The following is a 56,125-nucleotide window of genomic DNA, read 5'->3' as shown; positions in this document are numbered from 1 at the left end:
CGGTCGGCGATCTGGGTCTGGGTCAGCCCGCCGAAGAACCGCATCACCAGGATCGCGCGCTCGCGCTTGGGCAGTTCCTGCAGGAGGGGCTGGAGGGCCTCGTGGTTCTCGACCATGGCCATCTCGTGGTCCGGTTCCCCCATGGTGTCGGCCAGCGACAGCGCCTCGGCGTCGTCGTGCACCGGCTTGTCGACCGACAGCGCCTGGTAGGCGTTGCCCGCGAGGAGCCCTTCGCGGACCTCGTCGACGTCCAGGCTCAGGTGCTCGGCCAGCTCGGTCGGCGTCGGGGCGCGGCCGAGGCGCTGGGAGAGCACCGCCGAGCCCTGGCTCAGCGACAGGTGCAGCTCCTTGAGCCGCCGCGGCACCCGGACGGACCAGCCGGTGTCCCGGAAGTGCCGGCGGACCTCGCCCATGATCGTCGGCACGGCGAAGGACAGGAAGTCGTGCCCGCGGGCCGGGTCGAACCGGTCGACGGCGTTGATCAGGCCGATCCGCGCCACCTGGACCAGGTCCTCGCGCGGCTCGCCGCGGCCGGAGAACCGGGTCGCGATGTGCTCGGCCAGCGGCAGCAGCTCCGTCACTAGCTTGCTCCGCACGACCTCGCGCCGCGGATCGTCGGGACCGAGCTCGCCCAGCTCTTCGAACAGCGGTTCGCAGTGGGCGTATTCGTCCGGGCGGTGGAGGAGGGTTTTCCGCTCGCTGCTCACGCGCTCGTTCCCGGGTTCAGCACCAGCTCGATCGTGACGATGCCCGCGCCACCACCCGGAAGGACGTCGCAGTGCGCGGTCACCGATCGGCTCAGGGTGGTCAGGACGTGCCAGCCGAACGTGCGGTCGCTCGGCGGCCGCGGGTCGCTCGAGCGGGTGGAGACGATGACGTGCAGGCCGTCCGGCGCGAGGCGGAAGCGGCACTGCAGCTGGGACCCGAGTTCGGCCAGCTGGACGAGCTGCGCGCACGCCTCGTCGACCGCCATCTTGGCGTCGGCGATCGCGTCGAGCCCGAAGTCCGCGCGCGAGACCACGCCGTGCGTGAGCATCCGGACCAGGGGGATCTGCTCCGCCATCGCGGGGAGCCGCAGCTCGACGAGTTCGTCGAGCAGCTCCTCGACGGACGGCTTGCCGCCGAACGAGCTGTCGCTTCGAGTTTCTTCCATGCGGGAGGTACTACCCATCTGGGGGAATGCGGACACTTCGTGTTCGGGTGTTTCGGGTTTGGTCACCGGCCGAGCGCCCGTTCGAGTTCCTTCTTGGTCATCGTCGAGCGGCCGTCGATGTTGCGCTTCTTCGCTTCGTTGTACAGCTGGGCCTTCGTCGGGCCGCCGGGACCCTTCCGGTTGCCGGACCGTTCACCGCCGCGCTGCTGCGGCGACTTGTCCTTCAGCGACGTCTTGCTGGCCTGCCGGGACTCGCCCGACTGCGCGCGGTTCTTGTTGACCGTCCGGGCCGCGATCTCCTTGGCCCGTTTCGTGCTCGCACCACGGTCCTCGGCCGAGTCCTTGATGTGCTCGTACTGGCGCTCGCGCTTGCCGCTCCACGACTGAGGCATGCCCGCTCCCTTCGTCTCGCGGGATGAGTACCCGCCTGATCACCCGGTAAACGTGGTGCCCGGGCGGTTACCCACGGCAGCGCACGGGTACGCGAAGGGCCGACGGAGAGGAGGGGCCGATGCGGATCGGCTACACCCTGATGACCGAGCAGGCGGGCCCGAACGACCTGGTCCGGTACGCCGCCGGAGCGGAACAGGCCGGCTTCGACTTCGAGGTGATGAGCGACCACTATTCGCCGTGGCTGGACGAACAGGGCCACGCGCCGTACGCCTGGAGCGTGCTCGGCGCGGTCACGCAGGTGACCGAACGCGCCGAGCTGATGACCTACGTGACCTGCCCGACCATGCGCTACCACCCGGCCGTGGTGGCGCAGAAGGCGGCGACCGTCCAGGCGCTCTCGGGCGGCCGGTTCACCCTGGGCCTCGGCGCGGGGGAGAACCTCAACGAGCACGTCGTCGGCCGCGGCTGGCCGCCGGCCAACGTCCGGCACGACATGCTGGCCGAGGCCGTCCAGATCATCGGCGGCCTGTTCGACGGCGGCTACTTCGACTACGAGGGCAAGCACTTCCGGGTGGACTCGGCCAAGCTGTGGGACCTGCCGGAGCGGCGGGTGCCGATCGGGATCGCGGTGTCCGGATCGCAGTCGGTCCAGCGGTTCGCCCCGGTCGCCGACGTGATGATCGCCGTCGAGCCGAAGAAGGAACTGTCGCAGGAGTGGGACGCGACCCGGCCCGGCCCGGCGACCCGCAAGGTCGGGCAGCTGCCGGTGTCGTGGGGCACCGACCGGGACGCCGCGATCAAGCGCGCGCACGAGCAGTTCCGCTGGTTCGCCGGCGGCTGGAAGGTCAACGCCGAGCTGCCGGGACCGGCCGGCTTCGCCGGGGCGACCCAGTTCGTCCGCGAGGACGACGTCGCCGGCTCCATCCCGTGCGGCCCGGACGCCGAGCCGATCGCCGAGGCGGTGCGCGAGTTCGCCGAGGCGGGCTTCACCGACGTCGCGCTGGTCCAGATCGGCGGCGACCAGCAGGAGGGCTTCCTCGACTTCGCGGAAAAGGAGCTGCTCCCGGCCCTGCGCGGCTAGGGCGGTGCAGCCGGCGGTCAAGCCGGCGCGGGGGCGGGCCGGCGTTCGGCCACCGCGAGCCGCCGGTCCGCCCCGGTCACCCGCAGCGCCCGGCGCACGACCGGGTTCGGCCCGGTCACGACGAGCAGCTCGGTGCCACCCTGCGCCGCCTGCAGCGCCGCGTGCAGCAGGACCCGGACGCCGGCCACGCCCAGGAAGTCCACTTCGGACAGATCGACGGCCAGCCGGTCCGGCGTCGCCCACAGGCGGTCGGAGAGCAGCGCGGCCAGGTCGCCGGCCGTCACGCTGTCGAGGTCGCCGCGCGCGGTGACCAGCACCGCATGCGGGGCCGGCCACGCCGTGCGCAGCCGCAGGCCCGGGTGCCGGGCTCGGGGGAGGTTCATGGCGGTTCGCCACCGTCCTGGTGCGGCGCGGGGCCCGCGGCGCCGCGCTCGGGGAGATCGAGGCGGCTGCTGGTTGAACCGTGCACCGAGCCTAGCTGCGCGTGCACGGCCCGCAACCGTCGTTGCTCCGAACGGGCGCGTGGCACGCCACGGCGGTGACCGCTCGTGCCCGGACCCGGCGGGATGCAGTAATCTCGCGCTGGACCCGTTAAAGCGCTAGCGGCCCACTAGTGGCGCGCGCCCGGGTCCTCCCTGGTCTAGAGCGCCCTGAGTAAAGAAGAAGGGGCGTCACCAGGATGACGGGCGGCGATGAGCGGCTCACCGCGCGGCTGGACGAAGTCACGCTGGCGATGGAGTCGCTGACCGCGATGCTGGACAGCGAGCTCGATCTCGGCCAGATGCTGCAGGCGGTGTGCGACCACGCCGTGCAGGTGGTGCCGGGGGCCGACATGGCGAGCATCACCCTGGTGCGCGACGGGGTGCCGGAGACGGTGGCCAGCACCGACCAGCGGGCGGTGAACTTCGACCGCGAGCAGTACCGGATCGGCGACGGGCCGTGCCTGCGCGCGGCGGAGACCGGCCAGCCGGTCCGGGTCGGCGTCGGCGCGGTGGGGGACCTGTGGCCGCAGTTCGTGTCGGCGGCCGAACAGCTCGGCGTGGCCAGCTTCCTCGCCGCGCCGCTGACGGTGGACGAGGACATGTCCGGCGCGGTGAACCTGTTCGGCTTCGGCGAGCACGGGTTCAGCGAGCTCGGCACCAAGATCCTGGAGCTCTACACCGCGACCGTGGTGATCGGCCTGCGCAGCGCCCGCCGGTACTTCGCGGCCCGCGAGCTGGTCGACCAGCTCAACCGGGCGCTGGAGACGCGGGCGGTGATCGACCAGGCCAAGGGCATCCTGATGGCCGCGCACCGGATCACGGCGGAGGAAGCGTTCCAGCGGCTGGTGAAGCGCTCCCAGGACGGCAACCGGAAGCTGCACGAGGTGGCGGCGGAGTTCGTCACGGCGGTGGCGACGACGAAGACGTGAGCGGCCGCTACCCGGCGGCCACCTCGTCCGGCGGCGCCTCCGGCTCGGCCGCGGCCGGTTCCGGGCGGTGCCTGCCTCGCTGGCACGTCGTGCAGACCAGGGTGCGGCCGAGCACGGTCCCGTCGTCGGCGACGACCTTGGCCACGTGCATCGTCGGGAAGCCGCACACTTCGCAGGGCAGTGACCCGTCCTCGCGGCTGATGCGGAGCTGGGTGCCCATCCGGCCTCCTGTGTGACGTGGGTCTCACCACCTTGCCTGCGCCCAGGCTCGAGCCCCGGTGAATTCACTCGTTCGGCCTAGTGAGCGCGGACTGCGGTGACTCGATCGGTGACACCTGTGTCGCCTGCGGTGATCCGGGGTAACCCGCCCGCGAACGGTTCATCGGGGATTGCCGGAGGGAGCGAACATGCGAGACAAGCGCAACGATCTGCGGCCGGTGGCGGACCTCCTGCTCGACGGCGGGAATTCGCCGGACCAGGCCCGCGTGCGGCGCCAGGCGGCACGGGCCGTGGCGGCCCGGGCCAAGGATCCCGAGGACTGCGCGCGGCTGCTGGAGATGCTGGGGCTGCACCGCAGCGGCACCCGCGCCAGCGACGTCGCCTGACGCGGGCGAGGAGGACGGACATGGCCCGGCCCGTGTGGAGCGGCGCGCTCAGCCTCGGACTGGTCACCGTGCCGGTGGAGCTGTACCCGGCGGTGGCCGACCACACCATCCACTTCCACCAGTTCGAACGCGGGACGTCGGACCGGATCCGCAACCGCCGGGTCAACGAGCGGACCGGCGAGGAGGTCACCCAGGACGAGATCGTCAAGGGCTACGACCTCGGCGGCGGTGACCACGTGCTCGTCGAACCGGACGAGCTGGACGAGATCGCGCCCGAGCGGTCCCGCCGGATCGACATCGAGCAGTTCGTCGAACTCGACGAGATCGACCCGTGGTTCTTCGACAAGACCTACTGGCTCAAGCCGGCGAAGGAGGACTTCGCCAAGGCGTACGGCCTGCTGCTGCAGGCGATGGACCGCAGCGAGAAGGCCGGCGTCGCGAAGTTCGTCCTGCGCGGCAAGGAGTACCTGGCCGCGGTCCGTGCCGGCGAAGGCGTGATGGTGCTCAACACGCTGCACTTCGTCGCCGACCTGCGCAAGCCCAAGGACGTCATGGGCAAGCTGCCGGAGCTGCCGAAGCCGCGGCCGAAGGAGCTCGACATGGCGCTCTCGCTGGTCGACGAGATGACCGCGCCGTGGAAGCCCGAGGACTACCGCGACGAATACTCGAAGCGCGTCGAAGAGCTGATCAAGGCGAAGGAAGCGGGCAAGGAGATCGCCCACGAGGAGGAGCCCGAACCCTCCGCCGACGTCGTCGACCTGTTCGAGGCGCTCTCGCGCAGCGTGAAGAACCGCAAGGGCGGCGGCAAGAAGCCGGAGAAGGAACCGAAGAAGAAGGCCGCGAAGAAGCCGGAGCTGACCGAGCTGTCCAAAGCGGACCTCGACAAGCTGGCCCGCGAGCAGGGCGTGAAGGGCCGGTCGAAGATGACCCGCGCGCAGCTCGAGAAGGCCCTGAAGGCGTCGTGAGCGGGCCCGGCTGGCGTGAGCCGACGCTGGCCACGCTCACCGGCCGCCGGTTCTCCGACGAGGACTGGATCTTCGAACGGAAGCTGGACGGCGTCCGCGCTATCTGCGTGCGCGACGACGGGCCGCCGACGCTGTTTTCGCGCAACCACAAGGTGATGGACAACGCCTACCCGGAGCTCGTCGACGCCCTCGCCGCCCAGGGCGGCCCGCGGTTCGTCGCCGACGGCGAGATCGTCGCGTTCGACGGCGCGAACACCAGCTTCGCCGCGTTGCAGCCCCGGATCCACGTCAGCGACCCGGATCGCGCCCGGGCGACCGGCGTGCGCGTCTACTACTACCTGTTCGACCTGTTGTACTTCGACGACCAGGACACGACCGGGCTGCCCCTGCGGCAGCGCAAGGCGCTGCTGCGGGACGCCTTCGACTTCGCGGACCCGCTCCGGCTGTCGGCGCACCGCAACACCGAGGGCGAGAAGTTCTTCGCCGAAGCCTGCCGGCGCGGCTGGGAGGGCGTCATCGCCAAGCGGGCCGACGCGCCGTATCACCACGGGCGGTCACCCGACTGGCTGAAGTTCAAGTGCGCCCAGGGCCAGGAGCTGGTCATCGGCGGCTTCACCGACCCGCAGGGCGCCCGCCACGGCTTCGGCGCGCTCCTGCTGGGCTACCACGAAGACGGCGCGCTGAAGTACGCGGGCAAGGTCGGCACCGGCTTCGACGAGCGGCTGCTGACGTCCCTGCACGCGCAGCTGCGGGCGCGGGAGACGACGCGATCGCCGTTCGCCGGCCCGGTCAAGGAACCGGGCGCCCACTGGGTGCGCCCAGAGCTGGTGGCGCAGATCGGCTTTTCCGAGTGGACGCGGGACGGGCGGCTGCGGCACCCGCGGTTCGCGGGGCTGCGCGAGGACAAGAAGGCCGCGGACGTCGTACGGGAGCGCGCGTGAAGACTTCCCACCCGGACAAGGTGTTCTACCCCGGCGATCACCTCACCAAGGGCGACGTCGTCGAGTACTACCGCACGGTCGCCGGCGTCATGCTGCCGCACCTGCGCGGCCGCCCGCTGACGCTGCGGCGCTTCCCCGACGGCATCGGGAAGCCGGGCTGGTTCCAGAAGCACCCGGGGGAGCACTTCCCGGACTCGATCCGCGTCGAGCGGGTGCCTCGCCGCGGTGGCGGCACCGACGAATACGTCGTGTGCGAGGACGCCGAGACGCTCGAATACCTGGCGAACCAGGGAAGCGTGGAGTTCCACGTCTGGCTGTCCACAGTGGACGCTCCGGAGCGGCCGGACCGGCTGGTGCTCGACCTCGACCCGCCGGACGGCACGCCGGTCGCCGAGCTGCGCGCGGCCGCCCGGCGCATCCGCGACCACTACGAGCGGGTGGGCCTGAACGCGTTCGTCCAGGCCACCGGCGGGCGCGGGTTCCACGTGCTCGCGCCGCTGGACGCGAAGTCGGACACGGAAACCGTGCTGGCGCTGTCGCGCGCCCTCGCCGACGTCGTCGCCGGCGAGGACCCCGATCGGCTGACCACCGCCCAGCGCAAGGACAACCGCGGCGACCGGATCTTCCTGGACGCCAACCGCAACGGGTACGCGCAGACGTTCGTGGCCCCGTACTCGCTGCGCGCCCGTCCGGGCGCGGCGGCCGCGACCCCGCTGGACTGGCGCGAGCTGGGCGGCGCCGACCCGGACGGATGGTCACTGGCGAAGGAAAAGCGCCGGCTGGCGCGCAAGGAAGACCCCTGGCGGAACCTCGGCGAGCACGCCGCTTCGGCGGAAGCGGCGTTGAAGCGGCTCACTTGAGCAGCTTGCCCGCGGCCTTCAGGTCGGCGACGAAACCCGCGTAGGCCTCGTCGCGGTCGGGGGCCCGCAGCACCGCCGAGGGGTGGACCGTGGCCATCGCCGACGGCACCAGCTCGACCAGGTCCGCCGGCGGTTCCAGGGGCTCGCCCCGGTGCTCGGTGAGCCGGAACTTCGGGCCCAGCAACGACTGCGCGGCCGTCGCGCCCAGCAGCAGCACCAGGTCCGGGCGCACCGCGCGCAGCTCGGCCAGCAGCCACGGGCGGCACGCGACCACCTCGGTGCGGCCGGGTTTCTGGTGGATCCGGCGCTTCCCGCGTTCGTCGCGCTTGAACTTGAAGTGCTTGACCGCGTTGGTGACGTACATCGACTGCCGGTCGAACCCGGCCTCTTCGAAGGCGCGGTCCAGCAGCTTCCCGGCGGGCCCGACGAACGGCTCGCCCGCGAGGTCTTCCTTGTCGCCCGGCTGCTCGCCGACGACGAGGACCTTCGCCCCGGCCGAGCCCTCGCCGAAGACTGTCTGCGTGGCGTCCTGGAAGAGGTGGCACCCCTGGCAGCCGGACGCCGCCGACCGCAGCCGGTCGAGGTCGGTGGTGTCCGGCGGCTCGGCACCGCGGGAATCCGGCATGTCCCGCGAAATTCCCCGCCCGGCCCGCGGGTAAACGTGCCGGAGCCGGGTAGCCGGAGCACCACCGACCGGAGAAAGGAGTTCACGATGACCACCGCACGCGACATCATGACGTCGGACGCGACCTGCGCCCGCGAGTCGGACACCGTGCACGACGCCGCGGTCACCATGGCGCAGAAGAACGTCGGTGCGCTGCCGATCTGCGGCGAGGACAACCGCCTGAAGGGCATGATCACCGACCGCGACATCGTGGTGAAGGTGCTGGCCGAGGGCAAGGACCCGCGGGCCGTCCACGTCGGCGACCTGGCCCAGGGCGAGGTCGTGACGATCGGCGCGGACGACGACGCCCAGGAGATCCTGCGCACCATGTCCGAGCACCGCGTCCGCCGGCTGCCGGTGATCGACGGGCACGACCTGGTCGGCATCGTCGCCCAGGCCGACGTGGCCAGGGCGCTGTCGAACCCGAGCGCCGGCGAGCTCGTCGAGGCGCTGTCCTACGACTGAGCCGTTGCCACACACCGAGGCCGCCCGCGTGCCCGCGGGCGGCCTTTTGTGTGCGAGCGGTCAGACGGAGCCGGCCGCCGCACCGTCCTCAGAGGACTCGCGGACCGATTCGGCGCGGGCGATGTGCCAGGCCACCAGCGCGCCTGCGCTCACCGTGCCCCAGAGCACCAGTGCCGCGTCGCGGGCGAAGAGGCCGACCACGAGCATCACCACCGCCGTGACGTCGCAGAGGACCAGCAACAGGTTCCCCCGCCTGGGCGAGCGGAGGTTGCGGCCGCTGAAGGCGGCGGCGAACGCGGGATCGCTCGCTTGCAGCTCCGCCTCGATTTCCCGCAGGGCGTGGCGTTCTCGATCCGGGAGCATGGGGGGCCTCCTCGCCTCGGCTACCCGGCTGGATACCCGTTTTCCCCGCTTCCGAAGCGGCGAACTCAGTGGTTGTCGCGGGGGATTCCCTTGGTCGCCGCGATCCGCTGGTAGGCCACCGCCGGGCGCAGCACCATGCCGTCGCACAGCTGGTCGACCATCGTCCGCTGGATCTCCTGCCACGGCGTCTGCGACTCCGGCACCGGGTAGCCGCCGGCCTCGGTCAGCTCCTTGTGCCGCAGGGCCAGCTCCTCGTCCGGGAGGAGGACGTCGGCGGTGCCCGCCCGCAGGTCGATCCGGACCCGGTCGCCGGTGCGCAGCACGGCGAGCCCGCCGCCCGCCGCGGCTTCGGGGGAGGCGTTGAGGATCGACGGCGACCCGGAGGTGCCCGACTGGCGGCCGTCGCCGAGACAGGGCAGCTCGTGTACGCCCCGCTTGATCAGCTCCGCCGGCGGGCGCATGTTCACCACCTCCGCGGACCCGGGGTAGCCGAGCGGGCCGGTGCCGCGCATCACCAGCAGCGAGTGCTCGTCGACGCCGAGGTCCTCCTCGTCGATGCGGGCGTGGTAGTCCTCGGGGCCGTCGAACACGACCGCGGTGCCCTCGTAGACGCCGCCGGCCAGGTACCGCCGCCGGAACTCGGGCGAGATGACGCTCGACTTCATGATCGCCGCGTCGAAGAGGTTGCCCTTCAGCACCAGGAACCCGGCGTCGGGGGTGAGCGCGGTGTCGAACGTCCGGATGACGTCCCGGTCGCCGGCTTCGGCGTCGCGGCAGTTGTCGCCCAGCGTGCGGCCGTTCACGGTGGGGGCGTCCTCGTGGATCAGCCCGTGCCGCATCAGTTCGTGCACCACGGCCGGGACCCCGCCCGCCCGGTGGAACTCCTCGCCGAGGTACTTGCCCGCGGGCTGCAGGTCGACCAGCAGCGGGACGCCGTGGCCGAGCCGCTGCCAGTCGTCGAGGGGCAGGTCGACGCCGATGTGCCGGGCGATCGCGCCGATGTGGATGGGGGCGTTGGTCGAGCCGCCGATCGCGGAGCTCACCACGATGGCGTTCTCGAACGCCGCCCGCGTCAGGATGTCCGACGGCTTGAGGTCCTCGCGGACCATCTCGACGATCCGCAGCCCGGTCCGGTAGGCCATCCGGGCCCGGTCGCGGTGCGGCGCGGGGATGGCCGCGCAGCCGGGCAGGCTCATCCCGAGCGCTTCGGCGAGCGCGTTCATCGTGGAGGCCGTGCCCATCGTGTTGCAGTGCCCCGGCGACGGCGCGGACGACGCGACGAGCTCCATGAACCCGGCGTCGTCGATCTCGCCGGCGGCGAGCAGTTCCCGCGCCTTCCAGATGATCGTGCCCGAACCGGTGCGCTCGCCGTTGAACCAGCCGTTGAGCATCGGGCCGCCGGACAGCACGATCGCCGGGATGTCGACGGTCGCGGCGGCCATCAGGCACGCCGGGGTGGTCTTGTCGCAGCCGGTGGTGAGCACGACGCCGTCGATCGGGTAGCCGTAGAGCGTCTCGACGAGGCCGAGGTAGGCGAGGTTGCGGTCCAGGGCCGCGGTGGGGCGCTTGCCCGTCTCCTGGATGGGGTGCACCGGGAACTCGATCGCGATCCCGCCCGCCTCGCGGATGCCCTCCCGCGTCCGGTCGGCCAGCTGCAGGTGGTGGCGGTTGCACGGGGTGAGGTCCGAGCCGGTCTGCGCGATGCCGATGACCGGCTTGCCGGACTGCAGCTCCTCCCGGGTGATGCCCCAGTTCATGTACCGCTCGAGGTAGAGCGCGGTCATCCCCGGGTCGGCGGGGTTGTCGAACCAAGCTTCGCTGCGCAGTCCCATACCGGCCAGTCTGGCAACGCGGGGCCCGGAATGCACGCCCCCGGAGGGCCGTGGCGGGCACCCGCGCCGGTGCCCGCCACGAACTTCCTCCCCTCAGCCCAGGCCGTTGAGGCCGATCACCCGGGAGTACCAGTGGGCGCTCTGCTTCGGCGTCCGCCGCTGGGTCTCGTAGTCGACGTGGACCAGGCCGAACCGCTTCGCGTACCCCTCGGCCCACTCGAAGTTGTCCAGCAGCGACCAGTAGAAGTACCCGCGCAGGTCGACGCCGGCCTGGATGGCGTCGTGCGCCGCCCGCAGGTGGGAGTCCAGGAACGCGACGCGGTCGGTGTCGACGATGTCACCGCCGTCGCCGATGACGTCGGGGTAGGCCGCGCCGTTCTCCGTGATGTACAGCGGCACCGGCCGGTAACCGCGGTGCACCTGCAGCAGCGACTCGGTCAGCCCGGCCGGCTGGACCTCCCAGCCGGAGTCGGTGCGCGGCGCCGCCGGGTCCGGGACGAAGTGCACGTCGGCGGCGCCGGGCCACTCCGGGCCCGCCGGCTCGCTGCCCGGCACCGGGCGGCCCGCGACCCGGTAGTCGCGGTAGTAGTTCACGCCGAGCCAGTCGACGTGGGCGGCGATGACGGCGGCGTCTTCGTCGCGCACGACCGAGCCCAGGCCGAACGGTTCCAGGTCGGCGACCAGGTCGTCGGGGTAGCCGCCGCGCAGTACCGGGTCGAGGAACAGCCGGTTCTGCAGGCCGTCGATCCGGCGGGCCGCGGCGACGTCGGACACGTTCGCCGGGTCGTGCGGGGCCACCGGGTACAGGTTCAGCGTGATGCCGGCCGGGGTGTCCGGGGCGTGCCGCCGGATGATGTCCATCGCCAGGCCGTGGCCCAGCAGCAGGTGGTGCGTGGCGGCGACGGCGGCGGGGTGGTCGGAGCGGCCGGGGGCGTGGATGCCGCCGGCGTAGCCGAGCATGGCCGCGCACCAGGGCTCGTTCAGCGTCGACCAGCTGGCGACCCGGTCGCCCAGCCGCTCCAGCACCGTCTCGGCGTACTCGGCGAACCGGTACGCGGTGTCCCGGTTCGTCCAGCCGCCGTCGTCCTCCAGCGCCTGCGGCAGGTCCCAGTGGTAGAGCGTCGCCCACGGCTGGACCCCGGACTCGAGCAGGCAGTCGACCAGCCGGTCGTAGAAGGCGAGCCCGGCGGCGTTGGGGGCGCCGCCGTCCGGCCGCACCCGCGGCCACGCCAGGGAGAAGCGGTAGGCGCCCAGGTTGAGCCGGCGCATCAGGCCGACGTCTTCGGAGTACCGCCGGTAGTGGTCGGCCGCCGGTTCGCCGTTGTCGCCGCCCCGGACCGCGCCCGGGCGGCGGGCGAAGACGTCCCAGACCGAGTCGGTGCGCCCGTCGGCCGTCGTGGCCCCTTCGACCTGGAAGGCCGCGGTGGCGGCACCCCAGACGAACCCGGGCGGGAACATCAACGCGGCGTTTTCCCGGACCTCGGTCGCCCGAACGCTGTCGGGTTCTACGGACATGTTCACCCTTTCACGGCACCTTGCATGATCCCGGCCACGATCTGGCGGCCGAGCAGGACGAAGACGATGAGGATGGGGATGGTGGCCAGGGTCGTGCCGGCCAGGACGAGCGAGTAGTCGACGTAGTAGCCGCTCTGCAGCTTTTCCAGGGCCACCTGGACGGTGGGGTTGCCGGCGTCCAGCACGACGAGCGGCCACAGGAAGTCGTTCCACGACATCATGAACGTGAACATCGCGAGGATCGCCGCGGCCGGGCGCACCGCGGGCAGGCAGACGTTCCAGAAGATCCGGATCATGCTGCAGCCGTCGACGCGCGCGGCCTCGATGAGCTCGTACGGCAGAGCGTCCACTGTGTACTGACGCATCCAGAACACGCCGAACGCGGTGACCAGGTTGGGCACGATCACCGCCTGGAGGTGACCGGCCCAGCCCAGTTCCGACATCGCGATGAACAGCGGGATGATGCCGAGCTGGGTCGGCACGGCCAGCGTGACGACGATGAACACGAACAGCCCGTTCCGGCCCCGGAACCGCAGCTTGGCGAAGGCGAACCCGGCCAGCGACGAGAACAGCACCGTCGTGAGCGTGACCGTCCCGGACACGATGATGCTGTTGCCCAGCGCCTTCCAGAACGGCACGCTGTCGAACACCCGCGAGGCGTTGGCGAAGAAGTTCCCGCCGGGCAGGAACGGCGGGATGCGTTCGGTGAGCATCCCGTTGTCGCGGCTGGCCACCAGGAACGACCAGTAGAACGGGAACAGCGAGCCGAGCACGAAGATCGCCAGCACGACGTAGGTCGCCTTGCGCGGCTTGCCGAGCGTGGCGACGCTCTTGCGGAGCCCGCCTTGGAGTGTCGTCATTTCTTCTTCACCGCCGGAGTGCGCGCGAGCCGGCCGGTGAGGAAGAAGTTCACCAGCGCGATGATCACGATGACCAGGAACAGCATCCAGGCGATCGCCGAGGCGTAACCGAGGTTGTAGTTCTCGAACGCCGACTGGTACAGGTAGAGCGTCACGGTCTGGAACTGGTTGGACGAGCCGCCGTTGTTCGACCCGGGGAGGGCGTCGAACAGCTTGGGCTCGGTGAAGATCTGCAGGCCGCCGATCGTCGAGGTGATCGTGACGAAGATCAGCGTCGGCTTGAGCAGGGGCAGCGTGACGTTGAAGAACCGGCGCCACGTGCCCGCGCCGTCGATCAGCGCCGCTTCGTGCAGCTCCTTCGGGATGGCCTGCATGGCCGCCAGCACGATCAGGGCGTTGTACCCGGTCCAGCGCCAGTTGACCATGATCGCGATCGCGACGTGGCTGCCGAAGCGGCTGGCCTGCCAGTCGACCGGGTCCAGCCCGATGGTCTGCAGCACGCCGTTGATCAGCCCGTACTTGGGGCCGAACAGGTTGGCGAAGATGATCCCGATGGCGACCAGGCTGGCCGCGTAGGGAAGCAGGATGCCGACGCGCCAGCCGGTTGCGCCGCGCAGCCGGGCCCCGAGCAGGGCCGCCAGCAGGACCGCCAGGATGATCTGCGGCACGCTGGAGAGCAGGAAGATGCTGACCGTGTTGGTCAGCGCGTTCCAGAACTGCCCGTCGCCGAGCAGGTCCTTGTAGTTGTCGAGCCCGATGAAGTCGGGGTCGTCGCTCCCCGCCTTCCACTTGAAGAGCGAGACGTACGCGGTGTAGAGCAGCGGGAACAGGCCGGCGATCCCGAAAACGATGAAGAACGGCGCGACGTAGAGGTACGGCGAGATCTTGACGTCCCACCGGCTCAACCGGTGACGGAAGGTGGGCCGGGGAGACACGCGCTCCCCGGCCTTACTCCCTTCTGGCGCGACCTTGTCGAGGACGGTCATCGGCTCAGCGCGTGATCTTCTTCGCGGCTTCGACCATCTGGTTCCAGGCGTCGGCTGCCGACTTGCCCTGCTCGACCGCCTGCAGGGCGGGGCTGGACGCGTTCTCCTGGATCTGGCCGTCACCGGGGCCCTTGTACTGCGGCTTCTGCACCTTCTTGGCCTGCTCGGCGAACAGCTCGCCGACCTTCGCGCCGAAGTAGTCGTCGGTCTTGCTCAGCAGCGCCGGGTCGGTGAGGGCCTTGACCTGGCTCGGGAAGGTGCCCTTGGCCTGGAACGCCTTGATCTGCTGCTCCGGGGCGGTCAGCCAGGCCGCGAGCTCGGCGGCCTCCTTCGGGTGCTTCGACTGCGTCGGCACGGTCAGGTACGAGCCGCCCCAGTTGCCGCCGCCGCCGGGGAAGGCCGCGGTGACCGCCCATTTGCCGGCGTTCTCCGGGCCGGCCTGCTCCTTGATCACGCCGAGCATCCACGCCGGGCACACCTTCGTGGCGAACGCGCCCTGCTTGAAGCCGGTGTTCCACTCGTTGCTGAACGCGGTGAGCTTGGCCGACTCGCCCTTGGCGACCGCGTCGGTGACCTTGGTCCAGGCGTCCTTGATGCCCTGGTTGGTCTCGACGGCGAGCTTGTCGTCGGTGCTGATGTAGCCCTCGGGGAGCTGGTTGACCATCGCGTTGAAGTTCTGCGCGGCCGAGTCGAACCAGGCCTTGCCGCCGGACTTCTTCACGAAGTCCGCGCCGGTGGAGAAGTAGCTGTCCCAGGTGGCGAACAGCGGCTTGACCTGCTCCGGGTCCTCCGGCAGGCCGGCGGCCTTGAACATGTCCTTGCGGTAGCACATGGCGAGCGGGCCGATGTCGGTCCCGTAGCCGATGAGCTTGCCGTCCTTGGTCTTGGCGGCGTCGTACTTCCAGCTCAGCCAGCGGTCGGGGGAGGCGTCGGCGGGGCCGATCTTGCTCAGGTCGTTGAACTTCGAGCCCTTGTCCAGGACGTCGGAGAGGTGGCCCTCTTCGACCGCGGTGACGTCGGCGAGGCCCGAACCGGCGGCCAGCTTGGTGATGAGGTCCTGGTGGTAGGGGCCGCCCGCCCCGGTCTTGCGGTGGGTGATCTTGATGTTGGGGTGCAGCCGCTCGTACTCCGGGATGAGGGCCTCGTAGCCGAACTCGGTGAAGGTCGCCAACGTCAGGTCGACGTGCTCGTTCGGAGCCGCCGCGGCCGGGGTCTGCTGGTCACCACCACCCCCGTTGCAGGCTGTGGCGCCGAGCGCCGTCATCGTGATGCCCAGTGCCAGGACCAGGCCGTTCCGGATCGTTCTCACGTGTCCAACCACCTTGTTGACGGGAATGAGCGCTCTCACTGCTGGGAGCCGATCTGGGAGCGCTCCCAGGTGTGGCAGAGTCTGCTGGGGGCGTTCACCGGTGTCAAGAGGTCGTAACCGGAGTGTTTCCTGCGAGGAGCGCTCCCGGACGTCCGCTTGCGTGAACGTTAAGCTGAGTCGGTCAGGGTGGTTGTGGGTGAGCGAGGGCGGTGCCGTGGGGCCTCGAGCAGGGGATGAAGAACGGCCGACACTGGAGGACGTCGCGGCGTTCGCCGGCGTGTCGCGGTCGACGGCGTCGCGGGCGCTGAACGACGACGCGTACGTCAGTGCGGCGGCGCGCGAGAAGGTGCTCGCCGCGGCCCGTGACCTGGGCTATTCCCCGAACCAGGCGGCCCGGTCGCTGGTCACCCGCCGCACCGGGGCGGTCGCGGTGGTGCTCTCGGAGCCGGAGTCCCGGCTGCTCGACGACCCGTACCGGGCCGCCGTCATGCGGGCCGGCTACCGGGAGCTCGCCGACGTCGGCCGCCAGATGGTGCTGATCTTCAGCGACATCCGCGAGGACCTGAGCCGGACGGTCCGCTTCCTCGAGGGCGGCCACGTCGACGGCGCGCTGGTGTTCGCCCCGCACCGCGCCGACCCGCTGCCCAAGGCCCTGCGGCTGCTGCGGATCCCGATCGTGTTCGGCGGCCAGGCGGCCGGCATCCGGCGCGGCGTGCACGTCGTCGACTTCGACAACGAGGGCGGCGCCCGGCTGGCGGTCGAGCACCTGGTCGCGGCCGGGCGGCGGCGGATCGCCACGATCGCCGGCCCGCAGGACCAGAGCGCGCCGATCGACCGCCTCGCCGGCTGGCGCAAGACCCTGCTCAACGCCGGGCTCGACCCCGCCGACCTGGCCGAAGAGGCCGACTTCACGCTGTCCGGCGGCGCGAACGCGATGTCGGCGCTGCTGGCCAGGCACCCGGACGTCGACGCGGTGTTCGTCGCCAGCGACATGATGGCGGTGGGTGCGCTGCGCACCCTCGACGCGGCGGGCCGCCGCATCCCGGACGACGTCGCGGTGGTCAGCTTCGACGACAACGCGACCCTGGCCCCGGCGATGGACCCGCCCCTGACGTCGGTCCACCAGGACCCCCGCGAGCAGGTCCACGCGATGGTCGAAATCCTCATGCAGCTGCTCGACGACCACGACCTCAAGCCGCGCCAGCACGTCCTCCCGGTTTCCCTGGCGGTCCGCGCTTCGAGCTGAACCCCGTGTCGGCCATCCGGACACGGGTGTCCGCCACCTGGGTGCGTGCCGGCTTGCGCCGTCGCGCTCAACTCCCCGTGTGCTCGGCGAGCCGGTGCTGCCCGGTCGGTGGGAGCCTCTGCGCTCAGGTGTACACGTTTGGCGCTAAATAACGTTTCACGTGACCCAGTGTCACTTCTTCGTTGAGCCGATCGGGTGATGGGGCGACGATCGGTGGGGGCTGTTCAGGAGCGTTCAGTGAGCCGGTGTTCGCCCGGCGCGCAGGTGTGACGTCCGGGCCCGCGGTGTCCTTCTGACTCGATTCTTTACATCCAGGTTTCCGGCTGGCTACCGTCTGCGTCTGGAAGCGCTCCCAGATCGCTGGCTCCCTACGGACAAAGGAGTTCCGCAGCCATGCGTTCCTCTCCCCGAAAGCGCGCCCGTGCGCTGGCACTGGCCTCGGCCGTGCTGGCGGTCACGGGCGCGGTGGTCGCCCCACCACCGGCGCTCGGCGCCGACATCGCCTGTTCCGTCACCTACACCACCAACGACTGGGACACCGGGTTCACCGCCAACGTCTCGCTGCGCAACGACGGCGCCCCGCTCGACAGCTGGAAGGTCGGCTGGACGTTCCTCGACGGTCAGAAGGTCCAGCAGGGCTGGAGCGCCACGTTCGCCCAGTCCGGCGCCGCGGTCACCGCCACGAACCTGTCCTACAACGGCCACCTCGACACCGGGGCGAGCACGTCGTTCGGGTTCAACGGTTCGAAGGGCTCGGCCAACCGGCCGCCGGCGGACTTCTCCGTCAACGGCACCTCGTGCACCGGCGCGAACAAGGCGCCGACGGTCACCCTGACCGCGCCGAGCTCGACCGGCACCTACTACGCCCCGGCGACGATCCCGCTGGCCGCGACCGCCGCCGACAGCGACGGCACGGTGAGCAAGGTCGAGTTCTACGCCGGTGACACGCTCCTGGCCACCGACACGTCGGCGCCGTTCGAAGGCAGCTGGGGCAACGTGCCGGCCGGGACGTACGCGATCACGGCGAAGGCCTACGACAACAAGGGCGCGTCGACGACGTCGAGCCCGGTGAGCGTGAAGGTCCTGTCCGGGCCGACGATCGTCGCCTCCCCGGCGACCGCGCAGGTCAAGCAGGGCGGCACGACGACGTTCGCCGTCTCCCTGGCCGGCGCGCCGACGAGTCCGGTCACCGTCGCCGTCGCGAGGACGGGCGGGAGCACGGACCTCACGGCGAGCCCGGCGAGCCTCACCTTCACCACGGCGAACTGGAACGTCCCGCAGAACGTGACGGTCACCAGCGCCGACAACGGGGGCGACCTGGGCAGCGCGACCTTCACCGCGAGCAGCAGCGGCTACACCGCGGCTACGGTGACGGTGAACGAGATCTCGTCGTCCACTTCGGACTACCAGCTCGCGTTCCTCACGCAGTACAACAAGATCAAGGACCCGAACAACGGCTACTTCCGCAAGTTCGGGAACATCCTGGTGCCCTACCACTCGATCGAGACGCTGATCGTCGAGGCGCCGGACCACGGCCACGAGACGACGTCGGAGGCGTTCAGCTACTACCTGTGGCTGGAGGCGGCCTACGGCCGGGTGACCGGTGACTGGTCGCCGTTCAACCAGGCGTGGACCTCGATCGAGACGTACGCGATCCCGTCGGCGGCGGACCAGCCGGGCAACTCCGGCTACAATGCGAGCAAGCCCGCCACCTACGCCGCGGAGTACCCGAGCCCGAAGTCCTACCCGTCGCCGCTGCAGAGCAACGTCTCGGTCGGGTCCGACCCGATCGCGGCCGAGCTGAAGGCGGCCTACGGCTCCCCGGACGTCTACGGCATGCACTGGCTGCTCGACGTGGACAACATCTACAAGTTCGGGCACTGCGAGGACGGCACGAACACCGCGCCGGCGTTCATCAACACCTTCCAGCGCGGCTCGCAGGAGTCGGTCTGGGAGACGGTCACCCAGCCCAGCTGCGACCTGCTGAAGTTCGGCGGAAAGAACGGCTACCTCGACCTGTTCACCGGCGACAGCTCCTACGCCAAGCAGTGGAAGTACACCGACGCGCCCGACGCGGACGCCCGCGCCGTGCAGGTGGCCTTCCAGGCGGAGAACTGGGCGAAGGCGCAGGGCAAGAGCGCCGACGTCGCGGCCGTGGTGAAGAAGGCGTCGAAGATGGGCGACTACCTCCGGTACTCGCTGTTCGACAAGTACTTCAAGAAGATCGGCAACTGCGTCGGTCCGTCGAGCTGCGCGGCCGGTTCCGGCAAGGACAGCGAGCACTACCTGATTTCGTGGTACTACGCCTGGGGCGGTTCGATGGACTCGTCCAGCGCCTGGGCGTGGCGCATCGGTGACGGCGCGGCGCACCAGGGTTACCAGAACCCGCTGGCCGCCTACGCGTTGTCCACCGACCCCGGCCTGAAGGTCACCTCGGCGACCGGCGCGAGCGACTGGGCGACCAGCCTCGGGCGGCAGATGGAGTTCCTGCAGTGGCTGCAGTCCTCCGAAGGCGGTCTCGCCGGCGGCGCGACCAACAGCTGGGACGGCCAGTACGGCACCCCGCCCGCGGGCACGCCGACGTTCTACGGGATGTTCTACGACCAGCAGCCGGTCTGGCACGACCCGCCGAGCAACCAGTGGTTCGGGTTCCAGACCTGGGGCATGGAGCGGATCGCCGAGTACTACCAGGCGACCGGTGACGCCCGGGCGAAGAAGATCCTCGACAAGTGGGTGCCCTGGGCGATCGCGAACACCACGGTCGGCGCCGGCGGGAGCTTCCAGATCCCGTCCGACCTGACCTGGAGCGGCGCGCCGGACACCTGGAACGCCACCAGCCCGGGTGCGAACACCGGCCTGCACGTCTCGGTGAAGAACTTCAGCCAGGACGTCGGTGTCGCGGCTTCGCTGGCCAAGACGCTGCTGTACTACGCGTCGGGGTCGAGCAACGCCCAGGCCAGGACGGTCGGGGAGCAGCTGCTCAACGCGCTGACGGCGAACGCCGACAGCAAGGGCATCGCGGTGCCGGAGACCCGGACGGACTACAACCGGTTCGACGACACCTACAACGCCACGACGGACCAGGGCCTGTACGTGCCCTCGGGCTGGACCGGCACGATGCCGAACGGCGACCCGATCAACGCGAACTCCACGTTCCTGTCGATCCGCTCGTTCTACAAGAACGACCCGCAGTGGCCGAAGGTCCAGTCCTATCTGGACGGTGGCGCCGCGCCGACGTTCATCTACCACCGGTTCTGGGCGCAGTCGGAGATCGCCACGGCGTTCGCCGCGCACGTCGCCCTGTTCGGCTGAGAGGCACTTGATGAAGCGACTGCTCTCACTGGTGGTCGCCGCACTGGTCGGGGGCGCCGTTCTCACGGCGTCCCCGGCCGCCGCGGCCCTCCAGACGACTGCGGCGGCCGGCACCGGCACCGGGTTCTGGCACGCCAGCGGATCCCAGCTGGTCGACTCGACCGGCGCGCCGGTCCGGATGACCGGCGTCAACTGGTTCGGCGCCGAGACCGGCAACTACGCGCCGCACGGGCTGTGGAGCCGCAACTACAAGGACATGCTCGACCAGATGGCCGGGCTCGGGTACAACACGCTGCGGCTGCCGTACTCGAACCAGCTGTTCGACAGCGGTTCGAAGCCGGTCAGCATCGACCAGGTGCAGAACCCGGACCTGCAGGGCCTGACCGGGCTGCAGGTGCTGGACAAGATCGTCGCGTACGCCGGTGTCAAGGGCATGCGCGTGCTGCTGGACCGGCACCGGCCGGACTCCGGCGCGCAGTCCCCGCTCTGGTACACCAGTGCGTACTCCGAAAGCCGCTGGATCTCCGACTGGACGATGCTGGCCCAGCACTACAAGGGCAACCCGACGGTGATCGGCGCGGACCTGCACAACGAGCCGCACTCGATCCAGGGCGGCGGCGGGGCCTGCTGGGGCTGCGGCGACACCGCGACCGACTGGCGGCTGGCCGCCGAACGGGCCGGCAACGCCGTGCTGGCGGCGAACCCGGACTGGCTGATCGTCGTCGAGGGCGTGGACTGCGTCAGCGGCACCGGCGACCCGCAGTGCGGCTGGTGGGGCGGCAACCTCTCCGGGGCCAAGCAGTTCCCGGTGCGGCTGTCCAAGCCGGACAAGCTCGTCTACTCGGCGCACGAGTACGCGACGTCGGTGTTCGCCCAGACGTGGTTCTCCGACCCGGCGTTCCCGGCGAACCTGCCCGCGCTGTGGGACCACTTCTTCGGCTACCTGCAGAAGCAGAACATCGCGCCGGTGCTGCTCGGCGAGTTCGGCTCCACGCTCGCCGACCCGCGCGACAAGGTGTGGCTGCAGGAACTGATGAAGTACGCCGGGACGGGCACGTCCGGGATGAGCTTCACGTACTGGTCGTGGAACCCGAACTCCGGGGACACCGGCGGCATCCTCAACGACGACTGGACCACGGTCAACCAGACCAAGCAGGCGATCCTGCAGCCGTACCTGATCCCCCCGGTGGGCTCCGGCGGCAACCCGGGCGACCCGCCGCCCGCGGCGAGCTGCGCGGTCACCTACCACGTCGACAACACGTGGCAGGGCGGGTTCGTCGCCTCCGTGACCCTGAAGAACACCGGGACGTCCGCGCTGAAGAACTGGGCGCTCGGCTGGACCGTGCCGGCCGGCACGCAGATCACCGGCGGCTGGAACGCGACGGTCTCGCAGACCGGGCAGCAGGCGAGCGCGAAGGCACCCACCTGGGCACCCGACCTCGCCGGCGGCGCGTCGGTGTCGATCGGCATCCAGGCCACCGGCCCCTCGACCGGCGCACCCGGCGGCTTCGCCGTCGGCGCGACCGCCTGCACCACCTGACCCACCCACCGAACACTAAGGAGCGCACTCGATGAAGAGTGAATTCTGGTCCGCGAAGAGGAAGACACGGTTCGCCGTGGCCTCCTCGGTGACGGCGGCGGCGATGACCGCCGGCTTGCTGGTGGCCGGGGGCAGTCCGGCGGGCGCCGCCACCGGCTGCAAGGTCACCTACACGGTCAACCAGTGGGACACCGGCTTCACCGCCAACATCGCCGTGACCAACCTGGGCGACGCCGTTTCGTCCTGGAACGTCGAATGGGACTTCGGCGGCAACCAGCAGGTGCAGCAGGGCTGGAGCGCCACGTTCAGCCAAAGCGGCAAGCACGTGAGCGCGAAGAACCCGTCGTGGGGCGGGAACCTCGGCTCGAACGCCTCGGCGAGCTTCGGCTTCAACGGCTCTTATTCGGGCACGAACGACATCCCGACGTCGTTCTCGCTCAACGGCGCCCACTGCGACGGCACCCCGGGCGGCACGACGACGACGCCGACCACACCGACCACCCTGACGACGACGCCGACCACCCCGACGACACCGACCACGCCCACCACCCCGACGACGGTCACCACGACGCCGCAGCCGGGGACCCACGTGGACAACCCGTACGCCGGGGCCAAGGGGTACGTGAACCCCGACTGGTCGGGCGAGGTGAGCGCGGCGGCCGCGGCCAAGGGCGGCACGCTCGGCGCGCAGATGGCCAAGGTGGCCAACACCTCGACCGCGGTGTGGCTGGACCGGATCGCCGCGATCGCCGGCACCACCGATTCGCGGGGCCTGCGCGGGCACCTCGACGCGGCGCTGGCCCAGGCGAGCGGCGGCACCCCGGTGACGATCCAGGTCGTCGTCTACGACCTGCCGAACCGCGACTGCGCGGCGCTGGCGTCCAACGGTGAGCTGAAGGCCGCCCAGAACGGCCTGGCCCGCTACAAGAGCGAGTACATCGACCCGATCGCCTCGATCATGGCCGACCCGAAGTACGCGCCGCTGCGGATCGTGGCGATCGTCGAACCGGACTCGCTGCCCAACCTCATCACGAACACCTCGATGGCGACGTGCGCCGAGGCGCAGTCCAGCGGGGTGTACACGCAGGGCATCCAGTACGCGCTGAACAAGCTGCACGCGATCTCCAACGTCTACAACTACCTGGACATCGCGCACTCGGCGTGGCTGGGCTGGGACAGCAACTTCCAGCCGTTCGTCAACCTGGTGAAGCAGACCCTGCAGGGCACCACGGCCGGCGTGAACAGCATCGACGGCTTCATCAGCGACACGGCGAACTACACGCCGCTGACCGAGCCGAACCTGCCCGACCCGAGCCTGACCGTCGGCGGGCAGCAGCTGAAGTCGGCGACGTTCTACCAGTGGAACCCGTACTTCGCCGAGGTGCCCTTCGCCACGGCGATGTACAACGCGTTCGTTTCCGCGGGCCTGCCCAGCGGGATCGGCATGCTGATCGACACCTCGCGCAACGGCTGGGGCGGCGCGGCCCGGCCCAGCGGGGCCTCGGGGTCCACTGTGGACAGCTACGTCGACTCGGGCCGGATCGACCGGCGGCTGCACCGCGGCAACTGGTGCAACCAGAGCGGCGCGGGTCTGGGCGTCCGGCCGACGGCCTCGCCGGCGGCGCACTTCGACGCCTACGTCTGGATCAAGCCGCCGGGTGAGTCCGACGGCGCCAGCGCGCAGATCCCGAACGACGAAGGCAAGGGCGCGGACCCGATGTGCGACCCGACCTTCCACGGCAGCCAGCAGGCCAACGGCGGCAACCTGACCGGCGCGCTGCCGAACGCCCCGCTGTCGGGCAAGTGGTTCGAGACCCAGTTCGAGCAGCTGGTCCAGAACGCCTACCCGGCGGTGCAGTAACCAACTCCGGGCCGGGCGGTGCCGCGCAGCCGCCGTCCGGCCCGGTCTCCACCCCGGCGAGCGCGGCCCGTCCCGCCGGGCCCGCTCGCCGCTGTCCCGCCTGGCCGCCTGACCGGTCGGGCGGGACCGCGGGGTCCGGCCCGCCGTCGACGGTGACCCGGGCCGGATCCCGCGGCGCCCGCGGCGGCCTCAGCCGAGGTCCTTGCGGAAGCTGAGCCGGTCCAGTCCCGGCCCGTCGTAGTCGGGCTGGACCGGCAACCCCTCGAACTCCTTCGGCCCTGGTTCGGTGACGAACCCCATCCGGGTGTGGAACGCGTGCGAACCCTTGTTCACCGGCGACGTGATCGCCCGTACCACCGAGCGCCCGTGCGCGCGGCTGTAGGCGAAGAAGCGCTCGTACAGCGCGGCGCCCAGCCCGCGCCCACGCTCGGCGGGATCGACCCCGACGAAGTGGATGTAGCTCTCGGCCGGCCGCGACGGCGAGAGGAACCCGATCAGGAACGCGACGATCCGGTCCTCGGCGGTCACCACGGAACTGCTGTCGGTGAAGTGCTGGAACATCAGCTTCGGCAGCAGCAGCGCCCGCTGGCGGGAGCCTTCCGCCCCGCCGAGGCCGCCCCACCAGCCGTCCAGCAGGGCGAGCACGGGCAGGTGGTCGGCGGGCGTGGGCGGGCGCACCGCGAAGTCCTGCCACGGCGGGGGCAGGGGAGTGGTGGTCATGCCGGCCACCCTGCCGCCTCCGGCGCGCGCCGGCCAGCGGATTTCGGGCGCTCACGGCACGAGCCGGTGCACCCCGATCAGCACCTGCTGCCACACAGCGGCCGGGTCGGCGCCCTGCTCGACCGACCTGAGTGCCGGGGCGATCACCGTCTCCTGGATCTTGCCGTCGCCGGGCCCCTTGTACTGCGGTTTCCCGACCTTGCGGGCCTGCGCGACGAAGACCTGGCCGCTCAGCGCCCCGCCGAAGTAGCCGTTCATCTCGCTGAGCAGGTCCGGCGAGGTGAAGGCGTCGACCTGGCTGGGGAAGTTGCCGCTCACCCGGAAGGCGTGCAGCTGCTGCTCCGGCGCGGTCAGCCAGGCGGCGAGCGCGGCGGCCTCCCGCTGGTGCGGGCTCGCGGCCGGCACGGTGAGGTAGGACCCGCCCCAGTTGCCGCCGCCGTCGGGGAAGACGTCGGTGAGCGCCCACTTGCCCGCGTTGCCGATGCCGGCCTGCTGCTCGATCTGCCCGAGCATCCACGAGGGACAGACCTTCGTCGCGAAGGCGCCGGTGCGCAGCCCGTTGTTGCCGTCGTCGGCGAAGGCGGTGAGGCCGGCCGACTGCCCCTGCTTGACCGCGGCGGTGACCTGGTCCCAGGCGCCCTGCAGCCCGGTGTTGGTTTCGAGCGTCGAGTGGTCGTCGCGGTCGAGGTAGCCGACCGGGAGCTGGTTGACCATGGCGTTGAAGGTCTGCGCCGCGGAGTCGAACCAGGCCTTGCCGTGCGAGCGTTTGACGTACTTCTCGCCGGCGTTGAAGAAACTGTCCCAGGTCGCGAACATCGTCTTCACCGAACCCGGGTCGGTGGGCAGGCCGGCCGCGTCGAGCAGGTCCTTGCGGTAGCACATGGCCAGCGGCCCGATGTCCGTGCCGTAGCCGACGAGCTTGCCGTCCTTGCTGCGGCCCGCCTCGTACTTCCACTCCAGCCAGCGGCCGGGTTTGACGTCGGGCGGCCCGATCTTCGCCAGGTCGGCGAACTTCGCCGACTGCGCGAGCACGTCGGCGAGGTGGCCCTCCTCGACGGCCTGGACGTCGGCGAGGCCCTCGCCCTTCTGCAGCTTGTCCAGCAGGTCCTGGTGGTACGGCCCGCCCTGCTCGGCCCGCACCTGGCGGATGGTGAGCCCGGGGTGGGTGAACTCGTAGCCGGGGATGAGGTCGTCGTAGCCGAACTCCCCGAACGTGGCGATGGTGAGCGTGATGCGCTCCGGCGTGGCGGGCCCGCAGCCGCCGGTCAGGACGAGCAGGACGGCGGCGGTGGCGACGGCCAGCTGTCTTCGGATCTGCCTCATGCGCGCGTACTCCCCGTTCGCGGCCCGCTCTCGGCCTCCGTTGGCTGGGAGCGCTCCCGGGTGGAGTCTTGTTTCCCGGTGCGGCGGGTGTCAAGGTTCGCGACGGCGGGTGTCCGGGCGGACACGGACCGCGGGCCGCGGCTGTTGCGGTGCAACGAAGGGGTGCGATGAAGCGTCCGACGATCACCGACATCGCGCGGGAGGCCGGCGTCTCCAAGGGCGCGGTCTCCTACGCCCTCAACGGCCGCCCCGGCGTCTCCGAGGCGACCCGGAAGCGGATCACCGAGATCGCCCGCGAACTCGGGTGGGCCCCCAGCAGCACCGCCCGGGCGCTGTCCGGCGGCCGCGCCGGGGCGACCGGCCTGGTCCTCGACCGGTCCCTCGAAGCGTTCGTGCCGGCCCTGCTCGACGGGTTCGAGGGCGAGCTGCTGCTGCAGGTCGCCGCCGGCCGGGACGCGGCGCTGGCGATCTACCGCCGCTGGCGGGCCGAACGGAAGGTCGACGGCGTGCTGCTCACCGATCCGGGGTGCGCGCCGGAGCTGGTGCGGATCGGCCTGCCGGCGGTCGTGCTCGGCGGCCCGGGCGGGGTGCCCGGCGTCCCGTCGGTGCTGGTGGACGACGTCAGCGGCGCGCTCGAGGCGCTGGAGTACCTCGCCGCGCTGGGGCACCGGCGTGTCGTCCGCATCGCGGGCGCGGCCACGTTCGCCGACCCCGCGGCGCGGGAGCGGGCCTTCACGACGGCGACGACCGGCCTGCCGCACCCGGGCACGGTCCACCCGGAACCGTCGGCCGACGCGATCCGGCGCGTGCTGGCCGCACACCCGCGGCCCACGGCGCTGCTGTGCGACACCGACGACCTCGCGGTGGCCGCGCTCGCCGCCGCGCGCGAGCTCGGCCTCTCGGTGCCCCGTGACCTCTCGGTCGTCTCGTGGGACGACACCCCGCTGTGCCGGCTGGTCCGCCCGGCGCTCACCGCGATCCGGCGGCCGCTGGCCGAACTCGGCGCGCTCGCGGCCGCCGTCCTGCAGGACGTGCTGGCCGGGGACCGGGCCGGCGACGTGTGCGCGTCCCGGCCGCGGCTGCTCACCCGCGGCAGCACCGGCCCCGCGAACGCGTGAAGGCCGCCCCGCAGGGCGGCCTTCACGGGTGTCCACTGCGGACGGTCAGCTTCCCTGGCAGGTCGGCGACGGGGCGGCGTTGCCCCCCGTCGTGTTGACCACCATCCCGAAGGTGGTCTGGCCGTCGGCGGCGACGCCGCCGTTCCAGTCGGCGTTGCGGACCGTCACCGCCGAACCGGACTGGCTCAGCGTGCCGTTCCACACGCTGGCGATCGTCTGGCCCGAGGGCAGTGTCCAGCCCACCTGCCAGCGCGAGTACGCCGAGGTGCCGTGGTTCATCACCGTCACCGTGGCCTGGTAGCCGCCGCTCCACGTGTTGGTGATCTCGTACATCGCCATGCACGAGCCCGGCGGGGTCGTCGGGGTGGTGGGCGTGGTGGGCGTGGTCGGGGTCGTCGGCGTGGTGGGGGTGGTCGGGGTGGTGGGGCCGGTCGGCGTCGTCGGGGTGGTCGGGGTGGTGGTCGGGCCGCCGCCCTGGTCCTTCACGCCGGTGACCTCGCCGTGCCCGCCGTCGAACACGACGTCGGAGCAGCCGTAGAACGTCTCGGCGCTGTCCGAGCGCTTCCACACCGAGTAGATGATGTGCCGGCCGGACTTGTTCGACGGCAGCGCGCCGCTCCACTTGTACTGGCCGTCCACCGTGCCCACCTGGCCGGTCACCGGCGGGTGGTCCACCGTCAGGAACGGCTGGTCCTCCAGCGAGTCCCAGGTCAGCGGCTGGTTCGGGTCCCAGCCGTCCTTCGTCACGTAGGTGTAGAACCAGCCCGGGTGGGCGGCCCACGCGTTGTAGGAGAAGTCGAACTGGGCACCGGCGGTGAGGTGGGTCAGCGGCCACGCGCCGACACCGTCGAAGCCCGCGTAGTTCGGGTTCCCGCCCGAGCACAGCTTCCCGTCGGGGATGAACCCGCGCGTGCGGCCCGCGCCGTCGGAGCGCAGCACGCCGAACCAGTTGTACAGCGAGTTGGCGCTGCTGATGGCGACCGCGGCCGCGCAGGCGGGGTTCTGGGGCTTGATCTCGCCGGTCGAGCTGAGCCCGTCCTGCCAGCACAGGAAGGTCCGGCTGCCCGGTTTCATCATGGCGCCGTGCGCCTCGGCGGTGCCGGTGCTGAGCAGAACGGCGGTCAGGCTCGCCAGCAGCACGGTGACGGCGGCGAGGATCGTACTTCGTCTCCTGGTCACGTCTGTCCCTTCGGTGGGTAGCGTGCGTCGAAGACTGGGAGCGCTCTCACGATCAGGATACGCGGTGGCGGTCACTTCCGGAACAGCCCAAGGTGACCTTGGCGGCCGCCTTGGCCTACCTTGGCGCAGGGCCGCCCGAACCGGGCCGGCCGTGGCGAAAGGCAGAGAGTGGACAGTCCGTCTTCGGTGCCCGCCTGGGTGCGCGCCGAGCCCGCCCGGCTCCTCGGGTTCGCCCGCGGCGCGGTGCACCCCGGTGGCGGGTTCGCCTGGCTCGACGACGCCGGGCGACCGGTGCTCGACCGGCCCGTCGAGACCTACATCACCTGCCGGATGACGCACGTCTTCGCGCTCGCGTCGCTGCGGGGAGCGGACGACGGCGAGCTGGTCGCGCACGGCGTCAAGGCGCTGACCAGCCTGCTGCGGGACCCGGAGCACGGCGGCTGGTACGCCTCGACGGCCCTGACCGAGAAGCGGGCCTACGAGCACGCCTTCGTCGTGCTGGCCGCCGCGAGCGCGGCCGCCGCCGGTGCCGAAGGCGCGGAGCCGCTGCTGGCCGAGGCGCTCGAGGTCGTCGGACGCCGGTTCTGGGAGCCGGGCCCCGGCCGCGTCGCCGACGTCTGGGACCGCGGCTGGACGCGGCTCGAGGACTACCGCGGCGCGAACGCCAACATGCACACCGTCGAGGCGTTCCTCGCCGCCGCGGACGTCACCGGCGACGCCGGGTGGACGGACCGTGCACTGTCCATTGTGGAGCATCTGGTGCACGGCGAAGCCCGCGCGCACGGCTGGCTGCTCCCGGAGCACTACGACGCGGACTGGCAGGGGCGCCCGGAGTTCAACCGCGCCGAGCCCGCCGACCGGTTCCGCCCGTTCGGCGCGACGATCGGGCACCTCTTCGAGTGGGCACGGCTGGCCGTCCACCTCGGCCGCGCGCTCGGGGCGGCCGCGCCGGCGTGGCTGGTGCCGGACGCGGCCGCGCTGTTCGAGACCGCGGTCCGGTACGGCTGGGCCGCCGACGGGCGGCCGGGCTTCGTCTACACCACGGACTTCGCCGGGACGCCGGTCGTGCGCACCCGGCTGCACTGGGTGGTGACCGAGGCGATCGCCGCCGCCTGGACGCTGCACCAGGAAACCGGCGACCCGGCCTACCTCGCCCGGTTCCGGGAGTGGTGCGAGCACGCCGAAACCTGCTTCGTGGACCGGGAACTCGGTTCGTGGCACCACGAACTCGACCCGGAGAACCGGCCCGCCGCGACGGTGTGGCCCGGCAAACCGGACGTCTACCACGCATACCAGGCGACGCTGCTGCCCGCGCTGCCGCCCGCCGCGTCCTTCGCCGGCGCGCTCCGCCCGCGTCGTTAGACTGGCCGGGCCGTCCCTTCCCGACAAGGAGAACCATGTCGCCTTTCGTCGCGGCCGAAGACCGGTACGCGGACATGCCGTACCGGCGGGCCGGGCGCAGCGGGCTGAAGCTGCCCGCCGTGTCGCTCGGCCTGTGGCACAACTTCGGGGACGACAAGCCCCTCGACGTCCAGCGGGCGGTGCTGCGCCGCGCGTTCGACCTCGGGGTGACGCACTTCGACCTGGCCAACAACTATGGCCCGCCGCCCGGCGCGGCCGAGGCGAACTTCGGGCGGCACTTCGCCGCCGACTTCCGCCCGTACCGCGACGAGATCCTGGTGTCGTCCAAGGCCGGCTACCTGATGTGGGACGGCCCGTACGGCGAGTGGGGCTCGCGCAAGAACCTGCTGGCCAGCCTGGACCAGAGCCTCGCCCGGACCGGCCTGGACCACTTCGACGTCTTCTACTCCCACCGCCCGGACCCGGAGACCCCGATCGAGGAGACGATGGGGGCGCTCGACACCGCCGTCCGCTCGGGCAAGGCGCTGTACGCGGGCATCTCCAACTACTCGCCGGAGCAGACGACGGCCGCGCTCGCCGCGCTGAAGGACCTCGGCACGCCGCTGCTGATCCACCAGCCGTCCTACTCGATGCTCAACCGGTGGGTCGAGGACGGCCTGCTCGACACCCTGGACGAGCACGGCGTCGGCTCGATCGCCTACTCGCCGCTGAGCCAGGGCCTGCTGACCGACCGCTACCTCGACGGCGTCCCGGCCGACTCGCGGGCGGCCGGCGCCAGCCCGTTCCTGACCCGCGACCGCCTCACCGAGGACACGCTGGGCACGATCCGCGCGCTGAACGACGTCGCGAAGCGGCGGGGGCAGACGCTGGCGCAGCTGGCCATCGCCTGGGTGCTGCGCCGCGGCCGCGTCACCTCCGCGCTGATCGGGGCCAGCAGCGTCGCGCAGCTCGAGAACACCGTCGCGGCCACCGCGAACCTGGAGTTCACCGACGACGAGCTGGCCGAGATCGACCGGATCGTCCTGCCCCGGCCGTCGTGAGTGGTAAGGCGAGTTAGAACTCGCCTTACCACTCACGACCAGCGCGCGGTTTCAGCAGCCGATCCGCGAGGTGCCGACGGCGACGTCGTCGAACCACAGCGTGTCGGCGTCGCCGGCGTAGCTCTCCCAGCCGAGCCGCAGGTCGGTCAGGGCCGGGTGCCAGGCCCGGGCCAGCCACTGCTGGTCGATGTCGGGGGTCGGGACGCCGTCGACGACCAGCCCGGGCACCTGGGCCGAGTTCAGCCACGTCCGCAGCTGTCCGGCGGCCCCGTCGACCTCGAACTCGAAACAGGACCAGGTGCCGGTGGGCAGCGGGACGCTCTGGGCGACTCCGGCCGGGCTCTGCGCGGGCAGCGTCGCGTCGTCGGACTCGCGGTTCCACTGCAGGGCCTGGTTCTGCCCGCCGGCGCGCAGGTCGCGGCCGTTGTCGGCGGTGTCGTGCATGGCCATGAAGGCGACGTGCCCGGTCGGCAGCGCCGTCGTGTGGCGGACCCAGAACCGGCCGAACAGCGGGCCCGAGCCGAGGCCGGTGAGGCTGGTGCCGAGGAACGCGTGGTTGCAGTAGCCGCCCTGGCCGGTGACCTTGACCGAGCGGCTGCCCGAGTGCGCGACCGTGCCGTCGACGGCGACCGTGCCGGTGCCGGTGCAGTTCGCCGCGCCCACGGTCCAGCGCCCGCCCGGCGTGCTGCCGGTCTGCTGCTCGAAGTCGTCGCAGATCGTCGCGGACGAGCAGCCGGCGGGCGGCGGCCCGGACGTCGTCGTGGTCGGGGTCGTCGGCGTGGTGGGTGTCGTGGGGGTGGTCGGCGTGGTCGTCGTCGGGGGTGCGGGGTCGCCGCACGACACGCCGTTCAGCGCGAAGTCGGTGGGCGTGGCGTTCGTCCCGCTGTAGGTGCCCTGGACGCCGAAGGAGACCGTGCCGCCGGCGGGCAGCGAGCTGTTGTACGGCAGGCTTTCGGCGGTGACCGCGGTGCCGGACTGCCGGACGGTCGCGTTCCAGGCCGACGTCACCGACTGGTTCCCGGCGTAGTGCCAGGTGAGCGTCCAGGAGGAGAGCGCGGTGGCGCCGTTGGTCACCGCGATGTCGGCGGTGTACCCGGTCTGCCACTGGTTGACGCGGTAGGCGACCGAGCACGCGGGCGCGGCGGCGGCCGGCCCGGCCACGACGACCGCGGTGGTGCCCGCCGCGGCGAGGCAGAGCGCGGCGAGGGCGCCGGCGAACCTGTTCATCGGGTCCTCCCGGGACGCGGACAGGGGCGCCGTGGCCTGCACCACGACGCCCCTGGGTGGTGGCCGCGTTCTGGCGAGGCGACCTGGCATGGGAGCGCTTCCAGCCGCGGTGAAGGTAACCCCCGCGTGTCGGTCTTGTAAAGCGCGACCCGGACGCGGCCCGATCCGGTGGTCCGTTTTCCGGAACCGGGCCGGCTTCAGTGTCCACTGAACACTCCTGAACGGCCGAATCCGTTGGGGCGCAGGCCATGTCCGTGGTCGCGCTGCGCCACCGGGCCGCGGGCCCTGACACCGCCGTTGGGGTGGTTTCCGGGAATCCGCGGCAAGATCACGAACGAGGTCTCGCGGCCGCCCGTGTTGGGAGCGCTCTCAGCGTTCACTCTTGTTGCGTACTCAACCTCTCGGGAATCGCGCGGTCCCGGCCCCGTGACGTCCTGGGCTCCCGCGGTCACGCTGCGGTACTGTCGTCGGAGTGCACCCGTACTCCGGAAATCGTTGGATGAACGATGAGTCGACAGGCCAAACCAGGGAGTAAGCCGTACCGTGCACAACTGCGCGACCGGCTGGCCGCCTTGGGCTTCCCCGAGGAGGCGATTCCGGCCCGGGTGGCGGAAAACCTGATCGTCGAGTGCGGGATCCCGCCGCGCACCGCGTGGCGGCTGGCGTCCGAGCTTTCGCTGGACGTCGCCGCGCACCAGTACAACGCGGTCACCGGCGACCCCCGCGCGGGCATGCGCGGCACGCGCATCTGGGAGTACGAGCAGTGGCCCGAGCGCGGTGTCCGGCCCACGATCGCCGCGCTGCGCGTGCTGGCGCAGGTCTACGGCACCGGCTGGAAGTGCCTGCTGGGGCTGCGTGACCTCGAGCAGCTGCCGGCCAAGGACCTCGCCGAGTACCACGCCGAGGCGGAGCCCCCGGCGCTCGTCGCGCCCGAGCCCGAGTCGCCGCCGGCGCGCACCCTCGCGCGCGCCCGGGTCCGGCCGGACGAAGCCCGGTTCGACGACGAAATCGGGGCAGGCGCCCTCGATGACGCGATGCTGCTCACCACGACGAACGTCGACGACGTCCAGCTCGACGACCTGTGGTCGGACCTCGACTTCCTCGCCGGCTCCTACACCCGGACCGCCCCCGAATCGATCCTCGGCCAGCTCGCGGTGATCGAGGAGCGGACCTCGGCCCTGCTCAAGGGCCGCCAGCGGCCGAAGCAGACCCGGGACCTCCTGCTCATCGGCGCGAAGTCCAGCGCGATGATGGCGTGGATCGCGGGCGACCTGGGCCGGTACCGGCTCGCGCGCGACCTCAACTCCGCGGCCTGGCTCTACACCCAGTACGCCGACGACTTCCTCGCCCGGCGCTGGGTGCGCACGTCCCAGGCGCGGGTCGCGTTCTGGGCGGGCAACGGCATCGAGTCCGCGAAGCTCGCCGCCGACGGGCTCAACTACCACGCCCCCGGCCGGCTCACGGACGCGCCGCTGATCCTCGCCGAGGCGCGCGGCTGGTCGTCGGTGCAGGCCGAACAGCAGGTGCTGGACGCGATCGCGCGCTGGAGCAGCATCGAGGACCCCGACCCCGGTCCCGGCGGCGACGACCGGTTCTTCAACATCACGAAGGACCGGCGCCACTACATGGCGGGCAACTCGCTGCTGTCGGTCGGGCAGGCGTCCGCCGCGCTGCGCGAGTTCTCGACCGCCCGCGAGGCCTTCGAGAAGCTGTCCCTGGAGAACCGCTGGGAAGCCATGGACCCGATGATCCGGATCGACACCGGCCGCGCCCACCTGCGGCTCGACGATCTCGACGCGGCCGCCGCACAGGTGGGACCACTGCTGGACGCGGGGGTGGGCAAACAGCCGGACATGGTGCGGGCCATGCTGAAGCTCATGGCCACCGACTTGTCCGCACCGCGCTGGCGTTCGGCCACGACGGCCCGCGACCTCGCCGAGGCACTCCTGGACGCCCACGCTTCGGCGCGGCCGTGACTGTGACATCGGGGGCTTCGCCCCCAGCCGGGGGCTCCGCCACCCGGAAACCTCCGAAAGAATGTGTGACCTCCAGGGCTTCGCCCCTGGCCGAAGTGCCCGACCCGATCCGGACGGAGGCTGCCCACGTGGCGCCCGACGATGTCTCGTGCCCGCAGACCCCGCGCCGGGAGATCCCGGCGCTCGCCGGCCACACCCGGCGGGACGTGGTGGTCGTCGCCGACCGCTTCGCGCGCTTCGCCCGCGGGGACCGCGTGCTCACCCTGTCGGGCCTGCTCGGCCTGCTCGACTCCGGGGCGCTGCGGGCGTCGGGCTGCCACTGGGTCGTCCACCTCGGCCAGGGCATCGACTGCACCGACGGCGACCTGCTCGAAGCCGCCTGCGACAAGACCGAAGGGACGGTGTGCCTGGCCGACCCGCAGGCGTTCCGGCAGGCGCCCGAACGGCCGGCGATCGTCCACAAGGACCGGCCGGAGAACGTGCTGCTCGCCGGCGTGCACAGCCCCGTGCCCGAGCACTGCCGGGCCGAACTGCGGATCCACCGGGACAACGAACTGGTCCTCGACCACCACACCGGCGAGCACGTCCAGGGCATCGTGATCATCGAGGCGATGCGGCAGATCTGCATCGCCCAGTTCGAGACCGCCGTCCGCCCCGGCCTGGCCCCGGTCTCCTACGCCGGGGTCTGGCAGCGGATCGACCTGTCCTTCGAGGACTTCCTGTTCCCGCTGCCGGCCACGGTCGAGTCGCTGATCCTCGAGTCCGACCTCGGCCGGGACACCAACCTGAAGTTCCGCGCCACCACGGCGGTGCGCCAGCAGGGGCGCACCGTGGCCACCGCGGGCATCGAGTACTCGATGATCGCGCAGGGCCGCATCGACACCCTCGAACGGCGCAAGGCCGACCAGGCCACCCGGGCCTACCTCGGCTGAGCCGGATCCCCGCACGAACCCCGAAGGGAAACCACCGCACGATGTCCGACGTTCAGGAGCAGGACCGCTCCGCGTCCTTCGCCCAGGGCCTGAAACTCATCCAGCAGCTCGGCGGCGTCGAACGACCCGCCGTGCTGGACCTGTTCGAGAGCATCGGGGAAGCCGAGTTCGGCGAGCAGTGCGTCGGGCTCATCTACGGCGACGTCTACCACCGGCCCGGGCTGCCGCTGCCGGAACGCCAGCTGGTGACGGTCGCCGCGCTCACCGCGCTCGGCTACGCGGGCTCGCAGCTGCAGTTCCACGCCAAGGCCGCGCTCAACGTCGGCTGCACCCGCCGCCAGCTGGTCGAAGCCGTCATCCACGTCAGCTCGTTCGCCGGGTTCCCGGCCACGCTGAACGCGCTGACGGCGCTCAAGGCCGCCTTCGAGGGCCTGCCCGAAGACGAGCCGGCGCCGAAGCAGGCGGCCGTGCCGTGGGCGGGCATCGAGGACCGGTACGAGCGCGGCCTGGCCGCGATGAAGGCCGTCGACGGCGAGGCGGGGGAGAAGGTCGCCGCGGCGCTGGCCGACATCGCCCCGGACCTGGCCAGGTACATCATCGAGTTCACCTTCGGCGAGGTCTACACCCGGCCGCACCTGGACCTGCGCCGCCGCGAGATCGTCACCATCGCCGCGTGCATCGCGCTGGGCACCGCGCTGCCGCAGCTGAAGGTGCACATCCACGGCCTGCTCAACGTCGGCGGCACCGAGCAGGAGGTCGTGGAAACCGTGCTGCACCTGGCGTTCTACTGCGGCTTCCCGGCCGCGCTCAACGCCATCGCGGCCGCACGGGAAGTGTTCGCGCAGCGATGACCGAGTTCGAGAAGCTGCACGTGGTCGCGCTCGACTGCGACGGCGTGCTCATCGACGACACCTACCTGGCCATGATCGCCCGGTTCGTCACCGAGCACGGCGGGGTGTACGACGCCGCGGCCGAGCGGGACGTGATCGGCCTGCGCGACATCGTCGTCGCGGAGAAGATCACCCGGCTCTGCGGGCTGGACCAGCCGGCCGAGGAGACGCTGAAGCAGCTGTGGGCGGCGCGGCAGGAGTACCTGGCCGAGCACCCGATCCGCGTCGCCGAAGGCGCGCGGGACTGCCTGGCGGCGCTGGCGAAGCTGCCGGTGCGGCTGGTCTGCTACGGCGGCCGGACGCGCGAGCACACCTTCGACCGGTACCTCGGCGAGTTCGTGGACCTGCTCGATCCCGAGGTGCCGTACGTGAGCATCAACGAGCACCGCCCGGGTGTCGACCACATCGCCCGGACCGTGTTCGGCGTCGGCTTTGACGAGATCGTGTTCGTCGACGACGTCAGCCGGGTGGCCGAGGACGCCCGCGCGCACGGCGCCGGGTTCGTCGGCTTCCCGGCGAGCCCCGCCCACGCGCGGCAACGGGACTTCATGGCCTCCTCCGGTGTCCGGCACTTCGCCGGTTCGCTCGGCGAATTGACCCCGGAACTCCTGGCGATCGTCGACGGGGAGCTCGCGACTTCGACACACTGGGCTCGTTGAGGAGTTCCCCCACCCCTGGAGCCGCTGTGAAGTTCTTTTCCCTGCCCCGTCCCGGCGCCGAGCTCGTCCTCGGCGAGCGTGACGTGCCCGAGCCCGGTCCCGGAGAGGTCCTGGTCCGGTTGCGCGGGTGGGCGCTCAACGCCCGCGACCTGATGATTTTCAAGGGCTTCTACCCGAAGCCGGTGAAGCCGGACGTGATCCCGCTGTCCGACGGCGCGGGCGAGGTCGTCGCGGTCGGCGACGGGGTGCGCGCGTGGTCGGCGGGGGACCGGGTCGCCGCGACGTACTTCCCGGACTGGCTGGCCGGTCCCGGCACGCCCGAGAAGACCGCGGACGACCTGGGCGGCACGCTCGACGGCGTGCTCGCCGAGTACGCCGTCTTCGCCGAGGACGCCCTGGTCGCCGTCCCCGCGCACCTGGACTACGCCGAGGCCGCCACCCTGCCCAGCGCCGGCGTGACGGCGTGGCGGGCCGTCGTCGAAGAGGGCCGCCTGGCACCCGGCCAGTCCGTGCTCACCCTGGGCAGCGGCGGCCTGTCGACGTTCGCGCTGCAGTTCGCCGCGCTCGGCGGCGCCCACGTCGTCGCGACGTCGAGCTCGGACGCGAAGCTGGCCCGGCTGCGCGAGCTCGGCGCCGCCGAGACGCTCAACCACGCGACGACCCCGGAGTGGGGCGCCGCCGTGGCCGAGCTGACCGGCGGCGGCGTCGACCACGTCGTCGACGTGGGCGGCGGTGGCACGATCGGCCAGTCGATGATCGCCGCGCGGTACGGCGGGCACGTCAGCGTCGCCGGCGTGCTGACCCACGAAGGCGGCGCCGACCCGATCCTCGTGCTGGTCAAGCAGCTGACCCTGCGCGGGCTCACCAACGCCTCCCGCGAGACGTTCCAGGCGATGAACCGGGCCGTCGAACGGGCCGGCCTGAAGCCGGTGATCGACCGCCGGTTCGGCTTCGACGAGATCGCCGACGCCGTCAAGCACCTGGAGTCCGGGACTCACATCGGCAAGGTCGTGCTGGAGAGCGCCTGAGCGTTCGCTGTCCGCCGGGTAAGTTTTGCCGGTGCCGGTGGGTATTTTCGTCACCACCGGGTGGTGTTTCCGCAGCTCAGCGCGGGTGTGTGGGGGCGAAAAAGTCCTCTTTGGGCAGGAATGGCGGCTACCCGCGCCACCAGGGAGAGTGGTGGTCACCGGGAGATCGCCCGAGCAGGCTGCGGCTGCTCGGGCCGAGCGCCCGGACTGGGGGCGCGGGGAGGGGGTTTCAACCGCCTGGGGGTGGGTTGAAACCCCCTTCCCGCCCGCGGCCCCAGCCGACGGCCCCGGATGACTCGTCCAGGACCGGGGATCTGGACGAGTCATTCCGGACCGGCTCAGCTCGTCGTGCAGGCCCGCCCGTTGAGCGAGATCGAGCCGGGCCGGGAGTTCACCATCCCCGAACTCCCGGTGAAGCCGAACTCGGCGCTCCCGCCGGCCGGAACGGTGCGGTTCCAGCCCGCGTCGAGCGCGGTCACCGCCGCGCCGCTCTGGGTGACCTGCGCGTTCCACGCCTGCGTCACCTGCTGGCCGTCGGCGAACGTCCACGTCACCGACCAGCCGGTCACCGCGGCGCTGCCGGTGTTGCCGATCTTCACCGAAGCCTGGAACCCGCCCTGCCACTGGTTGGTGACCGTGTAGGCCGCCGTGCAGGAGCCTGTGGGCACCGGGGCGGTGGTCGTCGGCGTGGTCGGTGTCGTGGGCGTGGTGGGTGTCGTCGGGGTGGTCGGCGTGGTCGACGTCGGGGGCGGCGGCTGGCTGCCACCGGACTCGCCCACGATCACGCCCCGGCCGTTCGTGCCCACGTAGACCCGGCCGTACACCCGCGGGTCCCCGGTCAGCGCCGCACCGATGTTCCCGTACTGGTGCTGGTCGTCGTTGATCCGCGTCCACGAACTCCCCGCGTCGTCCGACCGGAAGATCCCGCGCACCCCGCCGATCTTCGCGATCGTGTACAACGCCGGATACGTCCGCCCGGCGGCCGCCTTGCCGAACCCGACGTTGTCGGCTTCGGCGACGTTCGCCAGCTTCGTGAACGAAGCCCCGGAATCGGTGGAGTGCCAGAGCCCGTACGCCGTGCCGGAGCCGCCGGCCAGCCAGATGTCCCCGGCCACCCCCGGCAGCGCCTTGAAGTGCGCGGAGCCGGACGGCAGCCCGGTGGCCGCGGTCGCGGTGAACGTCGCGCCGCCGTCGGTGCTGACGTAGAACTTCCCGGCGGCGAACCCGTAGAACCGCTTCGGGTCGGCCCGGTCGGCCTCGACCACCGCGCCGGCCGGGATGCCGGCGGACGCCGTCCACGACGAGCCGAAGCCGGCGGCGTAGCTGACGTTCGCGCCGTCCGGGCTCCAGACGAAGCGGCTGCCGTCGGCGGCCGCGGCCACCGTGCCGCCGCTGGCGTTTCCGCCCGGTTCGGCGCCCTGGAACCAGTTCTTCCCGCCGTCGGTGGAGAAGGCGATCCGGTTGTCGTTGGGCCGCGCGGAGCGATCCAGCGTGCCCACGCGCACGATCGTCGCCGGGCTCAGCTCGGCGTAGTCCAGGCTGGTGGTCGTGGTGAAGACCGGCTGGGTGTACATCGTGGCCGGGACCGCGTCGAGGCTGTCGTGCCGGAACCCGCCGATGTCGCCGAGGCCCGACAGCAGGGGCGCGCCCGACGGCGGGCTGATCAGGTCGAGCACCGCGGTCTCCTCGAGGCCGCCGACGACCGGCTTGATCGTGATCTTCCCGCCGCTGTCCCACTTCGTGAGGTCGGACGTGCCGTAGACGGTCGCGCCGGTGCCGTAGAGCAGGTGGTTCGAGTCGAACGGGTCGATCTCCACCGATTCCGTCATCCAGCCCAGCTTCGGCGACGGCACCGGGGGAGCGGGCTGGGTGCCGAAGGTCAGCCACGGCACCGAGGAGATGTCCTGGGTGTAGCGCAGCGACCGGTCGGGGTAGCTCGAGAAGTCCCAGATCCGGCTCCAGGTGGCGCCGCCGTCGGTGCTGCGGAAGAAGATCACGTCCGGCCACCACGACACCTGCGTCGCCACCATCAGCGTGTTCGGGTGCTGCCGGTCGATCGTCAGGCCGCTGTAGCCGAAGTAGTCGTCGGAGCTGTCGGAGGGGATCGGGCTGATCCGCGTCCAGGTGCCGGTCTTGATCGCGTACTTCCAGACGTCGCCCTTGGCGCCGTCGTAGGGGCCGCCGGTGTCGCTGGTCGCCAGGTAGAGGTAGCCGCCGGCGCTGTCGACGACGCCCTTGTGCGCCAGGTACCCGGTGGGCTGGCCGGCCAGCCGCGCCCACGTCGTGCCGCCGTCGGTGCTGCGGTAGACGGTGTTCTGCTTGTCCGCGACGCCGACGTAGATCGTCTGCGTGGCGCTGCCGCGGGTGCCGGTCGACGGGTCGAACGTCACCCAGGTGACGCCCTGGTTGTCGCTCTGGTAGCCGGTCGTGTCGTTCGGGTCGGCCACGTAGTTCCCGGGGTTGGGGAAGGCGGTGACCTTCGCCCAGGTGACCCCGGAGTCCGTGCTGCGCCAGAGCCCGTTGCCGCTCGGGGCGCCGAGGTAGAGGACGCTGTTGCGGTTCGGGTCGATCGCCAGCCGCTCGCCCATGCCGCGGCCGGGCATGTTGCCGCCGAGCTTGAACGGCAGCGCGGCCGCCTGCCAGGTCGCGCCGCGGTCGGCCGACCGCAGGATCGCGCCGGGGTTCGGGTCCCAGCTGTTGGTGTACATCCCGGCGGCGACGTAGACCCGGTTCGGGTCGACCGGGTCGGTGGCCAGGCTGACGACGCCGTTGTGCCCCCAGTCGGTCCAGCCGACCGAGTCGAGCAGCGGGAGCCAGCGCCCGGTGGCGGTGTTCCACCGGTACGCGCCGCCGATGTCGGTGCGGGCGTAGACCAGCCCGGGTTCGGTCTGGTTGAAGATGATCCCGGGGACGAACCCGCCGCCGGCGATCTCCGCGTTGCGCCACGTCGTCGCGGCGGCCGCGGCCGAGGCCGCCGGGGAGTCCTGCGCGCCGGCGGTGACCGCGAAGGCGGCCGGCAGCAGCACGGCGAGCGCGGACCCGATGAGGCGTCTCGCGGATCGGAACCGGGACGGGGAATGCGTTCTTGGCACGACGTTGTGCACCTTGGCCTCCACACTCTGGGAGCGCTTCCAGGGCGAAGGTAAACCAGCGTTCGGAGCGTTGTAAAGCGTTCGACGATTTCGGTGAGCCATACCGTCCACAGTGGAATCAACGACGGATCGCGCACGGCTTCGAGGCCAAGGCATGCCGCTTTTGTCGCAATCACATACGTGAACGCCGATCAGGTTTCTGAATCGTTATCAACGACTGTCTTGCCCGGGTATTTCCGGCGTGTGAATGTGGTGGCCGCTGGCTGGACTGGACCTACGAAAGAGGGCGACCCGGCAATGACCGATCCGGCAAGAACTGATCAGTCAAGTACACCGGCAGCACGGCACATCGGCCGGACCACGCTGTACTTCTTCGGCGCACTCGGCGGCATCCTCTTCGGTTACGACCTGGGCGTGATCTCCGGGGTGCTCCCGTTCATCGGGAAACTGTGGGCGCTGACCAGCTGGGACAAGGGCGTGATCACCGCCAGCCTGTCGGTCGGCGCGATCGTCGGCGCGCTGTTCTCCAGCCGCACCAACGAAGCGCTCGGCCGCCGCCGCACGATCATGGTCGCCGCGGCCATCGTCATCGTCGGCACGCTCGCGGCGAGCTTCTCGCCGACGTTCCTGCTGCTGGTGTTCTCGCGCCTGGTGATCGGGCTGGGGATCGGGCTTTCGTCGTCGACCGTCCCGACCTACCTGTCCGAACTGTCCCCGGCGAAGTGGCGGGGCGCGATGGGCGCGCTCAACCAGATCTTCATCGTGCTGGGCATCCTGATCGCGTTCCTGGTCAGCTACTGGCTCGGGCCGATCTCGGCCTGGCGGTGGATGTTCGCCGGCGCGATCGTGCCCGCGGTGATCCTGCTCGTCGGGCTGGTGTTCCTGCCGGAGACGCCGCGGTGGCTGGTCAAGAACGGCCAGGAGGACGAGGCCCGGCGGGTGCTGGCCAGTGCGCACGGCAGCACCGTGAACCTCGACGAGGAGATCGCCACCATCCACGAGGTCATCCGGCTGGACACCGAGGAGAAGCCGCGGATCCGCGACCTGTTCTCCGGGTTCGTGCGGCCGATGCTCGTGGTGGCCCTGCTGCTCGCGATCGGCCAGCAGTTCAGCGGCGTCAACGCCATCAACGCCTACTTCCCGACGATGCTGATCGGCCTCGGCTTCGCCACCCAGGCCGCGCTGCTCTCGGGCGTGCTGCTGGGTGTCACGAAGTTCCTGTTCACCGCGTGGGTGGTGTTCGTGGTGGACCGCTGGGGCCGCAAGCCGCTGCTGCTCATCGGCAACGTCATCATGGTGCTCACGCTGGTGGCGGCCGGGCTCGTGGTGCTGAACGTCCACGACACCGGCACGCGCGGCATCTTGATGCTGGTGATGATGGTGCTGTACCTGGTCGGCTACGAGCTCGGCTGGGGCGCGGTCGTCTGGGTGATGATGTCCGAGGTCTTCCCGCTGAAGTACCGGGCGACCGGGATGGGCGTCAGCAGTGTGGTCCTCTGGGCGGCGACGGGCATCGTGAGCGCGGTGTTCCCGATCATCTCCGACCCGAAGTCCCTCGGCATCGGTGGCTCGATGTTCCTGTTCGCCGGGGTGAACGTGGTCCTGTTCGGGCTCACCAAGTGGCTGGTCCCGGAGACCAAGGGCCGCTCACTGGAGCAGATCGAGCTCGACCTGCGCGCGCGGCAGAAGGTCGCGGCCAAGAGCTGACCCCGGGGGGTCGATCGCCGGCGGGGCACGGATTTCGTCCGTGTCCCGCCGGTTTCAGTGCGCGGGGGCGAGGGTGAGCTTCCCGGCCAGCCGCCCGATCCACGCTTCGACTTCCTCCGGTGCGCGGTCGGGGAGCCCGAAGATCGTCTCGGTCACGCCGAGAGAATCCAGGTGCGCCAGGCGTTCCGGGTCCGGCCGCTCGCCGAGCGCGCAGATCCGCGGCGCGCCTTCACGGCCTTCGGCGTGCCAGATCTCCTTGAGCAGCGCCACGTTGCCGTCCAGGTCCGAGTCGGCCGGCGTGGTGATCCAGCCGTCCGCGTGCCGCGCGATCCAGCGGAACGTCTTCTCGGTCGGGCCGGCGCCGAGCAGCACGGGGACGTGCGGCTGGACCGGCTTCGGCCACGCCCAGCTCGGCCCGAAGGAGACGAACTCCCCGTCGTAGGCGGCTTCTTCCTCCGTCCACAGTGCCCGCATCGCCTCGAGGTACTCGCGCAGTGCGGTGCGGCGCCGGTTCCCGGGCACGCCGTGGTCGGTCAGCTCGTCGACGTTCCAGCCGAAGCCGGCACCGAGCGTGACGCGGCCGCCGGAGAGGTGGTCGAGGCTGGCGATGGTCTTGGCGAGCGTGATCGGATCGCTCTCGACCGGCAGGGCCACCGCGGTGGAGAGCCGGATCCGCTCGGTGACCGCGGCCGCCGTCGCCAGCGCGACCCACGGGTCGAGCGTCCGGCTGTAGCGGTCGTCGGGCAGGGAGGCATCCCCGGTGCGCGGGTGCGGCGACTCGCGTTTGACGGGGATGTGGGTGTGCTCGGGGACGTAGAACGTCGCGAACCCCGCGGCTTCGGCGGCGCGTGCCGCGGAAGCGGGGGTGATGCCCCGGTCGCTGGTGAACAGCACGATTCCGTAGTCCACCCGCGGAGCGTATTAGAACGTGTTTCAGTTTTCAAGCGGGGTGCCGGTGACTTTCCGGAGTTCGACTATCACGCTTCGTGGCCTTGAGGGGTGCTCGATACCGGGCTGACACACTCGGCGAGGCAGTCGTGGCGCGGTCGGTCGACGGAGGTGCAGGGTGGCCCGGATACTCCATTGTGGACGGACATCGTCCCAGTCAGTGGACACCCCGGCGGGGCGGGATGGCGTGCGCGGGCCCGGTTCCGATACCGTGGACCACAGGCCGAGAGGCGCTGCAACGGACCACCGGGTCCGCCACGCTCGGCCGGGAATGACCAACCAAGGGCGCCTCCCGATCGAGGGAGGCTGCCGGTGAACACCCCGCACGAGTCAGAAGCACAGCTACGCGAGCTGCTCGACCAGCGGGTGGCGGTCCTGGACGGTGCCTGGGGCACCATGCTGCAGGGCGCCGGGCTGACCCCGGCCGACTACCGCGGCGACCGCTTCGGCGAGCACACCCACGACGTCACCGGTGACCCGGACCTGCTGAACCTCACCCGCCCGGACGTCATCCTCGACGTCCACCGCCAGTACCTGGCCGCGGGTGCGGACATCACCACGACGAACACCTTCACCGCCACCAGCATCGGCCAGGCCGACTACGGCCTGCAGGACCACGTCCGCGAGATGAACGTCCGCGGTGCGCAGATCGCCCGCCAGGCCGCCGACGAAGCCGGCGGCCGGTTCGTCGCCGGGTCGATCGGGCCGCTGAACGTCACGCTCAGCCTGTCGCCGAAGGTTGAAGACCCGGCGTACCGGGCGGTCACGTTCGAGCAGGTCAAGGCCGCGTACGCCGAACAGATCGCCGGTCTCGCCGAAGGCGGCGTCGACCTGCTGCTGATCGAGACGATCTTCGACACGCTGAACTGCAAGGCCGCGATCGCCGCCGCCCGTGAGGTCGCCCCGCACCTGCCGCTGTGGATCTCGGTGACGATCGTCGACCTGAGCGGCCGGACGCTGTCCGGGCAGACCGTCGAGGCGTTCTGGAGCTCCATCGAGCACGCGAAACCGCTGGTCGTGGGCGTGAACTGCTCGCTGGGGGCCGAGGAGATGCGCCCGCACGTCGAGGAGCTCGCGCGGATCGCCGACGCCTACGTCGCCTGCCACCCCAACGCCGGCCTGCCGAACGCGTTCGGCGGCTACGACCAGACGCCGGAGGAGACGGCCGGGCTGATCGGCGGCTTCGCCCGCGAAGGCCTGGTCAACCTGGTCGGCGGCTGCTGCGGCACCACCCCGGCGCACATCGCGAAGATCGCCGCGGAGGCGAAGAGCGTGGCCCCGCGCCGGGTGCCGGCGCCGCGCACCCACATGCGCTTCAGCGGGCTCGAGCCGTTCGGCATCGGCGCCGACACCGGGTTCGTGATGATCGGCGAGCGCACCAACGTCACCGGCTCCAAGCGGTTCCGCCGGCTCATCGAGTCCGGCGACCACCAGGGCGCGGTCGACGTCGCCCTCGAGCAGGTCCGCGGCGGCGCCAACCTGCTCGACGTCAACATGGACGCCGACCTGCTGGAGTCCGAGCAGGCGATGACGACGTTCCTCAACCTCATCGCGACCGAGCCCGAGGTGGCCCGGATCCCGGTGATGGTCGACAGCTCCAAGTGGAGCGTGCTCGAAGCCGGCCTGCGCTGCCTGCAGGGCAAGGGCGTGGTCAACTCGATCAGCCTCAAGGAGGGCGAGGAGCCCTTCCTCGCCCAGGCGCGCACCATCCGCAACTACGGTGCCGGCGTCGTCGTGATGGCCTTCGACGAGCGCGGGCAGGCCGACACCGCCGACCGCAAGGTCGAGATCTGCGGCCGCGCGTACGACCTGCTCACGCAGAAGGCGGGCTTCGCGGGCGAGGACATCATCTTCGACCCGAACGTCCTCGCCGTCGCCACCGGCATTTCCGAGCACAACGGCTACGCGAAGGCGTTCATCGAGGCGCTGCCCCGGATCAAGGAGCGCTGCCCCGGCGCGCGGACCAGCGGCGGCATCTCGAACCTGTCGTTCTCCTTCCGCGGCAACGACGTGGTGCGCGAGGCGATGCACTCGGCGTTCCTGTTCCACGCGGTCAAGGCCGGCCTGGACATGGGCATCGTCAACGCCGGCCAGCTCGCGGTCTACGAGGACATCCCGAAGGAGCTGCTCGAGCTGGTCGAGGACGTGCTCTTCGACCGCCGCGAAGACGCCACCGACCGGCTGGTCAGCTTCGCCGAGAACGTCAAGGGCAGCGGCACCAAGCGCGTCATCGACCTCTCGTGGCGCGAAGGCACGGTCGGCGAGCGGCTCTCGCACGCGCTCGTGCACGGCATCGTCGACTACATCGAGGACGACACCGAAGAGGCGCGGCAGCAGATGGCCCGGCCCCTCGACGTCATCGAGGGCCCGCTGATGGACGGCATGAAGGTCGTCGGCGACCTGTTCGGCTCCGGCAAGATGTTCCTGCCGCAGGTGGTCAAGAGCGCCCGCGTGATGAAGCGGTCGGTCGCCTACCTCGAGCCGTACATGGAGGCGGAGAAGGAGAAGGCGCGCCAGGAGGGCCGGCTCGCTTCGGCGGGCGGCCAGGGCAAGATCGTGCTCGCCACGGTGAAGGGCGACGTCCACGACATCGGCAAGAACATCGTCGGCGTCGTCCTCGGCTGCAACAACTACGAGGTGATCGACCTCGGCGTGATGGTGCCGGCGGGCAAGATCCTCGACACCGCGGTCACCGAAGGCGCCGACGCCGTCGGCCTGTCCGGGCTGATCACGCCGTCGCTGGACGAAATGGTCGCCGTCGCCGCCGAAATGCAGCGGCGCGGGCTGAAGCTGCCGCTGCTCATCGGCGGCGCGACGACGTCCCGCCAGCACACCGCGGTCAAGATCGCCCCGGCTTACGACAACGCGACGGTGCACGTGCTCGACGCCTCGCGCGTCGTCGGCGTCGTGTCCGACCTGCTCGACCCGGACCGCTCGATCGCGCTCGCCGAGAAGAACCGGGCCGATCAGGAGGTGCTGCGCGAGCAGCACGCGAGCAAGCAGCGCCGTCCGATGCTCACCCTCGGGCAGGCGCGGGCCAACCGCGAGCGCGTGGTGTTCGCCGACCTGCCGGTCCCGCTGTTCACCGGCGCCCGGGTCGTCGAACCGGCCATCGCCGAACTGCGCGAGATGATCGACTGGCAGTTCCTGTTCCTGGCCTGGCAGCTCAAGGGCAAGTACCCGGCGATCCTCGAGCAGCCGGTCGCCCGGGAGCTCTTCGACGACGCCAACAAGCTGCTCGACGAGATCATCGCCGAGGGCAGCTTCACCGCGAAGGGCGCGTACGCGTTCTGGCCCGCGCACAACGAGGGCGACGACATCCTGCTCGACGGCGAGTTCTCGCACGTCCGGTTCCCGATGCTGCGTCAGCAGACCTCGAAGCCGGAGGACCGCGCGAACCGCTGTCTCGCCGACTACATCGCTCCCGAGGGCGACCACCTCGGCGGGTTCGCGGTCGCGATCCACGGCGCCGAGACGCTGGCGGCGAAGTACGAGGCCGAGCAGGACGACTACCGGGCGATCATGGTCAAGGCGCTGGCCGACCGGCTCGCCGAGGCGTTCGCCGAGCACATCCACCTGCGCGCCCGCCGCGACTGGTTCGAGCCGGACGCCGAGCCGGAACTGGCGGACCTGCACGCGGAGCGGTTCCGCGGCATCCGCCCGGCGCTGGGCTACCCGGCCAGCCCCGACCACAGCCAGAAGCGCGAGCTGTTCGAGCTCCTGGAAGCCGGCGAGCTCGGCATGGACCTGACCGAGTCGTACGCGATGACACCGGCGGCGAGCGTGTCCGGCCTGATCTTCGCCCACCCCGACGCCCGCTACTTCACCGTCGGCCGGCTCGGCCGCGACCAGGTCGAGGACTACGCGCGCCGCAAGGGCGTCGAGATCGCCGAGGTCGAGCAGTGGCTGCGGCCGAACCTGGCCTACGACCCCGAGGCGTAGTCCGGCAGCTCGATGTCCGTGGCGAACTTGCCGGTCGCCTTGAGCATCAGGCCGAGCAGGAAGCGGGACTTGAACGTCCAGTCCCGCAGTTTGATCCGCAGCGGCGACGGCGGCGCGAGGAACGGCCCCGCGCTGCCGCGCTGCGAGACCTTCGCGTAGCCGCGGAACAGCTCCTCGTAGCGGGCGAACGCGATCCGGTGGTCGCCACCGGCCGCGTGGAGCTCGCCCGCCAGCACGTACGCGCCCACGACGGCCAGGCCGGTGCCGAAGCCGCCGAGGGTGTTGCCGTAGGCCGCGTCGCCGAGCAGGACGACCCGGCCGCGGGCGTAGCGGTCGATCGTGACGCGGCTGAGCGAGTCCAGGTGGAACTCCCGAGCCTGCGGGATCCTGGCCATCAGCTCCGGCACCCGCCAGCCGGCGCCCTGGTAGGCGTCCATCAGCAGCTGCCGCTGCTTTTCGGTGTCGGTGCGGTCGTAGTCGAGCTCGGGTGAGGCGAACACGAAGAACGCCGACGCCTTCGGCCCGCCGACCGCGGCCATCCGGCCCGGCTCGTTGTACATGACCGCGTCGCCGCCGCCGAGTTCCTCGCCGAGCTCGGCCAGCGCGTAGTGGTAGCCGAGGTACCGGACGTAGTCGCGTTCCGGGCCGAAGGCCAGCCGCCGGACGTTCGAGTGGATGCCGTCGGCGCCGACGACCAGGTCGAACCGGCGCGGCCGCGCGTGGGCGAAGGTGACGTCGACGCCGTCCGCGGTCTCGGTCAGCGAGGTGATGGTGTCGCCGAAGAGGTATTCGCAGTCCGAGTGCGTGTAAAGGATTTCCGACAGCTCGCCGCGGCGGATTTCGATGTCGCCGCCGGTGAATTCGCCGGGAATCACGGCCCGCGGCTCGCCGTCGGCGTCGACGATCGTCTGGTCCCGGCCGCCGGTCCGGCGGCGCAGGACCTCGTCGAGGAGGCCCATGCGCGCCAGGACGGTCCGGTGGGTGGCGCCCTTGAAGTCGACGGCCTGGCCGCCGGGCCGCAGCGCCGGGGCACGTTCGACGACTGTGACCGTGCAGCCGTAGCGGGTCAGCAGGCAGGCCAGAGCGGGGCCGGCGATGCTCGCGCCGGAGATCAGGACGGTGCGGTTCTTCATGCCGCCGAGCTTCGCCAGGGCCGCTTACCGGTCCCTGGCGAAGCGCTGACGGTGGCCTACTCGACGGCGCCGCTGCCCGTCAGCAGCGTCTGGTACCAGCTGTCGTACGGGTGGTTGGTCGCCGGGTAGTTCGCCAGGGGAGTGGTGGCCTGGCTCGCGGAGTCGAAGTCCCAGCCGCGGACCAGCTTGCCCGCCTGCCGGGCCGAGGTGATGAACGCCGACTCCGTCGCCGGGGCGCCGTAGAACAGCGCTCCCTGCTGGAGTTCGGCGCTGTCGCCCTTCTGGAACTCGTCGAAGGCGACCTGCCGGTAGCGGATCCGGTCGCCGGCGACCCGGTCGGTGTCGGCGCGCAGCGTCTGCGCCGAGGTCGGGCCGTCCGCGCCGGTCCACACCGACACCGTCCGCCCGGCGCTGGTGGCGGTCGCCTTGGCGAACCGCGCGTCCGACGTCTTCCCGTTGCCCGACCACGACACCGTGGTGCCCGCCAGCACGCCGGCCCAGTCCCAGTTCTGGCTGCTGCTCTGGCTCTGGTGGATTTCCCGCAGGTGCGTCGCGTCGGTGAAGGCGACCGTCGGCAGCACGCCGTTGTCGTACTGGTGGGACGCCTGCCAGGTGATCTCGCCGTCCGCGCCGAGCTTGCCGACGTGGTACCAGAGCGTGGCCGCGCTCTGCGACTGGTGCACCTCGACGAGGTCGCCGTTGTCGTTGAGGGCCACCGCCGGCGTCTGCCCGCTGTCGTACTTGCCGTGCCGCAGCCAGGTGACGCGCCCGTCGGCGCCGTAGGTGCCCGTCCAGTACCAGAGGGCGCCGGCTCCGGAGTCGTGCACTTCGACGACCTGGCCGCGCCCGTTGAGCGCGACCGCCGGGTGGTAGCCGACGTCCCGCTTGTACTCGGTGCGGGATCCGCCGTCACCGGACAGCAGCGGCAGCACACGCCCGCGCAGCGCGTCGACGTCCGGCTGCGCCGGGTAGTCCTGCGCCCGCAGCAGCCGCCCCCCGAACACCGACTCCAGCTCCTGGTTGAGCGCGGTCAGGTTGCCGGCCGCGTAGGAGGGGTTGTCGGTCAGGTCGTCCTTGAGGTCGAGCATGACGACGATCGGCGCGGCGGCCGGGTGCTGCGCCGACCACGTGTTCACGACGGCCAGCCAGTCGCGGAGGTTGTTCGACGCGGGGTTGCCGCCGCTGTGGTCCACGAGGTTGCCGGGCGAGTCGTGCCCGACGGCGTAGTCGTGCGAAGTGGCGTAACCGTTGTCGTGCACGTCGAGTTCCAGGAACCGCACACCGTGGTCGAGCTGGTAGCCGAGGGAGTTCTTGGCCCCGTCGACGTTGCCCGAATAGCTGTTGTGGGTCGCCCGGAACACCGACCCGGTGAACGGCGGGCTCGCGGCGTGGGCCGTGCCGGGGGACAGGACCGCGGCGGTCACCAGAGCGGAAACGGCCAGCGCGGGCAAGCGGCTCATCCTCGGATCCTCACGTCGGCGGCGGGGTGCCGCCCATCCTGGCCGCCGGGTGGTTGCGCTGTCTCGAATTCCGGGTGAAAGGTCGCCGGTAACCTCGGCGGCATGGCGGCAGAACACGTGATCGTGACGTCCACGACGGACTCGGAAGCGGCGGCGCGGGAGCTGGCCGCCCAGGCGGTCGAAGCCCGGCTCGGGGCGTGCGCCCAGGTCGTCGGGCCCATCACCAGCGTCTACCGGTGGGACGGCGCGGTGCAGACCGGCCAGGAGTGGCGGGTGGAGATCAAGACGACCGCCGCCCGGGTGGCGGCGCTGACCGAACGGCTGCGGCAGCTGCACGGCTACGACCTGCCGGAGGTGATCGCCACCCCGATCGTCGGCGGCAGCGCCGAGTACCTGGCGTGGCTGACCGGGGAGACCGCCGACGCTGGCTAGATTCTCCGGATATGGAGCATGAAGCACTCAGGCCGCGCTTCGCGACGCTGACCACCGCCCACCTCGCCGACGCCTGCATCCGCGCCGGGCTGCCGGTGCGCTGCGCCCCGGCGGGGACGCGCGCGGTCGCGCCCGGCACCCGCCTGTTCGGCCCGGCCGTCCCGGCCCGGCACGTCGGCAGCGTCGACGTCTTCCTGGAGGCCTTCGAGGACGCCCCGGACGGCGGGGTGCTCGTGGTCGACAACGGCGGCCGGCTCGACGAAAGCTGCGTCGGCGACCTCGTGGTGCTCGAGGCGCGCGCCGCCGGGCTCGCCGGGGTGGTCATCTGGGGCCTGCACCGCGACACCGCGGACATCCGGGCCATCGGGCTGCCGGTGTTCAGCCTCGGCTCCCTGCCCACCGGGCCGCTGAGCCTGGGCCCGCGCGTCGAAGGCGGCCTGGCCGAGGCGATCGTCGGCACCTGGCGGATCGGGCCGTCGGACCTCGTGCTGGGCGACGACGACGGCGTCCTGTTCGTCCCGCTCGCCCACGCGGGTGAACTTTTCACGCTCGCGGAAGGGATCCGCGACACCGAACGCCGCCAGGCCGACCGTATCCGCGGCGGCGAACCGTTGCGCCGGCAGGTGCGTTTCGGTGAATTCCTGACCGCCCGGGAAACGAATCCGGCCTTGACTTTCCGCGCCCATTTGCGGGCGGTGGGCGGGGCAATCGAGGAATAGCCACGAAAGTGTGATCGTCCGCCCGATCGGGTACTCCCGCCGTGCGACGGGTGCGGGAGGCGGACATGAACACACTCATCGGCTTCGGCCGGGACATCGAATACCACTTCGCCCGGGGGCTGCGTGCCTACCTCGGCCGGGTCGCGCAGGCTGTCGGCGTCGGCTTCGAGTCGTGTTCGCTCGACCTCGACGTCCCCGCCTCCGGCTACGTGGCCCTCGACCGCACGCACCCGGACCTGCCGGGCCACGACCTGGCGCTGATCTGGGACGAGGTGCACGGCTGGTCGGCGGTCGTCGAGCCGGCGGGCGGCGGCGCGGCGAAGCTGCTCGCCTACCTCGGCGGCCCGGAGGTCCTGCCGCCGCCGCGCGCGGTCGCCCGGTTCCTCGAAGTGCTGCGCGTCGCCGGACCGGCGGCCGGGGCGTTCCGGCCGCCGGTGTTCCGGACCGCGGGCCACCACGAGGACCTCGTCGACTGGCTGCCGGTCACCGGTCCCGAAGGGCTGCTGCGGCCGAGTTCCCCGGCCTGGTGACCCGCGTCCGGACGACGGCCGGAGGGCCGGGCGCCTAGGATGGGCGCGCAGCCACCGCCGGAGTGAGGAACACCGTGAGCAGCGCCGATGAGCCCCGTCCCGTCCGGGTCCTGCTCGTGGAGGACCACGACATGGTGGCCGAGGCGCTGCAGCAGGCTCTCGAGCGCGCCGACGGGATCACCGTGGTCGGCCGGTCGCGGTCCCGGGCGGAGGCCGTCGCCGACGCGCGCGAGCACGCCCCCGACGTCGTGGTGCTGGACCGGCGGCTCGCGGACGGCGACGCCCTCGGCGTCGTCGCGGAGCTGGGTTCGGGCGGTGCGCGGGTGCTGGTGCTGACCGGTGACGCGACCCCGGCGGTCGCCGTGCAGGTGGCCAAGGCCGGTGGTGCCGGCCTGCTGCTCAAGTCTTCCCAGCTCGGCGTGCTGGAGTCCGCCGTGCGGGACGTCGCCGCCGGTGGCGTGGTCTTCGACCAGGAGCTGCTGCCCGGTGTCTTCGACCGGCTGACCGGCCGGGGACCCGCCGGCGGGGCCGCCCTGACCGCGCGGGAGCGCGAAACCCTCGACCTGCTGGCCGAAGGCGCGACGACCGACGAGATCGGCCGGCGGCTGGGCGTGTCCCGCAACACCACGCGCAACCACGTCCAGCGGGTGCTGGAGAAGCTCGGGGCGCGGTCGAAGCTCGAAGCCGTCGCGGTGGCCCGCCGGGAGGGTCTCCTCGGCTGATGCACCTGCACCAGCCGCGCACCGGGGCGTTTGCCTCTCGCGCCGGCCGGCGGCCTCGGCCACGCTTGACGTCGTGAACATCCCTGCCCCGCTCACCGCCGAGTGCCCGCTGACCGACCTGGCAGGCGGCCTGGCCGCCGCCCGCCGGTTCACCCGCGTCACCCTGCTGGCCTGGGCCGGTGGCGTCGCCGTCGACGACGCGCTCCTGGTCGTCACCGAACTCGCGACGAACGCCCTGCGGCACGGCGGCGGTGACCCGGTCCTGCGGCTGAGCGTGGACGGCGCGGACGTCCGCATCGAGGTCTTCGACGACAACCCGGCGCCGCCGGTGCGCCGCCCCGCGGGTCCCGACGGCGGCTGGGGGCTCGCCCTCGTCGACCGCCTGTCCACGGTGCGGGGGACCGCGCCGCACGGCAGCGGGAAGGTGGTGTGGTGCCTCCTGCCCGCCGCGTCCGCCGAGCTCGCGAGCTGAGCACCACCGTGCCCGATCGGCGGCGATCCGGCAGAGTTGCCGCATGGACGACGACCGGTTCCGGCTGCTGGTGCACGGCGTGCTCGACTACGGGATCTTCATGCTGGACACCGAAGGCTGTGTCCTGAGCTGGAACGCAGGGGCGGAGCGGATCACGGGGTATGCGGCGGGGGAGATCGTCGGGCGGCACTTTTCGAGGTTCCACCCGGCGGAGGATGTGGCGGCGGGGAAGCCGGAGCGGGAGCTGGAAACCGCGGTCGCGGACGGCCGGCTGGAGGACGAGGGGTGGCGGCTGCGCAAGGACGGCACCCGGTTCCGGGCGAACGTCGTGGTCACCGCGCTCCACGACGAGCAGGGCGAGCTGCGCGGTTTCGGGACGGTGATTCGTGACGTGACCGAGCGCCGTGCGGCCGAAGCGGCCTTGCGGGAAAGCGAAGAGCGGTTCCGCCTGCTCGTGCAGAACGTCCAGGACTACGCCATCTTCATGCTGGACACCGAAGGCCGCATCGTCAGCTGGAACGCGGGCGCGGAGCGGACCAAGGGGTACGCGGCGGAGGAGATCATCGGGCGCCACTTTTCGGTGTTCTACCCGGCGGAGGACGTGGCGGCGGGGAAACCGGAGCGGGAGCTGGAAACCGCGGTCGCGGACGGCCGGCTGGAGGACGAGGGGTGGCGGCTGCGCAAGGACGGCACGCGGTTCTGGGCGAACGTCGTCATCACCGCGCTCCACGACGAGCAGGGCCGGCTGCGCGGCTTCGGGAAGGTCACCCGCGACATGACCGATCGCCGCAACGTCGAGCAGGCGCTGCGCGAACGCCGCCGGCTGGTCGGGCACCTGGTGGAGGCCCAGGAGGTGGAGCGGCGGCGGATCGCCTGGGACGTCCACGACGAGTCGATCCAGTCCATGGTGGCCGTCGGCATGCGCCTGCAGCTGCTCGCCTCCCGGCTGCCGGAGCCGCACGCGAGCGCCGTCAGCAGCCTCGACGAGTCGGTGAGCGCCTCGATCGCCCGGCTGCGCGGCCTGGTGTCGCGGCTGCGGCCGCCGGAGCTCGACCGGCACGGCCTGGTCGAGGCGGTGTCGGCCTACGTCGACGAGGTCGCGGGCCGATGGGGCCTGGCGCACTCGGTCCGCGACGACCTCACCGCCGAGCCGTCCCCGGAAGCGGCGATCACGGTGTACCGGATCTGCCAGGAGGCGCTCAGCAACGTCCACCGGCACGCACGGGCCGGCCGGGTCGAGGTCACGCTGTCCACTGTGGACAACGGGACGCGGGTGCGGATCACCGACGACGGCGTCGGCACGGCAGGCGGCGACGCCGGCGCGGGCCACTTCGGCCTGGTCGAGATGCACGAACGCGCCGAAGCGGCGCACGGCTGGCTGTCGGTGCGCAGCACGCCCGGCGAGGGCACGACCGTCGAGTTCTGGCTGCCCCTGCTGCCCGACGTACCGGAGCTCGAACCGTGACCGAGCTGCGGGTGCTGATTTCCGACGACGACGTGATGATCCGCGACGTCCTGAAAGAGGTGCTGGACTCCCAGTCCGACATCGCCGTGGTCGCGGTGGCCGGCGACGCCGACGAAGCGATCCGGCTCGCCGAGCGGCACCGGCCCGCGGTCGCCGTTCTCGACGTCCGGATGCCGGGCGGCGGCGGGGCGCGGGCGGCGCGCGAAATCGCCCGGCTCAGCCCGGGAACCGCGATCCTGGCCTTCTCCGCCTACGCCGACCGGACGTCGATCGCCGGGCTCTCCGCGGCCGGCGTCACCGAGTACCTGGTGAAGGGCGCGCCGAACGCGGCGATCGTCGAAGCCGTCCGGCGGCTGGGCCGTCAGTCGGCCGGGTGAGCGGTCAGCGGACCGGCCGGACGTTCACGACGCTGTCGAAGTCCGTCGGGATCAGCGTGAACAGCCGCCGCACCGCGCGGGACCCCCCGGCGTCGACGGTGAGGCGTGCGCCGGCGGCGTCGGCGAGCAACCGCGCGCGCAGCAGCGAGTTCAGGCCGGCGACGGAGAAGAACGTGACGCCGGAGAGGTCGACGACGAGTTCGTCGAGCCGGGCCGGGAGCCGGGCCTGCAGGACCGCGTCCAGGCGGCGGGCGGTGCCCAGGTCGAGTTCGCCGGTCACCTCGACGAGGACGGTGCCGGGCTCGGGCTCGAGCACGCGAAGCGCCATCTGGCCGCCGGCGGTCACCCAGCCGGGGGCGGTGCGGACCTGGTCGGCCGAGCGGGGTTGAGGAACCATCGCGGCACACCCTTTCGTCGGGCAGCGGGGGCGGACCGGACGTTTTCGGGACGGGATGCCGCACACGGCAGCCTGCCGGCCCGGGCGCGGAACGTCCGGCAGCGGCTGACGGCTCAACCGTGAACCTTCAGCATAGTGCATCTGCACTAGGTGAACCACCGGGTGTGACCGCGGATGAGCCGGGTGGCGGATTGCGCGGCGCCGGAGCAAGGTTGCGGACGGTGAAGGAGGGCGGATGCCGACCACCGTCGTCAACCTGAAGGGGCACCGGGACGATCCCGCGTACGCCGATGTCGTGTACGTCGGGCGGGCCATGCACCGCGGCGGCTGGCACCTGGCCGGCTCGAAGCTCGCCAGCCCCTTCCGGCCCGGCCCCGACGGCTCCCGCGAACAAGTCGTCGCCCGGTACCGGGAGTACCTCCTCGGCCGGCCGGATCTGCTCGCCCTCCTGCCGGAGCTGCGCGGCCGCCGGCTCGGGTGCTGGTGCGTGCCCGAACCGTGCCACGCCCAGGTCATCGCCGAGCTGGCGGATCACGGGCCGTAACGAACCGCACCCCCTGTGCGAGTAACCTGACACGAGGGGGTGGTCGATGTGCGCGCGCGCCGGCTCGGCGGCTTCGACCAGGCCGAGCTGCCCGAAGCCCACCGGATCCGGTGGTGGCTGGCGGCGGTGACGGCCGGGCTCGTCGCGGCGGGCTTCGCCGTCGTGCCCTACCTGCCGTTCTTCCAGAACCTGACCTTCGTGAAGGACCCGAAGGTCGCCAGCGTCATCACCTGGACCGTGCTCCAGACGTCCGTCGTGCTCGTCTCGGCCGTCCTGACGCTGTACTTCGTCGGCAGGGCGCGCCTCGAAGGCGCGGCCTACCGCGCCAACCAGATCGACATCCGGGTGTTCGTCGACGAACGCCCCGAAGGCAGCCACGACCGCGAGATCGACTCCGCCGTCGAGCTGACCGCCACCTTCAAGCGGTTCCTCAACGACTCGCGCCTCTACACCCCGACCCCGGTCCCCGGCGCCGGGAGCTCGTACGACTTCATCCAGATCGTCGAGCACGCCGGCGACTCCGCGGACGGCTGGTGGAAGGCGGCCACGAAGCTGATCCGGCTCGCGCAGCCGCCCGCCGCGTTCACCGTCACCGGCACCGTCCGGCCCGGCAACACCCCCGGCCGCTACCAGCTCATCCTCGAACTCGTCCGCGTCCCGCGGTTCGCCGCCGGCCCGCTGGTGATCGAGGACGAGAACTGGCCGCGGGTCCTGCACCGCGCCGCGAACGCCGTTGCCGCGCTGGTCATCCCGCGCAGCGCCTACGTCCGCACGAACATCCACTGGGCCGCGTGGCGCGGCGCGAAGATCCCGTACGAGCTGTTCGACGCCTACCAGCGAGCCAACCACTTCATCACCTACCGCCGGTACGACGAAGCGCTGGCCGAGTACTACCGGGCGGTCAGCCTCGACCCGGCGAACGTCTACATCAGACTCGAAATCGCCGCCCTGCAGGAACAACTGGACCTGCACCTCGACGCGCTCGCCACCTACGACGACGTGATCACCGTCTGCAGCCGCGGTCACCCCGACCTGGCCCGGTGGTGGATCGGCCCCGACTTCGCGCGCCAGCCCCGCCGCGACGCCCGCGGCCGCGACGTCGCCCTGCTCATCGCCCGCTACCGGCACGCGCTGGTCCTCGGCCACGGCGACTCCGTGGCCGGTTCCTGGTGGGTGCGGCGCACGACCGCGGGCGTCCCCGGCGACGCGCGGGCGCAGCGCCGCGCCGAACTGCGGGAGGCGGTGGAGCTGCGGTTCCGCCGGTACGTCGACCTCGACGTCCGGACGCACCCGGCGGGCATCTCGCGCGAGCAGCGCCTCGAGCTGCACCGGCGCGTCCTGCGGGTGCCGGTCGAAGAACTGCTCGTCC

At 71.5% G+C, this 56,125-nt stretch carries 51 protein-coding genes and 1 riboswitch (2 of these 52 running past the window's edge); of the genes, 30 read left to right on the top strand and 21 right to left on the bottom strand.

Annotation, left to right across the window (positions count from 1 at the left end):
• The 3 genes from AB0M93_RS26685 to AB0M93_RS26675 all read right to left on the bottom strand — a co-directional run.
• Positions 1 to 707: the 5' portion of a SigB/SigF/SigG family RNA polymerase sigma factor gene (locus AB0M93_RS26685; protein WP_364277394.1), read on the bottom strand. It extends 85 nt beyond the left edge of the window; 707 of the gene's 792 nt are visible here — the first part of the coding sequence; the start codon lies at positions 705 to 707; its stop codon lies beyond the left edge, outside the window.
• On the bottom strand, positions 704 to 1,153 hold the full coding sequence (locus AB0M93_RS26680; protein WP_364277392.1) for an anti-sigma factor: 450 nt from the start codon (positions 1,151 to 1,153) through the stop codon (positions 704 to 706). Before AB0M93_RS26680 ends, AB0M93_RS26685 begins: the two co-directional genes overlap by 4 nt.
• Before the next feature lie 62 nt (positions 1,154 to 1,215).
• Entirely contained in the window at positions 1,216 to 1,545 is a 330-nt protein-coding gene (locus AB0M93_RS26675) for a plasmid stabilization protein (RefSeq protein WP_364247158.1), read from the bottom strand.
• A gap of 119 nt (positions 1,546 to 1,664) precedes the next feature.
• On the opposite strand from AB0M93_RS26675, the gene AB0M93_RS26670 reads away from it, so the two are divergent.
• Positions 1,665 to 2,627: an LLM class F420-dependent oxidoreductase gene (locus tag AB0M93_RS26670; protein ID WP_364277389.1), complete on the top strand. Its 963-nt coding sequence runs from the start codon at positions 1,665 to 1,667 to the stop codon at positions 2,625 to 2,627.
• A gap of 17 nt (positions 2,628 to 2,644) precedes the next feature.
• On the opposite strand, the gene AB0M93_RS26665 is transcribed toward AB0M93_RS26670, so the two are convergent.
• Positions 2,645 to 3,010 carry an STAS domain-containing protein gene (locus AB0M93_RS26665; RefSeq protein WP_364277387.1) on the bottom strand — a complete coding sequence of 122 codons (366 nt, stop codon included), beginning with the start codon at positions 3,008 to 3,010 and terminating at the stop codon, positions 2,645 to 2,647.
• Between the two features lie 296 nt (positions 3,011 to 3,306).
• Between AB0M93_RS26665 and AB0M93_RS26660 the strand changes: the two genes are divergently transcribed.
• Positions 3,307 to 4,038: a GAF and ANTAR domain-containing protein gene (locus AB0M93_RS26660; protein ID WP_364277384.1), complete on the top strand. Its 732-nt coding sequence runs from the start codon at positions 3,307 to 3,309 to the stop codon at positions 4,036 to 4,038.
• A 7-nt stretch (positions 4,039 to 4,045) separates the two neighbouring features.
• Here AB0M93_RS26660 and AB0M93_RS26655 read toward each other — a convergent pair whose 3' ends face one another.
• Positions 4,046 to 4,258: a hypothetical protein gene (locus AB0M93_RS26655; protein ID WP_364277381.1), complete on the bottom strand. Its 213-nt coding sequence runs from the start codon at positions 4,256 to 4,258 to the stop codon at positions 4,046 to 4,048.
• Between the two features lie 187 nt (positions 4,259 to 4,445).
• On the opposite strand from AB0M93_RS26655, the gene AB0M93_RS26650 reads away from it, so the two are divergent.
• Genes AB0M93_RS26650 through ligD (AB0M93_RS26635) form a run of 4 tightly spaced genes read left to right on the top strand, consistent with a single transcriptional unit; the run spans position 4,446 to position 7,409 of the window.
• On the top strand, positions 4,446 to 4,643 hold the full coding sequence (locus AB0M93_RS26650) for a hypothetical protein (protein WP_364277378.1): 198 nt from the start codon (positions 4,446 to 4,448) through the stop codon (positions 4,641 to 4,643).
• Positions 4,644 to 4,663: 20 nt separating this feature from the next.
• Entirely contained in the window at positions 4,664 to 5,608 is a 945-nt protein-coding gene (locus AB0M93_RS26645; RefSeq protein ID WP_364277375.1) for a Ku protein, read from the top strand.
• Positions 5,605 to 6,549: a non-homologous end-joining DNA ligase gene (ligD, locus tag AB0M93_RS26640; protein ID WP_364277373.1), complete on the top strand. Its 945-nt coding sequence runs from the start codon at positions 5,605 to 5,607 to the stop codon at positions 6,547 to 6,549. Before AB0M93_RS26645 ends, ligD (AB0M93_RS26640) begins: the two co-directional genes overlap by 4 nt.
• Complete coding sequence (ligD, locus tag AB0M93_RS26635) at positions 6,546 to 7,409, top strand: non-homologous end-joining DNA ligase (protein ID WP_364277370.1); 864 nt, start codon at positions 6,546 to 6,548, stop codon at positions 7,407 to 7,409. Before ligD (AB0M93_RS26640) ends, ligD (AB0M93_RS26635) begins: the two co-directional genes overlap by 4 nt.
• Here ligD (AB0M93_RS26635) and AB0M93_RS26630 read toward each other — a convergent pair.
• On the bottom strand, positions 7,402 to 8,034 hold the full coding sequence (locus AB0M93_RS26630; protein WP_364277367.1) for a UdgX family uracil-DNA binding protein: 633 nt from the start codon (positions 8,032 to 8,034) through the stop codon (positions 7,402 to 7,404). The two genes, ligD (AB0M93_RS26635) and AB0M93_RS26630, sit on opposite strands and share 8 nt — an antisense overlap.
• A gap of 87 nt (positions 8,035 to 8,121) precedes the next feature.
• Here AB0M93_RS26630 and AB0M93_RS26625 point away from each other — a divergent pair, with 87 nt between their 5' ends.
• The gene (locus AB0M93_RS26625) at positions 8,122 to 8,538 is read left to right on the top strand and encodes a CBS domain-containing protein (protein WP_308671821.1); all 417 of its coding nucleotides are present in this window, start codon (positions 8,122 to 8,124) and stop codon (positions 8,536 to 8,538) included.
• 60 nt (positions 8,539 to 8,598) lie between these two features.
• Here AB0M93_RS26625 and AB0M93_RS26620 read toward each other — a convergent pair whose 3' ends face one another.
• The 6 genes from AB0M93_RS26620 to AB0M93_RS26595 form a co-directional block, all read right to left on the bottom strand.
• A complete protein-coding gene (locus tag AB0M93_RS26620; RefSeq protein WP_364277364.1) occupies positions 8,599 to 8,901 on the bottom strand; it encodes a DUF3040 domain-containing protein in 303 nt (100 codons plus the stop codon).
• 65 nt (positions 8,902 to 8,966) lie between these two features.
• Positions 8,967 to 10,733, bottom strand: coding sequence for an IlvD/Edd family dehydratase (locus tag AB0M93_RS26615; protein WP_364277361.1), 1,767 nt, complete (start codon positions 10,731 to 10,733; stop codon positions 8,967 to 8,969).
• Between the two features lie 93 nt (positions 10,734 to 10,826).
• On the bottom strand, positions 10,827 to 12,248 hold the full coding sequence (locus AB0M93_RS26610; RefSeq protein ID WP_364277358.1) for a GH1 family beta-glucosidase: 1,422 nt from the start codon (positions 12,246 to 12,248) through the stop codon (positions 10,827 to 10,829).
• Between the two features lie 2 nt (positions 12,249 to 12,250).
• Positions 12,251 to 13,108, bottom strand: a complete 858-nt coding sequence (locus AB0M93_RS26605; RefSeq protein ID WP_364277356.1) for a carbohydrate ABC transporter permease — start codon at positions 13,106 to 13,108, stop codon at positions 12,251 to 12,253.
• Positions 13,105 to 14,094 carry a sugar ABC transporter permease gene (locus tag AB0M93_RS26600; protein WP_364277353.1) on the bottom strand — a complete coding sequence of 330 codons (990 nt, stop codon included), beginning with the start codon at positions 14,092 to 14,094 and terminating at the stop codon, positions 13,105 to 13,107. Before AB0M93_RS26600 ends, AB0M93_RS26605 begins: the two co-directional genes overlap by 4 nt.
• A 4-nt stretch (positions 14,095 to 14,098) precedes the next feature.
• Positions 14,099 to 15,403: an extracellular solute-binding protein gene (locus AB0M93_RS26595; protein ID WP_364277350.1), complete on the bottom strand. Its 1,305-nt coding sequence runs from the start codon at positions 15,401 to 15,403 to the stop codon at positions 14,099 to 14,101.
• A gap of 250 nt (positions 15,404 to 15,653) precedes the next feature.
• Between AB0M93_RS26595 and AB0M93_RS26590 the strand changes: the two genes are divergently transcribed.
• The 4 genes from AB0M93_RS26590 to AB0M93_RS26575 all read left to right on the top strand — a co-directional run bounded on the left by AB0M93_RS26590 (position 15,654) and on the right by AB0M93_RS26575 (position 23,362).
• Positions 15,654 to 16,649, top strand: coding sequence for a LacI family DNA-binding transcriptional regulator (locus AB0M93_RS26590; protein ID WP_364278017.1), 996 nt, complete (start codon positions 15,654 to 15,656; stop codon positions 16,647 to 16,649).
• A gap of 393 nt (positions 16,650 to 17,042) precedes the next feature.
• Positions 17,043 to 19,961 carry a glycoside hydrolase family 48 protein gene (locus AB0M93_RS26585; RefSeq protein WP_364277347.1) on the top strand — a complete coding sequence of 973 codons (2,919 nt, stop codon included), beginning with the start codon at positions 17,043 to 17,045 and terminating at the stop codon, positions 19,959 to 19,961.
• A gap of 10 nt (positions 19,962 to 19,971) precedes the next feature.
• The gene (locus tag AB0M93_RS26580) at positions 19,972 to 21,501 is read left to right on the top strand and encodes a cellulase family glycosylhydrolase (RefSeq protein ID WP_364277344.1); all 1,530 of its coding nucleotides are present in this window, start codon (positions 19,972 to 19,974) and stop codon (positions 21,499 to 21,501) included.
• A gap of 31 nt (positions 21,502 to 21,532) precedes the next feature.
• Positions 21,533 to 23,362, top strand: a complete 1,830-nt coding sequence (locus AB0M93_RS26575; protein ID WP_364277342.1) for a glycoside hydrolase family 6 protein — start codon at positions 21,533 to 21,535, stop codon at positions 23,360 to 23,362.
• A gap of 189 nt (positions 23,363 to 23,551) precedes the next feature.
• Here AB0M93_RS26575 and AB0M93_RS26570 read toward each other — a convergent pair whose 3' ends face one another.
• Both AB0M93_RS26570 and AB0M93_RS26565 read right to left on the bottom strand, forming a co-directional pair.
• The gene (locus AB0M93_RS26570) at positions 23,552 to 24,082 is read right to left on the bottom strand and encodes a GNAT family N-acetyltransferase (protein WP_364277339.1); all 531 of its coding nucleotides are present in this window, start codon (positions 24,080 to 24,082) and stop codon (positions 23,552 to 23,554) included.
• Positions 24,083 to 24,133: 51 nt separating this feature from the next.
• On the bottom strand, positions 24,134 to 25,405 hold the full coding sequence (locus AB0M93_RS26565; protein ID WP_364277336.1) for an ABC transporter substrate-binding protein: 1,272 nt from the start codon (positions 25,403 to 25,405) through the stop codon (positions 24,134 to 24,136).
• A 167-nt stretch (positions 25,406 to 25,572) separates the two neighbouring features.
• Here AB0M93_RS26565 and AB0M93_RS26560 point away from each other — a divergent pair, with 167 nt between their 5' ends.
• A complete protein-coding gene (locus AB0M93_RS26560; RefSeq protein ID WP_364277333.1) occupies positions 25,573 to 26,523 on the top strand; it encodes a LacI family DNA-binding transcriptional regulator in 951 nt (316 codons plus the stop codon).
• A gap of 45 nt (positions 26,524 to 26,568) precedes the next feature.
• Here the strand turns inward: AB0M93_RS26560 and AB0M93_RS26555 are convergent, their stop codons facing one another.
• Positions 26,569 to 27,702 (bottom strand): lytic polysaccharide monooxygenase, encoded by a 1,134-nt coding sequence (locus AB0M93_RS26555; protein ID WP_364277330.1) that lies wholly within the window; start codon positions 27,700 to 27,702, stop codon positions 26,569 to 26,571.
• 168 nt (positions 27,703 to 27,870) lie between these two features.
• Between AB0M93_RS26555 and AB0M93_RS26550 the strand changes: the two genes are divergently transcribed.
• Positions 27,871 to 29,064, top strand: coding sequence for an AGE family epimerase/isomerase (locus AB0M93_RS26550; RefSeq protein WP_364277327.1), 1,194 nt, complete (start codon positions 27,871 to 27,873; stop codon positions 29,062 to 29,064).
• 35 nt (positions 29,065 to 29,099) lie between these two features.
• Positions 29,100 to 30,104 (top strand): L-glyceraldehyde 3-phosphate reductase, encoded by a 1,005-nt coding sequence (gene mgrA, locus AB0M93_RS26545; RefSeq protein ID WP_364277325.1) that lies wholly within the window; start codon positions 29,100 to 29,102, stop codon positions 30,102 to 30,104.
• Between the two features lie 51 nt (positions 30,105 to 30,155).
• Here mgrA and AB0M93_RS26540 read toward each other — a convergent pair whose 3' ends face one another.
• Positions 30,156 to 31,331: a cellulose-binding domain-containing protein gene (locus tag AB0M93_RS26540; protein ID WP_364277322.1), complete on the bottom strand. Its 1,176-nt coding sequence runs from the start codon at positions 31,329 to 31,331 to the stop codon at positions 30,156 to 30,158.
• Between the two features lie 506 nt (positions 31,332 to 31,837).
• Between AB0M93_RS26540 and AB0M93_RS26535 the strand changes: the two genes are divergently transcribed.
• The 5 genes from AB0M93_RS26535 to AB0M93_RS26515 all read left to right on the top strand — a co-directional run bounded on the left by AB0M93_RS26535 (position 31,838) and on the right by AB0M93_RS26515 (position 36,816).
• Positions 31,838 to 33,307, top strand: coding sequence for a hypothetical protein (locus AB0M93_RS26535; RefSeq protein ID WP_364277319.1), 1,470 nt, complete (start codon positions 31,838 to 31,840; stop codon positions 33,305 to 33,307).
• Between the two features lie 128 nt (positions 33,308 to 33,435).
• A complete protein-coding gene (locus AB0M93_RS26530) occupies positions 33,436 to 34,239 on the top strand; it encodes an AfsA-related hotdog domain-containing protein (RefSeq protein ID WP_364277316.1) in 804 nt (267 codons plus the stop codon).
• Between the two features lie 41 nt (positions 34,240 to 34,280).
• Entirely contained in the window at positions 34,281 to 35,090 is an 810-nt protein-coding gene (locus AB0M93_RS26525; protein ID WP_364277313.1) for a carboxymuconolactone decarboxylase family protein, read from the top strand.
• Positions 35,087 to 35,788 carry an HAD family hydrolase gene (locus tag AB0M93_RS26520; protein WP_364277310.1) on the top strand — a complete coding sequence of 234 codons (702 nt, stop codon included), beginning with the start codon at positions 35,087 to 35,089 and terminating at the stop codon, positions 35,786 to 35,788. The genes AB0M93_RS26525 and AB0M93_RS26520 overlap by 4 nt, the downstream gene beginning before the upstream one ends.
• A 26-nt stretch (positions 35,789 to 35,814) precedes the next feature.
• Positions 35,815 to 36,816 (top strand): NAD(P)-dependent alcohol dehydrogenase, encoded by a 1,002-nt coding sequence (locus AB0M93_RS26515; protein ID WP_364277307.1) that lies wholly within the window; start codon positions 35,815 to 35,817, stop codon positions 36,814 to 36,816.
• 338 nt (positions 36,817 to 37,154) lie between these two features.
• On the opposite strand, the gene AB0M93_RS26510 is transcribed toward AB0M93_RS26515, so the two are convergent.
• Positions 37,155 to 39,908 carry a cellulose binding domain-containing protein gene (locus AB0M93_RS26510; protein ID WP_364277305.1) on the bottom strand — a complete coding sequence of 918 codons (2,754 nt, stop codon included), beginning with the start codon at positions 39,906 to 39,908 and terminating at the stop codon, positions 37,155 to 37,157.
• Positions 39,909 to 40,205: 297 nt separating this feature from the next.
• Here AB0M93_RS26510 and AB0M93_RS26505 point away from each other — a divergent pair, with 297 nt between their 5' ends.
• Positions 40,206 to 41,615: a sugar porter family MFS transporter gene (locus AB0M93_RS26505; protein WP_364277302.1), complete on the top strand. Its 1,410-nt coding sequence runs from the start codon at positions 40,206 to 40,208 to the stop codon at positions 41,613 to 41,615.
• A 54-nt stretch (positions 41,616 to 41,669) separates the two neighbouring features.
• Here the strand turns inward: AB0M93_RS26505 and AB0M93_RS26500 are convergent, their stop codons facing one another.
• Positions 41,670 to 42,524 carry a TIGR03619 family F420-dependent LLM class oxidoreductase gene (locus tag AB0M93_RS26500; protein WP_364277299.1) on the bottom strand — a complete coding sequence of 285 codons (855 nt, stop codon included), beginning with the start codon at positions 42,522 to 42,524 and terminating at the stop codon, positions 41,670 to 41,672.
• A gap of 258 nt (positions 42,525 to 42,782) precedes the next feature.
• Positions 42,783 to 42,861: riboswitch (S-adenosyl-L-homocysteine riboswitch) on the top strand.
• 14 nt (positions 42,862 to 42,875) lie between these two features.
• Here AB0M93_RS26500 and metH point away from each other — a divergent pair.
• A complete protein-coding gene (gene metH, locus AB0M93_RS26495; protein ID WP_364277296.1) occupies positions 42,876 to 46,505 on the top strand; it encodes a methionine synthase in 3,630 nt (1,209 codons plus the stop codon).
• Here the strand turns inward: metH and AB0M93_RS26490 are convergent.
• Together AB0M93_RS26490 and AB0M93_RS26485 are read right to left on the bottom strand one after the other, a co-directional pair.
• Entirely contained in the window at positions 46,487 to 47,638 is a 1,152-nt protein-coding gene (locus AB0M93_RS26490; protein ID WP_364277293.1) for an FAD-dependent monooxygenase, read from the bottom strand. The genes metH and AB0M93_RS26490 overlap by 19 nt on opposite strands.
• A gap of 56 nt (positions 47,639 to 47,694) precedes the next feature.
• Positions 47,695 to 49,098, bottom strand: coding sequence for a hypothetical protein (locus AB0M93_RS26485; protein WP_364277291.1), 1,404 nt, complete (start codon positions 49,096 to 49,098; stop codon positions 47,695 to 47,697).
• Between the two features lie 102 nt (positions 49,099 to 49,200).
• On the opposite strand from AB0M93_RS26485, the gene cutA reads away from it, so the two are divergent.
• The 7 genes from cutA (at position 49,201) to AB0M93_RS26450 (ending at position 53,815) form a co-directional block, all read left to right on the top strand.
• Positions 49,201 to 49,530 carry a divalent-cation tolerance protein CutA gene (cutA, locus tag AB0M93_RS26480; RefSeq protein WP_364277289.1) on the top strand — a complete coding sequence of 110 codons (330 nt, stop codon included), beginning with the start codon at positions 49,201 to 49,203 and terminating at the stop codon, positions 49,528 to 49,530.
• A gap of 11 nt (positions 49,531 to 49,541) precedes the next feature.
• A complete protein-coding gene (locus tag AB0M93_RS26475) occupies positions 49,542 to 50,249 on the top strand; it encodes an RraA family protein (RefSeq protein ID WP_364277287.1) in 708 nt (235 codons plus the stop codon).
• A 65-nt stretch (positions 50,250 to 50,314) separates the two neighbouring features.
• On the top strand, positions 50,315 to 50,779 hold the full coding sequence (locus AB0M93_RS26470; RefSeq protein ID WP_364277284.1) for a DUF6292 family protein: 465 nt from the start codon (positions 50,315 to 50,317) through the stop codon (positions 50,777 to 50,779).
• Positions 50,780 to 50,853: 74 nt separating this feature from the next.
• Positions 50,854 to 51,501 (top strand): response regulator transcription factor, encoded by a 648-nt coding sequence (locus AB0M93_RS26465; RefSeq protein WP_364277282.1) that lies wholly within the window; start codon positions 50,854 to 50,856, stop codon positions 51,499 to 51,501.
• Positions 51,502 to 51,574: 73 nt separating this feature from the next.
• A complete protein-coding gene (locus tag AB0M93_RS26460; protein ID WP_364277281.1) occupies positions 51,575 to 51,973 on the top strand; it encodes an ATP-binding protein in 399 nt (132 codons plus the stop codon).
• Between the two features lie 43 nt (positions 51,974 to 52,016).
• Positions 52,017 to 53,438 (top strand): PAS domain S-box protein, encoded by a 1,422-nt coding sequence (locus AB0M93_RS26455; RefSeq protein ID WP_364277278.1) that lies wholly within the window; start codon positions 52,017 to 52,019, stop codon positions 53,436 to 53,438.
• Positions 53,435 to 53,815, top strand: coding sequence for a response regulator transcription factor (locus tag AB0M93_RS26450; RefSeq protein WP_364277275.1), 381 nt, complete (start codon positions 53,435 to 53,437; stop codon positions 53,813 to 53,815). Before AB0M93_RS26455 ends, AB0M93_RS26450 begins: the two co-directional genes overlap by 4 nt.
• A gap of 4 nt (positions 53,816 to 53,819) precedes the next feature.
• On the opposite strand, the gene AB0M93_RS26445 is transcribed toward AB0M93_RS26450, so the two are convergent.
• Positions 53,820 to 54,212 (bottom strand): STAS domain-containing protein, encoded by a 393-nt coding sequence (locus AB0M93_RS26445; RefSeq protein ID WP_364277272.1) that lies wholly within the window; start codon positions 54,210 to 54,212, stop codon positions 53,820 to 53,822.
• A 235-nt stretch (positions 54,213 to 54,447) separates the two neighbouring features.
• On the opposite strand from AB0M93_RS26445, the gene AB0M93_RS26440 reads away from it, so the two are divergent.
• Positions 54,448 to 54,756 (top strand): DUF4326 domain-containing protein, encoded by a 309-nt coding sequence (locus AB0M93_RS26440; protein WP_364277269.1) that lies wholly within the window; start codon positions 54,448 to 54,450, stop codon positions 54,754 to 54,756.
• Positions 54,757 to 54,795: 39 nt separating this feature from the next.
• Positions 54,796 to 56,125 carry the 5' portion of a hypothetical protein gene (locus tag AB0M93_RS26435; RefSeq protein ID WP_364277266.1) on the top strand. 1,250 nt of this gene lie beyond the right edge of the window, so only the first 1,330 of its 2,580 coding nucleotides appear in the window; it begins with the start codon at positions 54,796 to 54,798; its stop codon lies beyond the right edge, outside the window.

Origin of the sequence: Amycolatopsis sp. NPDC051102 (assembly GCF_040682815.1) — a bacterium.
In the GTDB taxonomy this organism is placed as follows: domain Bacteria; phylum Actinomycetota; class Actinomycetes; order Mycobacteriales; family Pseudonocardiaceae; genus Amycolatopsis.
Note: the sequence above shows the minus strand (reverse complement) of the source record. Positions and strands in the feature narration are given on the sequence as shown.

Bases quoted from the DNA above. Each gene is read 5' to 3' on its own strand.
- AB0M93_RS26680 (WP_364277392.1), bottom strand. From the start codon at position 1,153: ATGGAAGAAACTCGAAGCGACAGCTCGTTCGGCGGCAAGCCGTCCGTC.
- AB0M93_RS26675 (WP_364247158.1), bottom strand. From the start codon at position 1,545: ATGCCTCAGTCGTGGAGCGGCAAGCGCGAGCGCCAGTACGAGCACATC.
- AB0M93_RS26670 (WP_364277389.1), top strand. From the start codon at position 1,665: ATGCGGATCGGCTACACCCTGATGACCGAGCAGGCGGGCCCGAACGAC.
- AB0M93_RS26665 (WP_364277387.1), bottom strand. From the start codon at position 3,010: ATGAACCTCCCCCGAGCCCGGCACCCGGGCCTGCGGCTGCGCACGGCG.
- AB0M93_RS26660 (WP_364277384.1), top strand. From the start codon at position 3,307: ATGACGGGCGGCGATGAGCGGCTCACCGCGCGGCTGGACGAAGTCACG.
- AB0M93_RS26655 (WP_364277381.1), bottom strand. From the start codon at position 4,258: ATGGGCACCCAGCTCCGCATCAGCCGCGAGGACGGGTCACTGCCCTGC.
- AB0M93_RS26650 (WP_364277378.1), top strand. From the start codon at position 4,446: ATGCGAGACAAGCGCAACGATCTGCGGCCGGTGGCGGACCTCCTGCTC.
- AB0M93_RS26645 (WP_364277375.1), top strand. From the start codon at position 4,664: ATGGCCCGGCCCGTGTGGAGCGGCGCGCTCAGCCTCGGACTGGTCACC.
- AB0M93_RS26630 (WP_364277367.1), bottom strand. From the start codon at position 8,034: ATGCCGGATTCCCGCGGTGCCGAGCCGCCGGACACCACCGACCTCGAC.
- AB0M93_RS26625 (WP_308671821.1), top strand. From the start codon at position 8,122: ATGACCACCGCACGCGACATCATGACGTCGGACGCGACCTGCGCCCGC.
- AB0M93_RS26620 (WP_364277364.1), bottom strand. From the start codon at position 8,901: ATGCTCCCGGATCGAGAACGCCACGCCCTGCGGGAAATCGAGGCGGAG.
- AB0M93_RS26615 (WP_364277361.1), bottom strand. From the start codon at position 10,733: ATGGGACTGCGCAGCGAAGCTTGGTTCGACAACCCCGCCGACCCGGGG.
- AB0M93_RS26610 (WP_364277358.1), bottom strand. From the start codon at position 12,248: ATGTCCGTAGAACCCGACAGCGTTCGGGCGACCGAGGTCCGGGAAAAC.
- AB0M93_RS26605 (WP_364277356.1), bottom strand. From the start codon at position 13,108: ATGACGACACTCCAAGGCGGGCTCCGCAAGAGCGTCGCCACGCTCGGC.
- AB0M93_RS26600 (WP_364277353.1), bottom strand. From the start codon at position 14,094: ATGACCGTCCTCGACAAGGTCGCGCCAGAAGGGAGTAAGGCCGGGGAG.
- AB0M93_RS26585 (WP_364277347.1), top strand. From the start codon at position 17,043: ATGCGTTCCTCTCCCCGAAAGCGCGCCCGTGCGCTGGCACTGGCCTCG.
- AB0M93_RS26580 (WP_364277344.1), top strand. From the start codon at position 19,972: ATGAAGCGACTGCTCTCACTGGTGGTCGCCGCACTGGTCGGGGGCGCC.
- AB0M93_RS26575 (WP_364277342.1), top strand. From the start codon at position 21,533: ATGAAGAGTGAATTCTGGTCCGCGAAGAGGAAGACACGGTTCGCCGTG.
- AB0M93_RS26570 (WP_364277339.1), bottom strand. From the start codon at position 24,082: ATGACCACCACTCCCCTGCCCCCGCCGTGGCAGGACTTCGCGGTGCGC.
- AB0M93_RS26565 (WP_364277336.1), bottom strand. From the start codon at position 25,405: ATGAGGCAGATCCGAAGACAGCTGGCCGTCGCCACCGCCGCCGTCCTG.
- AB0M93_RS26560 (WP_364277333.1), top strand. From the start codon at position 25,573: ATGAAGCGTCCGACGATCACCGACATCGCGCGGGAGGCCGGCGTCTCC.
- mgrA (WP_364277325.1), top strand. From the start codon at position 29,100: ATGTCGCCTTTCGTCGCGGCCGAAGACCGGTACGCGGACATGCCGTAC.
- AB0M93_RS26540 (WP_364277322.1), bottom strand. From the start codon at position 31,331: ATGAACAGGTTCGCCGGCGCCCTCGCCGCGCTCTGCCTCGCCGCGGCG.
- AB0M93_RS26535 (WP_364277319.1), top strand. From the start codon at position 31,838: ATGAGTCGACAGGCCAAACCAGGGAGTAAGCCGTACCGTGCACAACTG.
- AB0M93_RS26525 (WP_364277313.1), top strand. From the start codon at position 34,281: ATGTCCGACGTTCAGGAGCAGGACCGCTCCGCGTCCTTCGCCCAGGGC.
- AB0M93_RS26520 (WP_364277310.1), top strand. From the start codon at position 35,087: ATGACCGAGTTCGAGAAGCTGCACGTGGTCGCGCTCGACTGCGACGGC.
- AB0M93_RS26505 (WP_364277302.1), top strand. From the start codon at position 40,206: ATGACCGATCCGGCAAGAACTGATCAGTCAAGTACACCGGCAGCACGG.
- AB0M93_RS26490 (WP_364277293.1), bottom strand. From the start codon at position 47,638: ATGAAGAACCGCACCGTCCTGATCTCCGGCGCGAGCATCGCCGGCCCC.
- AB0M93_RS26485 (WP_364277291.1), bottom strand. From the start codon at position 49,098: ATGAGCCGCTTGCCCGCGCTGGCCGTTTCCGCTCTGGTGACCGCCGCG.
- cutA (WP_364277289.1), top strand. From the start codon at position 49,201: ATGGCGGCAGAACACGTGATCGTGACGTCCACGACGGACTCGGAAGCG.
- AB0M93_RS26475 (WP_364277287.1), top strand. From the start codon at position 49,542: ATGGAGCATGAAGCACTCAGGCCGCGCTTCGCGACGCTGACCACCGCC.
- AB0M93_RS26470 (WP_364277284.1), top strand. From the start codon at position 50,315: ATGAACACACTCATCGGCTTCGGCCGGGACATCGAATACCACTTCGCC.
- AB0M93_RS26455 (WP_364277278.1), top strand. From the start codon at position 52,017: ATGGACGACGACCGGTTCCGGCTGCTGGTGCACGGCGTGCTCGACTAC.
- AB0M93_RS26445 (WP_364277272.1), bottom strand. From the start codon at position 54,212: ATGGTTCCTCAACCCCGCTCGGCCGACCAGGTCCGCACCGCCCCCGGC.
- AB0M93_RS26440 (WP_364277269.1), top strand. From the start codon at position 54,448: ATGCCGACCACCGTCGTCAACCTGAAGGGGCACCGGGACGATCCCGCG.